Source organism: Paucibacter sp. JuS9 (genome assembly GCF_044043925.2).
Lineage (GTDB): Bacteria > Pseudomonadota > Gammaproteobacteria > Burkholderiales > Burkholderiaceae_C > JAUASW01.
Window position 1 is genome coordinate 2,544,310 of record NZ_CP194172.1, and the last position, 56,060, is coordinate 2,600,369.

Here is a 56,060-nt window from a genome sequence, read left to right on the forward strand (position 1 = left end):
TGCTCCACCGCGTGGATGATGCGCGCCAAGGTGCTGTTTGAAGCCAGCGCGGTGACCCGGAACTCGAGCGCGGCGGTCTGGTTGATCGTGCCGGCATAGAGTTCGTCGCCCGCAGCCTTGTCGACCGGGATGCTCTCGCCGGTGACCGGCGCCTGGTCAACGCTGCCAGTGCCGGATATCAGCACGCCGTCGAGGGGCACGCGTTCACCGGGCCGCAGGCGTACCAAGGCGCCAACGGGCACCACAGCGACAAGTTGCCGCGCCCACGAGCCATCGGCCTGCTGCACCTCAGCGTGTTCGGGCGCCATCGCCAGCAAGCTCTGGATGGCGTTGCGAGCCCGATCGACGGCGCGCGCTTCAATCAACTCGGCAATGGCGTATAGCGCCATCACCATGCCGGCCTCCGGCCATTGTCCGATCAAGAAGGCGCCGGTGACCGCCACTGCCATCAGCGCGTTGATGTTCAGGCGTCCCGAACGCAGGGCGGCCAGACCCTTCTTGTAGGTGCTGAAGCCCGACAACGCGATGGCCGTTCCCGCGAAGAGCATTTCAGCCAGCTTGAGCATCAGCCCGTCGGCCGCCAGGAAGAACAGGCCCTCGGCCACGAGAGCCATCAGCAACGCAAGCAGCAACTTCGGTAGCTCCGACTTCAACGGTGCAGTCTCGACATGGCCCGATCCGCCCGTAGCTCCCGGCACCGCCACATCCAGCAATTGCGGGGTGAAGCCAATCTTTCGGATCGCCGCCAGTGCGGTATCCAGGGCAGCAGGATCGGCGACGATCGACATCACGCGCTCACCGAGGTCGAAACGCAAAGACTTGATTTCGCCGATCGGCTCGAGTGCCCTGCGGATCTCCGATTCCTCGGTGGCGCAGTCCATCGTGGCAATTCGATAGCGCCGTGTCGCCGAATCCGCGGGGCCGGCTGGCATCGATGCGATTTCTGGCACTTGAGCGCATGACGAACCGCAACAGGCCGTTTCGCAGGTGGAGTCGGTCGCCGCAGGACTGGTGGTTTGAGCATCCATGGGGCCATTTGAAACCCTGTAGCGGGTGTAGAGTCAAGTGCCCCTGGCCAATGATTGAAAGGTGTCGATGAAGATCGGGGATTTGGCTGCCGCGACGGCCACTCAGGTGGAGACGATTCGCTTCTACGAACGCGAGGGGCTGCTGCCTGCACCGGCGCGGACGGCGTCCAACTACCGCAGCTATGACGGCACGCATGTCGAGCGCTTGTCGTTCATCCGCAAATGTCGATCACTGGACATGGCGCTGGACGAAGTGCGAGCGCTGCTGCGGCTGAAGGACGCGCCCCGAGATGGTTGCGGTGAAGTCAACCTATTGCTCGACGAGCACATTGCACATGTTGCGCAACGCATCGCCGAGCTGACGGCCTTGAAGCATGAATTGGTCGGTCTTCGCACACGCTGCGACGGCCCCAATGCCGGCGCTGACTGCCAGATCCTGAAGGAGCTGAGTGAAGGACCGGCCAGCGCCAAGCGTCCGGAAGATGCCAAGCTGCACTTGGGCGGAACCCATGGCGTCAGTGCATCGCGAAGCACCGGCCGTGGTTGAAGGTGGCCAAGGCAGCCCCATCACCCGCGCCGCAGCCGCAGCGCGTTGGTGATGACCGAGGCCGAGCTCAGGCTCATCGCCAGCGCCGCGATCATCGGCGACAGCAGCCAGCCGGTAAACGGATACAGCAGGCCGGCGGCAATCGGGATACCCAGGGCGTTGTAGACGAAGGCGAACATCAGGTTCTGCTTCATGTTAGCGACCGTCGCCTCCGACAGCGCCCGCGCCGTCGAGATGCCGCGCAGGTCTCCCTTCACCAAGGTCACCTGGGCGCTGTTCATCGCCACGTCGGTCCCCGTGCCCATGGCAATGCCGACATCAGCCTTGGCCAGCGCCGGTGCGTCGTTGATGCCATCGCCGGCCATGGCGACGATGCGGCCCTCGGTCTGCAGGCGCGACACCAGCGCCAGCTTGTCGGCTGGTTTCACCTCGCCGTGCACTTCGGCTATGCCCAGCCGAGCCCCGACGGCACGGGCCGTGGTCAGACCATCACCGGTGGCCATGACGATGCGCAGCCCGGCAGCGCGCAGTGCGGCCAGTGCCTCTGGCGTGCTGGCCTTGACCGGGTCGGAGACAGCCAGCAGGCCCAGCAAGTGCCCGTCGGCCGCGAGGTACATCACACTGGCCCCTTCGGCCCGCAGCGTCTCGGCCTGCGGCAGCAGCAAGCCGACGTCGACACCCACCTGCTGCATCAGTGCCGTATTGCCCAGCGCCAGCTGACGCCCCTCCACGATGCCGCGCACGCCGATGCCGGTGCCGGACTCGAAGCCCTCGGGTTTGGCCAACGAGAGCCCGCGCTCGCGCGCCGCCTTGACGATGGCCTCGGCCAGCGGATGCTCGCTGCCCTGGTCCAGGCTGGCGGCCAGGCGAAGCAACTCGGCCTCATCGATACCGGGCGTCGGGATCAGCCGGTCGAATACCGGCCGGCCCTCGGTCAGCGTGCCGGTCTTGTCGATGATGAGCGCATCGACCTTGCGCAGGTTCTCGATCGCGGCGGCATCGCGGAACAGCACGCCGCTGGTGGCGCCGCGTCCGGTCGCGACCATGATCGACATCGGGGTGGCTAGGCCCAGCGCGCAGGGGCAGGCAATGATGAGCACGGCCACCGCATTGACCAGGCCGTAGACCCAGCTCGGCTCGGGGCCGAAGAAGCCCCAGGCCAGCAGCGTCAGCACGGCGATGCCGACCACGGCGACGACGAAGTAGCCGGCCACCTGATCGGCCATGCGTTGCATCGGCGCCCGCGATCGCTGGGCCTGCGCCACCATCTGCACGATCTGCGCCAGCATGGTTGCGGACCCCACCCGCTCCGAACGCATGACCAGCGCACCATTGGTGTTCAACGTGGCGCCGATCAGCTTGTCGCCCGGCGACTTGACGACCGGCACCGGCTCACCGGTCAGCATCGCTTCGTCCACCGCGCTGCGGCCTTCGACCACCATACCGTCCACCGGCACCTTCTCGCCGGGACGAACGCGCAGCAGGTCGCCGACATGCACGTGGGATAGCAGGATGTCGCTCTCGACGCCCTGCTCGTCAATGTGCCTTGCCGTCTTGGGCGCCAGACCCAGCAGCGACTTGATGGCCGCCGAGGTCTGCGAGCGCGCCTTCAGTTCCAGGATCTGCCCGAGCAGCGTCAGCGAGATGATGACAGCCGCGGCCTCGAAGTAGACGGCCACCCGGCCCATCGCCCGGAAGGACGCCGGAAAGACCTCGGGCACCACCGTTGCGACCACGCTGTACACGAACGCAGCACCGGTTCCCAGCCCGATGAGCGTCCACATATTGGGGCTGCGGTTCAGCAGCGACTGCAGGCCTCGCCGGAAGAAGGGCCAGCCCGCCCAGAGCGCGACAGGCAGCGTCAGCACCAGTTCGATCCAGCTCTGGGTGGTCATCTCGAACCACTGCAACCGGTGCCCGAGCATGGCCAGCACGGTGACGACCACGGTCAGCGGCAGCGTCCACCAGAAACGCTGCTGGAAGTCGACGAGCTCCGGGTTGTCTTCCTCTTCCAGCTCGGGCAGCAGCGGCTCCAGCGTCATGCCGCATTTCGGGCAGTTCCCCGGATGGTCCTGACGGATCTCAGGATGCATGGGGCAGGTGTAGATCGTCGCCCCGGCTCCAGACGCGGGTACGCGGATCGCAGTTTCCGAGGAGGACGTTGGTGCATGACCCACATGTGTCTCCGCCTGGTGCGGCGCAGACGCGGGGTGGTGGTGATGCTGGTGACCTGTATGTCCATGCTGCGCAGCCGCTTCAGCCGATACCAGATTCATGCCGCAGATGGGGCATTGCCCGGGTCGATCCTGCCGGATCTCCGGATGCATCGGGCAGGTGTAGACCGCTGGCGTGACCGGCTCATGGTGCTCGTGCTCGTTCTTCATGGTGCTCCCTGCAATGGCGCGTCCGCCGACGGGTGGATCGACTGCCGCAGTCTCGACCTTGACACGATGGTAAGGTCAAGGATTTTTCCCCGGGGGGACCGAACCGTCGTTCAGTATCCGGGCCTGCGGGTCCATCGCCCAGTTGCGCGCCGCACTTGCCTTGATGCGCATCAACGCAGTTCATCGGATGCCTACCTAAGCTGATCCTCGAGTCAGCACCGGCTGAAGTGTCCACAACCTCCAGGAGTAGCGACATGCGCAAATTGGTACCTCTTGCATCATTGGCCCTCCTCATGATGGCCTCCACCGCAACGATGGCGCAGGACCGCCCGGCCCCGGCCGCCTCGGCCGCATCCTCGCCGACTGAGTGCGCTGGCGCCAAGGCGAAGCGCCACGACCATGGTGCCGAGCGGGGCATGCCCAGCGCAGCGAACATGCCTTGCGCGCCTGCGGCTGCTTCGGCGGCTTCAGCGCCCGCCAAGGCCAAGGCAAAGCCCCTGCATGACCACGCGAAGGTGCACAAGAATCAATGAGCCCCGTCATCGGATGACGGCATGGCAGGCCGAGACCCCACGCCTCGCACGAGCAGGGCGTGGAGGGTCTCCAGGTGTGGCCACTCGGTTCGCATCGCACGCGCCGGAAACCTCGAAGCCAGCCAGGCATAGGCCAGGTACTTCACGAGCTTGCCCAGCCAGAGCGCCAGCATGACCTCGACGACTGGCAATCGAGTGATGCCGGCGAGCATCAGCGCTGGAGTCAGCGGCAGCGGTGTCGCGCCAATGACAAACAGGGCCAGCACGCCGTAGGCCCCCAGCCATCGCGTCGCGTCACTCCAGGCTACAGAGCGCAGCACATCGGGATAGCGGGTGAACAACAACTCCCACCCCAGATGATGAAAGGCCAGGTAGAGCAGGCCCCCACCCAGAGCGGCGCCCACACTTGAGCTGATTGCGATCGCCCGCCAACGCTTCGGCGCCATCAACACCGCGGCGATCAGCAGGCTCGCGAATGGCACTGACATCGACAAGGTCGAGACCGTCGCCGTGCCAGCCACCACGATTGGAAATGCGCGGCTGTCGGCCCGCCGAAGCAAGGAGCGCAGCAGGCTGGACTCGACGACGCCGCGCAGCATGAGCCTGTCCCGAGCTCCGACCTGCCCTTGCCCCGGTATCGCGCTCAGGTCGCTGCCTGCGCCCCGCCGAGCGCCGGGATGAAGCGTGGCGTGCGGGCGGCATAGCGGCGGTAGGCGTCGCCAAACTGCTGTTCCATCTCGTGCTCCTCGGTGATGGCCAGGCGGCCGTACATGACGAGCAGGATCGGGAACATCGCGAGCGTGAGCAGCGTCGGCCATTGCGCCAGGAAGCCCAGCAGGATCAGCACGAAGGCCACGTACTGAGGGTGGCGGATCCGGGCATAGGGCCCCACCGTCGCCAGGCTGTGGCGGCGCTGCGCGTGGTACAGCACATGCCAGGCGCTGGACAGCAACCAGAAGCCACCGCCCAGGAGGATGTAGCTGGCAATGTGCAGCGCGCCGAAGTGCGGATCGCCTTTCTCGCCGAGCAAGGTCGACCACAGGTGGCCCGAGTTGTGTGACAGCAGGTCAAGGCCTGGATAGCGTGTCTGCAGCCAACCGGACAACAGGTAGATCGTCAGCGGGAAGCCATACATCTCGACGAACAGCGCAACGATGAAGGCGGCGAAGGCGCTGAAGCTGCGCCAGTCGCGTGCCGTCTGCGGCTTGAAGAAGCTGAACGCGAACATCACGAAGACGGCCGAGTTCAGGATGACCAGCGACCAAAGCCCATAAGCGGGAGCATCGTGCGTCATGGCTGCCTCCTTTTGTCTTCGCGATCGTCTCCATGCTGGTGATGTCCGCCACCGTGGTGGTGGCCGCGGTGCATGAACACATGCATCAGCGGGCAGGCGAGCAGGAATGCATAGGGAAGGAAGCCCAGCAGATGCGCACGGTGCTCCTCCCAGAGGAACCATGCTGCGACAGCCGCGAGAACGATCCATCCCAGCCCAAAACGGGAGCGCCAGAATGGCGCGCGTTGATGATCGTGTTCCATGGCGATCTCCTTGGAGTTACTTGCCCGGAGCGGCGGGGCTCGGAGGCATCCGGTCCATCATCATTTCCATCATCATCTGCATCATGTCCATGCGCTGCTCCATGGCTGCGCCGCGCGCCTTCGGATCGGCTGACATCTGCTTCATCATGGCCATGCCACCCTGCATGGCCTTCATGTGCTCGGCCATCAGCGCCTGGCGCTCCTCGGGCGTTTTCGCCGCCATCACCTTCTGGTGCATGTCCTGCATGACCTTCATCTTGTCGGCCATGTCAGGACTCTTCGTGGCAGAAGGGACAGCGGCCTTCGGCGGCGCGTTCCGGGCGGCGGAGGCCGCGCCATCCGGATGGTGAGCTTGATGGTCCTGCTCTTTGGTTTGGGCCGTGGCGAGGCCGGCGACGAACAGCAGCGCCGTGGCGCCGAAGGCAATCTTGTTCATGGTGCTCTCCGAAAGAGTTACGGCGAGGAAACCCCACTGGGGTACAGATCGAAGGCACGCGTGCTGCCCCGCCTCCAGCACGCGCCAGTATGGGCGTGCGGTATCTGCGCCTGACTGGGCTTGCCCAGAGGCGCGATGGCGGATGGCTAAATGGTCAGCCTCAGAAGGCGGATAGGAATGGGTGGCCCCGTCTTGCGCGGTGGCACCCGGGTGATGGGTTCTTCTGCCATCCAGACATCAGCCGACGTCCAGGCCAGCGAACTGCACTGAACGAGCAGCGGTAGCATGCTGCCCGGACTCCCCAGATCCTTGGCCAAGAGGCTCAAGGCGGAGCGCTCGTCGTCGCAGAACTTCTGGCAAGCACCCTCGTGGTCCTGCGGAGCAGGCGCAGCTGGGTGGCCGGCATGGACCTGATGCCCGTGCTCTTCGGCGGCGGCGTCATGTTGATGGGCCGGACTTGGCGGCGGCGCCAAGCCTGCAACTCCTTCGCCTGCGCCGCCCAACGCGCAGGCATTGACCATCCCGGCACTCAATGCGAACACCCAGACGAACAGCATGGCAGCTGCAAGCCGCCTTCTGGCCGTTCGTCCAAGCGTTGTTGTCATGGAATTGCGCGTCCCGCTCAAGCATTCAGTGCACAAACCATGTTGCGCCCACTGGGGGCGCCTCACGTTGATCCTCATCAACCCGGCGACATCTGGTCGCCCGAGTCGATGGCTCGGATCACTTGGCGGCTTGTTGAATCTCCGTCACGACGAAGCCGCTGGCGCCCTTCTCCACCTTGAAGCGGATCTTGTCGCCCACCTTGACCTGGTCGACCATGGCCGGGTCCTTGACCTGGAACACCATGGTCATGCCGGGCATGTCCAGGTTCTTGATGTCGCCATGCTTGATGGTGAGCTTCTTGTTGTCCTTGTCGATCTTCTTGATCTCGCCATCGGTCAGATCCGCGGCGGACGAAGAGGCGGCCGTGCCATGCATCTTGCTGTGGTCCATGGCCTGGGCTGCGGCCGTGCCGGCCAGGGCGGCGCTCGCTGCGATCAGCGAGGCCAGGGTCAGGTTCTTGAGTGCGTTCATGGGTAGCTCCTTCAACGGTAGGTTTGATAAGTGCGTGCGCTGCCGTCCTTGTTCAGCAGAAGCACGTCGTAGGGATCCTTGCGCTGGCCATACTCCGGGCCATCCATGCCCGGCGATCCGATGGGCATCGCTGGCACGGCCAGGCCGAGCGCCTGCGGCCGCTCACGCAGCAGGCGCCGGATCTCGCGCACCGGCACATGACCCTCGATGGCGTAGCCGCCGGCCAGGCCGGTGTGGCATGAGCCGTACTTGATGTCGACGCCCAGTTGTTTGCGTGCATTGGTATTGCCAGCGTCACTGACGGACACCTGGAAGCCATTGGTCTCCAGGTGCCTGATCCAGTCCTTGCAGCAACCGCAGCTCGGGCCTTTCCAGACCTGAATTCGAGGCGCCAGCTCGGAAGGCGTCGCCCTGCGAGCCCTTGCTGGCCCAGCAATCACCAGAACGGCGCAGCCGGCCAGCAGTTGGCGTCGCGTCATCAGCGACCCTGGCAGGGCGTCAGTGCTTGTGGTCTGCATGGCTGTCAGCCTTGGGCGCACCGACCTTGCCGGCGACGTTGACGGCGCCCTTCATGCCCGCGTCGTAGTGGCCGGGCTGCAGGCAGGCAAAGTCGATCTTGCCGGCTTTGGTGAACTGCCACACGATCTCGCCGGCCTTGCCAGGTGCGACGGTGACCATGTTGGGGTCGGCGTGTTCCATCTCCGGGAACTTCTTCATGACCTCATAGTGTTCCTTGAGCTCCTTCTCGGTACCCAGCACCATCTCGTGCTTGACCTGACCGGAGTTCTTCACGACGAAACGCACGGTTTCGCCCTGCTTGACGTCCACGCTCGACGGCGTGAAGCGCATCGCGTCGCTCATGTTGATCTGGACGGTGCGCAAAGCCTTGGCAGCGATGCCAGGCTTGCCAATGGCATCGCTGTCATGGCCGTGCCCGCCCGGGTGATTGCCGCTGGCCAGTGCCGCGCCGGAAACAAGCGTGAGCGCGAGCGCTGAGATCGAAATTTGAGGGATGAGTTGCATAGTGAGTCCTTGAGATCGCCGTTGATCTGCAGCGAGATTGAAACAATGAGGCAGGCTGAATGGCTCAGTGCTCAGAGTGGCCTGTCGGCTTGCGGACGCTGACCTCGGTGGGCGGTGCCGGCATCTTGCGTGGCATCGACTGTCCGCCTTCAGCAGCAAAGCGTGCGGGTTCTGGCAACTGGCCTGTCCACTCGAAGGCCACCTCGCCCTTGGGATGCTGGTACCAGCCGGGGTCGCTGTAGTCGCCGCGCTTCTGGTCCTTGCGGACCTTCAGGATCGAGAACATGCCGCCCATCTCGACACCGCCGAACGGGCCCTCGCCGGTCATCATCGGCAGCGTGTTGTCAGGCAGCGGCATCGTCATCTCGCCCATGTCGGCCATGCCCCGCTCGCCCATCACCATGTAGTCGGGCACGAGTTTGGTGATCTGCCTGGCCACCTGGCGGTGGTCGACGCCGATCATCGTGGGCACGTTGTGCCCCATGGCGTTCATCGTGTGGTGGCTCTTGTGGCAGTGGAGGGCCCAATCACCCTCTTCATCCGCAACGAACTCGATCTGGCGCATCTGGCCGACAGCCACATCGGTCGTCACCTCAGGCCAGCGGCCGGCCTTGGGCGTCGGCCCGCCATCGGTGCCGGTGACCGCGAACTCATGCCCATGCAGATGGATCGGATGGTTGGTCATCGTCAGGTTGCCGACGCGAATGCGCACCTTGTCGTTCTTGCGCACGTTCAGCGTGTCGATACCCGGGAACACGCGGCTGTTCCAGCACCAGAGATTGAAATCCGTCATCGTCATGATCTTGGGCGTGGCCGCGCCGGGATCGATGTCGAAGGCGTTCAGCAGGAAGCAGAAGTCGCGGTCCACCTCGTCGATCAGCGGGTGCTTCACCTTCGGGTGTGTGACCCAGAAGCCCATCATGCCCATGGCCATCTGCGTCATCTCGTCCGCATGCGGGTGGTACATGAATGTGCCTGGGCGGCGTGCAACGAACTCGTAAACGTAGGTCTTACCAGGCTGGATAGACTTTTGCGTCAGCCCCGACACGCCGTCCATGCCGTTGGGCAGGCGCTGGCCATGCCAGTGGATGCTGGTGTGCTCGGGCAGCTTGTTGGTGACGAAGACGCGCACCCGATCGCCCTCGACCACCTCGATCGTCGGGCCCGGCGACTGCCCGTTGTAGCCCCACAGATGGGCCTTCATGCCGGGCGCCAGTTCGCGCACCACAGGCTCGGCCACCAAGTGGAACTCCTTGACGCCCTGGTTCATACGCCAGGGCAAGGTCCAGCCGTTGAGTGTGACTACGGGGTTGTAAGGGCGTCCGCTGTTGGGCACCAACGGCGGCATCGTGTCGGGCTTGGTCTGCAGCACTGGCTCGGGCAGCGCGGCCAGGGCGACGCGGCTGACGGCGCTGGCAGAGACGGCTGCGGTCAAAGCGCCGGCGCCGCGGAAAAAGTTGCGTCTGGAAAACATCGTGAACTCCTGATTCAATGAGCGGCCGCGCCGCCGCCCGTGCCGGCCACCGAGGCCGAGGGTGCGCTGCCGCCAAGGCTGGGCTTGCCGACAAGGGCCATGTCGAGATCCGACTGAGCCACCCAGAAATCACGCAGTGCCTCGATCGAGGCGTTGACGCTGGCGATCTGGGAGCGCGCGTCGGCCAGCAGCTCGAACACGCTGATGAACATGCCGTTGTAGAGCAGCACGTTCTCGTCGGAGATGCGTTTGGCCGTGGGCACCACGTCATCGCGGTAGTGCCTGGCAATGTCATAGGCCGAACGGTAGCCCTGGTAGGCCTCGCGCACCTCGGATCGCGCTTCGATAGCGATTTGCGCCGTGCGGTGAACGCTCTGCATGTAGACCGCCTCGGCCTTTGCAATGCGTGCGTCGCCCCAGTCGAACAGCGGGATCTCGATGCCGATTTCGTAGCCGGTCTGGCGCGGTGCCTCGTTGGAACTGTTGCGCATATAGCCCAGCTCCAGCACGTTGATGAAGCGCGTCACCTTGCTGAGGCCCAGGTTCTTGGCCGTGGCGTCCAGCGTGGCCTTGGCCGCCTGCACGTCGAGGCGCGTGGCCATGGCCACCTGTTCGATGTCTGGGCGGTCTTTGGGTTCGGCGGGCAGGTCAGGCAATCGCGCAGGCAGCGCGAAGGCGCCATGTGCTCCCCACAGACCCAGCAATCGCGTCAGGCGCTCGCGCGTTGACACACGGGCCGCTTCGGCACGAGCCGCGTTCAGCACCGCTTCTGAGAAGAAGCCATGCTCGCGAGCCTGCTGCAGCTTGGTCCAGTTGCCAGCTTGCGCGAGGCGCTTGGCCAACTCGGCGCCTGCGTCGGCCGTGGCTCGCACATCCCGCATATAGCTGGCCGTCTGCTCGGCGGCCACAGCAGCGTAGAAGGCCTTGCGAGTTTCGGCGGCGAGCGACAGCATCTCCATCGCCACGCTGCGCTGCAGGGCAGCGAACCGCCGGCTCTCGAGCTGGCGGGTCAATGGCAGCGCCACCAGATGACCGAGGTCGAACGAGAAGCCACGTTCGATCTCTCGCTCATCGCCTCGCTTGAGCTTGGCAAGGCTGAAGCCGGGATTCGGCAACCGGCTGGCCTGCACCATCTCGGCTTCGGCAATGCCCAGTTCCTGGAAGCTGGCCTGCAAGCCCCTATTGTTGAGCAGAGCGATCTGCACAGCCGCGTCAGCAGTCATCGGCTTGCCGAGCAACTCGGCCACGCGACGATCAATGGTGTCGATGTCTTGGTCGGTCTTGGCCACCTGGACGGTGGCGCCGAGATGAGTTTTCGCGGCATCCTGTACGAACGTCATGCCGCCATTGCCGCTGAGGCTCGCACAGCCGGCCAGCAGCAGCGGGGCCACAGCGAGCAGTGCCAGGCGCACCGGGGCGCTTCGGTAGTTTTTCATGGGTGCCCCTCAGTGATGCGCATGGCCCGAGGGCTTCGCCGCCGGCTTGCTCGGTGCCGATGAGGCCGACGCCGCTGGCAGTGACTGCGCAGGCTGGTCGGGCTGCCTGGCCTCATGGGCATAGGCGCGCCAGCCGCCCGCCTGATGCACGGTGGTGTTGGCGTCCTTCCAGGAGCCCACCTCGGCCTCGGTATTTGGACGGTAGTCCTTGAAGGCCGATCGATAGACCACGGTCGGCACTTGAGCCTTGGGATTCAGTGGGTCGGGCCGCCGAGCTTCACTCGGGGCCGTCTGGGCCGACGCGCTGGACGCCAGCCACAAGGTCGTGGCGGACAGAAATAGCGCCACGCCGTTTGCAGTGGATTGCATGGTTCTCTCGCAAGTGAACTGTTGTGCTGCCGCCGGACCGGCGCGTCGATAGGACGCGCCAGATCAGGCTCAATACAGGGCGCCAAAGGCTTTGCGCAAAGCGCGCCGCCCGGCCCGTTCAGGTGCGGGAGAGTCGAGGCGGTCGGTCGAGCCCGCCGACCATCACGCGGTCGTGGGCGACTTTGACGGTCGGGACCTCGGGCAGGTCCGGAGGTGCCACCGTGAAGCTCACCATGGAAGTGGTGATGGCTGCGGCGTTGCAGCAGGAAGAGCACACGCTGCATTTACCAGCATGCCCCGCCTTGGCGGAGGGTGTCTTGTCGGCATCAGCAGCCGTTGAACTCATCTCAGCGTGGTCATGCGCCGGGGCATCGTCATGCGCCATGCTGGCATGGTCATGGCCTTGCCCCGCGTGGTCGTCCATCACGCTGCTGTGATGGTTGGCCGGGCCGCAGAGCAGCATGGTCTGGGCGGCGTACCCTTGAATGGGTAGCGCCACGGCCAACAGCCATGCGAACGCGATCCGCCAGAACTTGCTCATGGTCAAATTGTAAGGGACGAAGGGGCCCGTCGCGTGGTGCCGGGGCATGGCACATGTGTCAATGTGCCGAGGACTCACGTCGACATGCCCCCCGTTTAGTGGCAACAACCGTGGCCGGCCTTAGCGCCTGGCGTGCAGGCAACAGCGGCGTCGGACACCATCACGGGCGTGTAGCCTGCCTCCTTGATCGCATCGCTCAGTTCCACCTCGTCCGCCTCGGTCGGCGCGATCTGTACGCGATGCGACGCCAGATCGATCTGCACCCGTGCACCTGCATCGACAGCCTTCAGCGCCTTGGTGATGGTGCTGACGCAATGGCCGCAAGTCATGTCGTTCACTTCAAAAGCAATCATCTTGAATCTCCGGTTGTTTCCTTGATCGGAGACCCGACTGTCATCCTTGACACGGTTGGAGAGTCAAGCCAAGCGACGCGAGAGACCACACCAGGCATGTGGGCTGTCTGCGCTAACCGTTGACCTTGACATCGCTGGAAGCTTGAGCATTCCGGCACCTTGAACAACCTGACTGGAGAGACACCATGTCCACCACCCTCGCCATGCAGGGGCGGCCCGCCGCCTTCGATCTGCAGGTCCTCGGCATGACCTGTGCTTCTTGCGTGATGCGCGTCGAGAAGGCCTTGATGGAGGTGCCGGGCGTCTCGGCGGTGTCCGTAAATCTCGCCACGGAGCGTGCGACCGTGCAAGCGGTGGCGACCATCAGCGAGGCAGACTTGAGTCTCGCCGTGGAGAAGGCGGGCTACAGCGCTCGCCCAGTGGCGGAGGCGCACGCCCAGGCGGCGCCGAAGCAACCCGACTGGCTGCCAGTCGCCGCCGGTGCGGTACTGACTTTGCCCCTGGTCGCGCCCATGCTACTGCAAGTGCTGGGCATAGGCTGGATGCTGGACGGATGGCTGCAGTTGGCCCTCGCGACGCCCGTGCAGTTCTGGCTGGGCGCCCGCTTCTACCGCGCCGGCTGGAAGGCTGTGCGCGCCGGCAGCGGCAATATGGACCTGCTGGTGGCGCTGGGCACCTCGGCCGCCTACGGCCTGTCGATCTACCTTCTGCTGAAGCATGCCGAGCATGGCATGCCCCACCTCTACTTCGAAGCCTCTGCCGCCGTGATTACCTTGGTACTGCTGGGCAAATGGCTGGAAGCTCGCGCCAAGCGCAGCACCACGGCGGCATTGCAGTCGCTGAACGCGCTGCGGCCTGCCGTCGCCCGGGTGCTGCGAGGCGGTGTCGAGTCCGAGCTGCCGGTCGGTCTGGTGCGGATCGGCGATCTGGTCCTGGTCCGGCCGGGTGACCGGATTCCCGTCGATGGCGAAGTCGTCGAAGGCAGCAGCCATGTCAACGAGTCCCTGATTACCGGCGAAAGCATGCCTGTTGCCAAAGTGGCCGGCGCCCGGGTCACCGGCGGAGCCATCAACGAGGAAGGCGTGCTGACATTGAAGACCCTGGCCGTCGGCGCCGAGACAACGCTGGCGCGAATCATCCGCCTGGTCGAGAGTGCGCAGGCAGACAAGGCTCCGATCCAGCGCATCGTCGATCGGGTCAGCGCGGTCTTCGTTCCGGTGGTGCTGGGCATCGCCTTGCTGACCCTGCTGGGCTGGGTGGCCACGTCGGGTGACTGGGAGCAGGCGCTGGTGAACGCGGTTACCGTGCTGGTGATCGCCTGCCCATGTGCGCTGGGCCTGGCAACGCCAACGGCGATCATGGCCGGCACCGGCATTGCCGCCCAGCACGGTGTGCTCATCAAGGACGCCCAGGCACTGGAGCTGGCCCATGCAGTCGACACGGTGGTGTTCGACAAGACCGGTACCCTGACCGAAGGTCGGCCGACCCTGCTTGCTGTCCACGCGGCGCCGGGCTCTCGCCAGGCCGAAGTGCTGGCCCTGTCCGCCGCGCTGCAGAAGAACAGCGAGCATCCGCTGGCGCGCGCCGTCATGGACAAGGTGCGCGACGAACGCCTGCCCGTGCCGGAGGCTCGCGCGGCGCGGGCATTGCCGGGCCGGGGGCTGGAAGCCATCGTCCGCGGTCAGCGGCTGACGCTGGGAAGCAGCCGCCTGTTGCGTGAGCAAGGAGTCGACTCGGGCCTGTTGGCCGTCGATGCCCAGCGCCTTGAGGCACAGGGTTGCAGCATCTCCTGGCTGACGCAGGAAACCGATCACGGACTGACGCTGCTGGGCCTGTTGGCCTTCGGTGACTCGATCAAGGCATCGGCAAGGCAAGCCGTTGAGCGCCTGCACGAACTGGGCATTGCGACCGTGCTGCTGACGGGCGACACGCGTGGCAGCGCACTGGCCGTTGGCAAGGCGCTCGGCATCGACCAGGTCAAGGCCGAGGTCCTGCCGGCCGACAAGGCGGCCGCCGTGCAGCAGTTGCGTGCGGCCGGCAGGACGGTGGCCATGGTGGGCGACGGCATCAACGACGCCCCCGCGCTCGCCGCGGCCGACGTCGGCATCGCCATGGCCACCGGCACCGACGTGGCCATGGAGACGGCAGGCATCACGCTGATGCGGGGTGATCCGCAGCTGGTTGCGGCCTCGCTGGACATCTCGCGCCGCACCTACGCGACGATCAAACGCGGGCTGTTCTGGGCTTTCATCTATAACCTTGTGGGCATCCCGCTGGCCGCCTTCGGCCTGCTGAATCCAATGATGGCCGGTGCAGCCATGGCCTTCAGCAGCGTCAGCGTCGTTGGCAACGCGCTGTTGCTGCGCCGCTGGAAAGCTCGCTGAACCGTGTACGACATGATGGACTGGAGTATTCGATGGATGGCATGAACATTGGGCAGGCGGCCGAGGCGTCGGGCGTCTCGGCCAAGATGATCCGGCACTACGAGCAGGTGGGCCTGCTGCCGGCAGCGCGTCGGACCGAGTCGGGCTATCGGCAGTACGGCCACAACGAGGTCCACACCCTGCGTTTCATCCGCCAGGCACGCGACCTGGGCTTCTCGATCGCCGAGATCGGCGAGTTGGTGGGGCTCTGGCAGAACCGGCGCCGGCCGAGCCGCGTCGTCAAGGCAATGGCGCAGGCCCACATAGAGGCGCTGCAAGCCAAGGCGCAAGAGCTGCTGGCGATGAAGGCGACGCTGGAGCACCTGGTGCATTGCTGCCATGGCGACGAACGGCCCGAGTGCCCGATCCTGGATAACTTGGCGGGGCAAGCGGCTGGCGGCGCTCGCGAGCCTCACCCCGAGCAGTCAAAGCCCGCCGCAACTCAGCTGCGCAAGAAGACGCAATTCCAGTAGGACCCTGGCGCGTGCGACGGGTGAGCGTGGAACTCCATCGCAGCGCGAGAACTCTTTTTGGACTACCGAGGCGACTGCTGGCGCAAGCGCATCAGGTCCGCGCGCTCATTGCTATCCAATAGCTCGACGTAGGGCTGCTCCCAGGGCCGGTCAGCATGCTTGGCCATCAGTCGATTCAGCGCAGTGACCAATTGGCGTCCCGTCGCCGTACGGCCGCACATCACATAGGTCACCACCGCCGCGGCAGGACCGGCGACCTCGAAGCTGCGGGTGGGTGTGCGAGGCAGATCGGGATCGTTCTTGACGAGACCAACCAGCGCCGCAGGCTCGGAAATGATCCAGTCGATGTGGCGAGCCATCAGCATGCGGCTGGGCGTGTCGTAGTGGGTGACGCGCTGCGGGCCGCTGGCGGCGGACAGCACCGGATCGATCAATGGACCATAGTTGCGCAGGCTGGTCACCGCTCCTTGCAGCTTGGGGTCGTCGATGAGCGAGCGCAGCTGAACTTGTCGCCTGCCGTTCAGGTGCGGGCTGAGCAGGCTTTGACGGTCTGCCCTGATGATGACGCGGCTGGGCAACCGGTGCAGAACCGGCTCGCTGAAAAGTGCGTTGGCTTCGCGCTGCGGCGTACGCAGCGCATTGGCATAGCAGTAGGTTTCACGACCATCGGCAATCAATTGCTCAATGCGTGCGACGCTGGCGTTGTCGTGCTGGTGGCTGAACTTCGGTAGGCGTTCGACCAGCCATCGTCGCGCCTGCTCCCCGGGTGGAAGCGCTTGTATTCTTGATACGACGATGCCGGAGGCCGCGCTCTTCGGCGAGCCCTCCAGCGATAGCCAGACCACCCGCGGCTGGGCTTCGGCGAGGCGCGACAGACAGATGCAGGCAAGAGCAATCAGGAATCGACGGAAAGGTGGCGGCATGGGCTCGACGAGATGGGCACGCAGCCAGACTATGGCACGGCCCTGAAGCCGTATGCCGGGTGGGTGCGCGCCCTACTTCAGATCTTGAAGTCGTCGAAGGCCACTCTGTCGTCTTGCACGCCTAACCTCTTCAGCATGGTACGGGTCGCGGTCAGCATCGGTGGCGGCCCACACAGGTAGAAGTCGCAGGTCTGAAGATCCGGATGCGACTGCAGCAGGCCCTCGCGCACAGCCTCGTGCACCATACCCGATGGCCTTGCCCCGCCCCTCTCTTCGGACAACACCAGCTGCCAGCTGAAGTTGTCGAAGCGTGCCGCCAGCTCTTCCATCTCGTCCACGTAGGGAGCGTCAGCAGCCGTTCGTGCGCCGTACCAGAAATGGACCGGCTCGCTCGCACCCGACTCCAGCAGATCCCGCACCATCGCGCGCAGCGGCGCCATGCCGGCGCCGCCGCCGATGAAGACCTTCTCGTGTTCACCGTGCTGGATGGCGAAGTCACCGAAGGGCCCGCTGTATTGCAGCTTGTCGCCCGCCTTGAGACCGAAGACATAGGCCGAGCCCTTGCCGGGCGGATGGTTCTTGCCCCCTTGCTTGCCGTGGCAGAAGCGCACCAGCAGGGTCAGCCGACCATCGGTCTGCTGCACCGGTGCCGACAGCGAGTAGGAGCGCCGCAGCAGCGCACCGCTGGTCCACTGCGGAGGCAGGTGCAGCCCGGACCATGCCGAGTGATGCTCCGGCGGCGCATCGATCTGGTGCTTGGCCATCCTGTAGCTTGGCACATGGACCTGGATGAAGGACCCCGGCCGGTACTCCGGCCCCGGCTTGTCCTTGGGCAACAGCACAACCTCACGCATGAATGGCGACAGCGCGCGGACGCTTTCAACTTGAGCCTCATGGACCTCGCCCAGCGCCATGCCCCCACGAACCTCAATGTCGAGGTTACGGTCCAGCTTCAGGTTGCAGGCAAGACGGCATCCAGCCTCGATCCTGGATGGTGCCAGCACCGCACGATCAGCGCTGGTTGCTTCCGGCGCAGCCCCACGCACGCGAACCTCGCAAAGGCCGCAGCTCTGCCCGCCTCCGCAGTTCGAAGGTAGTTGCAGGCCTTGCTGGGCCAGCGCGACAAAGACCGTGTCGCCGGCATGAGCACGCATGCTGCGCAGCCGGCTGCCATCGGGCGCGTGGACCATCAGCGACCGGGTTCCGCGCCAGCGCTTGGGAATGAACTCGGCCAGACTGAAGCTGGTGAACAGCAGCCAGATGCCGCTGAGGGCCAGCCAGAATCCACCAATGGCCGCACTGACGACCAGCGGGTTGTTGAAGTCCTGGCGCCCGCTGTAGTCCATGATGTGCAGCATCCAGAAGAAGTTGAACAAGCGCCAGGTCTTGTTTCGATGCTCCAGCACATCGCCCTGCAGAGACAGATAGACCGTCGTATCTTCGGCATCGGAGAACGCCACGCGCCAGACCTTGCCTTCGTGAGCGCGGGTTTCCAGTGAGCGATCCACCAGTTCTGACTGAATTGCCTTGCCTGGGCCCCGGTATGAGGCCTCAGCCACTCGCTGCGCCAGAGCAGCATCGAGGTCAACGCGTTGGCCGCTATGGGCATCAATCAGGTGGGTCGACTTCTCACCGGCCAGCCGGTAGACCGGGCGGTCAACCAGCCAGCCCGTCGAGACGGTCTGAGCTGACTCGCGCGCCGCTGCCAGCATTCCGCTCACGGGCACGGCGTCGGTCGGCCAGGGTTGTTTGGCCGCTGCTGGCGCACGGAACTCGCGGCCACGCATCTGCTCGGCGTCCAGCAGGCTCATGACAAGGCCGCTGCACATCCAAAGCACCAACTGCAAGCCGATCAGCAGACCGATCCATTTGTGTATCTTGCGCATCCAGGGGCTCATGCCTGTGCCCTCCGCCGAAAGCTGTAGAACACCAGCCATGCACCGCTCAGGGCAAACACAAGGCCGACGCCAGCTGCGATCCGCAACAGGCTGTTGTTGACATCGTCACGGGTGTCGTAGTCCATGATGTGGAACATCCACAGGAAATCGAACCAGCGCCACAGGTCGTGGCGACGGGCGAGCAGATCGCCGCTGTCCGGTGAAAAGTAAAGCGTCGAGTTGGCGCGGTCGTCGAAACGCACCGCCCACATCGGCACCGGGCGCTTGGCCACCTCCTGTGGTGCCTGAGTGATCCAGGTCACTTCGCGGATCTCGGCTTCGCCCTGGTAGATGTCTTTGGCACGGGCCACGATCTGCTCGCGCGGCAGCGGGCTCAACAGGTCGCCCGACCGGGCATCCACCAAGCTGGTCTTGCCGCCGGCGCGGAGTTCATAGACCTCCTTGCCCAGGAAGTTCTTCAGCTTGAGTGACTCGAAGCCCGGGCGCAGCTTGGCCAGCTGATTGATATCGAGTCGCTCTGCACTGCGCTCGAGTGGCTCATCGAAGACATGGGCGAGATGGTCGCCGTGGATTACGTCCAGCGAGATCACCGTCATGTAGACGCCACTGAGCATCCAGAGCAAGGCTTGGACGCCAATGACGAGGCCGATCCATTTGTGGGCTCGGCGCACCCAGAAGGGTAGGTTCATATGCTTTGTCTCACAGCAGTTGATGCACTCTGACGGCGCCGCGGACTGTTGCCCGCGGCGCCACGGAGGCTTACCAGCGATAGCCGGCACGCAGATGCCAACGACGCCCTTGCAGGTCGTAGGTCATCGTGTCGGTGTTCGCATCTGTGTAGGACTTGATGAACGGCGCCTTCTTGTCAAACAGATTGACGATACCGAAGGCCACATCGAGCTGCTTGCTGAAGGCGTACTTCAGTTGCGCCGAGTGGTAGGTCACGGTGGGGGCCTTGGCGCCAATGTCGGTCGGTGCGGCGTTGATGTCATCGGCAGAGCCGATGTACTGCATCGTGTAGGAACCCGACCACGGACCCTTGGCCATCGTCAACGAGCTGAGCGAACGCCACTGGGTATAGCTGCCGCGACCGCCGGTGATCTTGCCGGTGTAGTCGATGGCAGCGGCTCCCGGGAACGGACGCACCTCATAGTTCTTCAGATGCGACAACTCGGCGCTGAGCGTGGTCGTGAAGCCGGCCAGATTGAACTCGTACAGCGCACCGACGTCGATACCGGAGATCTTCTCGTCCGCCGCATTGACCGGTTGCGACGACAGGAAATCAATTTCACCGGTGGTCTTGTTGCGGGTGAAGCTGGACGGGCTGCAGAAGATGTGAGCCAGCCCGGTCGTGTTGTAGCAAGTCGCGAGCTTGGTCGAACCGGCCACGCTCTGGATCGCGTTGCTGATCTTGATGTTGTAGTAATCAACGGTCAGCGTCAGCGTCTTGCTCGGCGACCAGACCGCGCCCGCTGTGATGGTCTTCGCATCCTCCGGCTCCAGCTTGGGGTTGCCGCCGACCGTCGTCAGGATGGTGTTGCCCAACTGCTTGAATCCGGCCGGAACGCCGGCGGCCTTGCAGTTCTGCGACACGATGGACGTGGTGGGCAACGCGCTCCAGTTGCTGCACGGGTCGGTGGTCGTCAGATTGCCTTCGGACACGCCGCCGTAGAGCTCAGGGATATTCGGGACACGGAAGGCCGACGACACGTTGCTGCGCAGCTTGAGGCTGGGCACGATCTGCCAGTCCAGGCCGGCCTTGTAGGTGCTCTTGGAACCGAACAGGCTGTAGTCGGAGTAGCGCGCTGCGGTGTTGAATTGCAGCGACTCGACGAAGGGCAGGCGCTTGAGCAGCGGCACGGCCAACTCGGCATAGACCTCGCGCGCGGTGTACGAACCGGCGATCGGATCCGCCTTGTTGGTGTTCGCGATGCCGAGCACCGTCAGGTTGTCCGGGTTGCGCCAACCGCTTTCCTTGCGCGCCTCGGCGCCAGCGGCGAAACCCACCGGGCCTGCAGGCAGCATGAACAGCTCGCCACTGATGTTGGCGCTGATGCCCTTCTGGTCATTGCCGCCGTTGTCGCGGGTCGTCGCCATGATGTAGCGAAGTACCTCCGGCGTCACATTGCCGTAGCCCAGGTAGTTGCCGCATGGGATCGCGGCCCCTGGAGCCGTGCTGCACTTCGTGCGATCAAGCGTCAGGTCCACGCGATCCAGGTTGGCCACATTGGTCGTGCCATCCGTGCCGGTGTTGCGACCCCAGTTCAGCGCAGCGGACCAATCCCAGTTGTTGCTGATGCTGCCCTTGACGCCGGCGACAACGCGGAAGATGTTGGACTCCTGCGAGAAGGTGCGTGTACCACCTTCCTCGAGCCGCCGCCGCTCTAGAACCAGGCTCTGCCCGGTCGGGTTCGTCGGGTGGTTGGCCGCGATGTTGATCGGGCGATAGACACCGAGCGAGCCCGGTGTGGCCAACTGGTTCGATTCGCGATGCGAGAACAGCATCTCGGTGAAGAGCTGGGTATCCTCAGCCAGGTTCAGCGTGCCAAAAGCACTCAGGCCCAGGCGCTTGATCGGGTTGACCGCGTTCAGCGCCGGGTTGCTGTTGTAGTTGTGCTTGGTCGCCGAGTAGGTCTCGTAAGAGCTCGGACTCCCACCAGGCGTCTGGTTGAAGTTGATCCGCTGCCCGTCGGCCAGACGCGCGCGGCCGCCGATGGTGGACGAACTGCCCACGCATTCCAGCTTGCCGTTCACTTCGCCAAGGCCGCAAGGCGCACGGGTAGCCATGTTGATGGCACCGCTCTCCGAATAGTTGATGCCCGTAACCAGCGAGCCGCCCGTGGTCTGCAAGCCCCAGGACAAGTCGACGGCCTTTTCATCGCCGTCGCCGCGCGACGTCTTGCCGTAGCGGATCGAGGCCTCGCCACCCTTGAGGCCGTTCTTGGTAATGATGTTGACCACGCCGGCAACCGCGTCGGCGCCGTAGATCGCAGATGCGCCATCCTTCAGCACCTCGACGCGCTCGATCAGCGCGACCGGGATCATGTTCAGGTCGACCGCGCTGTTGGCACCCGTCCCACCATTGACGACGCGACGGCCGTTCAGCAGAACAAGGGTGCGGTTGATGCCCAGGCCGCGCAGGTTGACTTGGGTCGTGCCGTAGCCGTTGCCGGTCCAGTAGGCATTGGTCTGGTTGCCCGCGCCACCGGCCGATGCAGGCAGGCGCTGAAGCAAGACTTCGGCCGAGATTGCGCCGGTCCGTTGAATGGCCTCGGCATCGATCACCGTGACAGGGCCGACCCCGGAAATCTGCGCCTGCTTCAGATTGATGCGGCTGCCCGTGATCTGGACTTTTTCAAGGGATGCGTTCTGTGCGGTGCCAGCGTCGGCGGCACCTGCCTGCTGCGCGATTGCATTGTTGACGAGAAGCAGGACGGCTGCGGAGATCGCCGTTTGTGCGAGTTTCATTGACATCATGTACATCCAGTTGGGTGCCGCGCGCCGCCGCCTCAATGGGGCTGGTCGCGAGCTCAAAGCACCTTCGAACCAATCGTTCGTTGGCGAGCACATGACGATGGACGGGAAGTAGGACTTCGCGGAAAACCGGGCAAGGGAAGATAGGGGCCGGTCCGTCTACCGAAGCATGCGACTCAGCCAATCCCTGGCCGGGCCGTGCAAGCACGCGCAGTCGCGCATGCCGCCGGCCGGCAGTACTGCTGAGTCAGCTGGTTCGTGGCGGCCGCTCCTGCCCAGACAGCAGGAATTCAGCTCGCGGCCCGCCAAGCTCAGGAAGGGCCGACGTGGCGACTGGACGGGCATGCGCGCCGAGGTCCGCTGTGGCGGCCATCGAGGCGCAGGAACCGCAGCCAGCGCAGTGGCTGCAAGGCGTCGCGTCGCAGCAGTGCTCAGCCTGCTGATCGGCTGCAACGGCGTTCTTGGAATCAGTCTTGGCCCTGGCAACTCGGGCATGAGACCCCGAGGCTGCCGCGTGCTTGGCAACGCTCTTAGGCTGAACGACCTGCCCGCGAACCTGGGCCTTGGCCACGGTTGCAGGCGGGCAAATCATCGACGTGGCAATGGAAGCTGTCGCCGGCACGAGGACGGCGAGCAGAACCAACAACCAAAAGCCAATGAGTTTCATGAAGCTTGACAGACTTGATGTTGCATTGCATCAAACGATGGCAAACATGTCTAGCTAGGGTGTTCCCGTGCTTGGGGGAAGGCGATGTGAATGTGCAGGTGGCCTCCAGTGCCAATTGGCTTGCCCCTCGGGCACTGTCAACACTCTGCCGGAAGGTCACAATCACGGGCTCCATCGACACTGCTGATTTTTGCAGGATGCCCGCGCTCGGATGAACACGGTGGCGGCGCGCAATACCTAAGGCATTGGTTCTAGCTGAGCTGCCCTGATATGCAGAGGCACAGCACGACGCACAGCAACGGCTCGATCTTGGCAAGCCAGATGGCATCCGGGCTCAGCTCCCCTACGACGGGCGCCCCTTCGTTTTCGCCTTCTGCTGGAGAGGTACTCCCCAGTGCCCGAAAAGCCGCGACTGGTCGACGCCCAGCCGGGCCGACTCAAAATCGATATGGCCGTGGACGTCGCACTGATCGAGTGCTCCGCCGCCGCCGCACCAGACAGCAACTGCGATCAATCCAAACAACCCGTCTTGGTCGAGGACGTTGCACTACCGGCGCAATCTTCCAATGCGCTATTACGAGGTCTTGTCTGGATCCATTCGTCCAGCATGTCAGCCCAATTCTGAAGCATGCGTCGACGCTGTTCGGCGTACTCTGCCCTGTTGTAGACCGCACGCACGCCCTTCTGCTCATGCGCTAGGCACTTCTCAATCCAGTCGCTGTTGAATCCTGCCTCATGCAACAACGTGCTCGCGGACCGGCGGAGATCGTGGACCGTGAATGGCTCAAAGTCTTCGCCTCGGCTGCGAATGAGCGTCACGGTCGCGTCAATGACACGATTCAGGGTCGCCGCGCTGATTGGCAATGTCGTCTCGTATCGCCCAGGGTGCAAATGGGTACTGGCCCCAAAGCAAGTCTTGAAGGCGACAAGGATGTCCAAAGCTTGCTGGCTCAGATAGACGTTATGAGGCCGACCTGCCTTCATCTTCTCTTTGGGAATCGACCAAACAGCGTTCTGAAAGTCCACCTCGTCCCATGTCGCGTGAATGAACTCGGACTTGCGCACCAGCGTCAACAACATGAACTTGAGTGCCAAGCGCAAGGTTGGAAGAGTCGCTGTCTGCTCCAAGGCATTGAAGAAGACATGAATCTCTGAAGGCGAGAGCGCCCTGTCGCGCGCCCTGAACGTGGCGATCGCGCTGGGGCGAATCGATTCCGCCGGGTTGTCGATCTTCAAGCCGCGGGCTTGGACGAACCGATAGACCTGCAAGACGATCTCACGTGCATGCACTGCAGGTGCCGATGCCCCCCGCTCCTTGATCCGCTCACATCGTGCAAGGAGACGCGCCGGCGTGAGCTCCTCCAGCTTCAAGCGGCCAAATTCGTTGGCAAGGTTCCGGTCGTAGATGGACCGTCGCATCGCCTTGGTCGAATCAGCCAACTTGGCCTCGGCAAAGTATTTCAGGGACCAAGCTCCGAAGGTCAGTGCCTCCGCAGCTTCGAGCCGCTTGTCAGCCTTGGCACGCGAAGGGCTCTCCCCTTGCTCAACGGACCGATGGGCTTGCGCCAGCAGCAGCCTTGCTTCCGCCAATGTGACGGAATGTCCGTAAGCAAGCTCGCTGACCTCACGCGGCTTCCTCGCGCCGAGCGAGGAGTCGTACTTGCCGATGACCAGCGTTTCGCGTCGACCTTGGATCCGGTAGTCGAAGCGGAAGCTGATCACACCCGTCGGTGTCACGGCCGCGTAGAGCCCTTGTTGATCGGCAACTTTGTAGAGTTTCCCAGTGGGCTTGAACGCCCGCAACTGCATGTCCGTAAGCATCGTGCTCTCCCCAATTGGTACCGCAATAGGTACCGTCAGCGCGTCTGACGGTAGCAAAACGGGTCATCGGGAACCAGCACTTCAGTACCGCATTCAGTACCGGCTGCAAACCTGAGCTTGACTGGGACGATCTGAGACCAACTGGGATCTCTAAGCCCTTGTCAGCACTATGCTTATTCCAAAACGCCGGACCCTGTTGGACGACCCGGCACGACTTTGAATTATTCCCACTCGATGGTTGCCGGCGGCTTGCTCGACACGTCGTAGGTCACGCGGTTGATGCCGCGCACTTCATTGATGATGCGGCCCGAGCAGCGTTTCAGGAGGCTGTAGGGCAGCTCGGCCCAATCGGCCGTCATGAAGTCGCTGGTCTGCACGGCGCGCAGGGCCACCACGTAGTCATAGGTGCGGCCATCGCCCATCACGCCCACGCTCTTGACGGGCAGGAAGACGGTGAATGCCTGAGATGTCAGCTCGTACCAGGTCTTGCCCGTGGCTTCGTCCTTGGTGTTGCGCAGCTCCTCGATGAAGATCGCGTCGGCGCGGCGCAGCAGGTCGGCGTATTCCTTCTTCACTTCGCCAAGAATGCGCACGCCCAGGCCCGGGCCCGGGAACGGATGGCGGTAGACCATCTCGGGCGGCAGGCCCAGGGCCACGCCCAGCTCGCGCACCTCGTCCTTGAACAGCTCGCGCAGCGGCTCCAGCAGCTTCAGGCCGAGCTGCTCCGGCAGGCCGCCCACATTGTGGTGGCTCTTGATCGTGGTGGCCTTCTTGGTCTTGGTGCCGCCGCTCTCCACCACGTCGGGGTAGATCGTGCCTTGGGCGAGGAACGTCGCGCCTTTGACGGCGCGACTCCCATGCTCGCCCTTGTGGCCGGCGCCGGCCGCCTTGAGCTTGGCCGCCTCTTCCTTGAACACGTCCACGAACAGGCCGCCGATGATCTTGCGCTTCTTCTCGGGGTCGGTCACGCCGGCCAGCTGGCCGAGGAACAGTTCTTCGGCCTGCACGCGAATCACCTTGGCATGCAGCTTGCCCTCGAACATCTCCATCACCATGTCGCCTTCGTTCAGGCGCAGCAGCCCATGGTCGACGAAGACGCAGGTCAGCTGGTCGCCGATAGCCCGGTGGATCAGCGCGGCAGCGACCGAAGAGTCAACCCCGCCCGACAGGCCTAGGATGACCTCTTCATCGCCCACCTGCTCACGGATCCTGGCCACGGCTTCGGCGATGTAGTCGCCCATGATCCAGTCGCCCTTGCAGCCGGCGATGCCGAGCACGAAGCGCTCCAGAATGGCCTGGCCCTTCAAGGTGTGCGTCACCTCGGGGTGGAACTGCACGGCGTAATAGCCCTTCTCCTCGTTCGCCATGCCGGCGATCGGGCAGCTCGGCGTGGAAGCCAGCAGCTTGAAGCCCGGCGGCAGCACGGTGACCTTGTCGCCATGGCTCATCCAGACCTTGAGCATGCCGTGGCCTTCCAGCGTGGCATGGTCCTGGATGCCGTCCAGCAGCCTGGTGTGGCCATGCGCGCGCACCTCGGCATAGCCGAACTCGCGGTGGTCGCTCCACTCCACCTTGCCACCCAGCTGCACGGCCATGGTCTGCATGCCGTAGCAGATGCCCAGCACCGGCACGCCGATATCCCACACGGCCTGCGGTGCGCGCAGCTCGTGGTCCTCATAGGTGGAGGCATGGCTGCCCGACAGGATGATGGCCTTGGGCGCATAGCTGCGGATGAACTCGTCCGACACGTCGTTCGGATGGATCTCGCAATAGACATGGGCCTCGCGGACCCGGCGCGCAATCAGCTGCGTCACCTGGGAGCCGAAGTCGAGGATCAGGACTTTGTCGTGGTTCATGGTGGGTACTCGAGCTTGAAAAGGTGCTTGATTCGTTCAGGCTGCTGCGGTGCGTGCCGCTCGAACGCGAGCGAAATGCCGCCAGGCAAAGAACAGCGCGACTGCTTGCAGCAGGGCGCAGAAATAGAAGGGAGCGCCGATGCGCCAGTCGCCGCGCGGCAACTCGGACACCGCGTGCAGGAGCGTGGCGCCAAGCACCGGCGCCAGCACCGCCATCAGGCTGTTCAGCGACGACACCGCGCCCATGGTCTCGCCCTGGTTCTTGGCATCCGCCGCATTGGAAATGAGGCTCTGGATGGCAGCGCTTGAAGCAAAGCCCAGCACGTTCAGGAAGATGATGGCAATCATCATCCAGCCCTCGGTGGCGGCACCCCAGATGAAATTGGTGACCGTGGCCGAAGCCAGGCCGAGGATGACCAGGCGCTGCGGGCTGAACAGCTTGAGCAGGCGCGGCAGCAGGAAGCCCTGCACGATCACTGACATCACGCCCACGGCAAACAGCGACCAACCGTTCTCCTTGGGACCCCAGCCAAACTTGAAGTGGGTGTAGAGCACCCAGCTGGTGTGCAGGACGAACTGGGCCAGGCCGGCCAGCGCGATCACCCACACGAGCGGGCCGACCCCGCGCAAGGCAGAGAGCTTCCTGAAAGCACTGACCGGATTGGCGTGGCGCCAGTCAAAGGCTCGGCGACGCTCCAGCGGCAGCGACTCGGGCAGCACGAAGAAGCCATAACACCAGTTCACCAGCGCCAGGCCGCCAGCCACGAAGAAAGGCAGATGCAGGTCGATGGCACCAAGCATGCCACCCATCACCGGGCCGAGGATGAAGCCCATGCCGAAGGCCGCGCCCAGCATGCCGAAGCGCTTGGCGCGCTCCTCGGGCGGGGTGATGTCGGCGACATAGGCATTGGCCACGGCGATATTGGCCTGCATGGCGCCACTGACCAGGCGGATGGCGATCAGCATCCACAGCGCGGTAGCCATGGCCGTGACGAAGAAACTGAGCATCAGGCCGGAGAAGCCCAGCAGCAGCACCGGGCGGCGGCCATGGTGATCCGACAGCGCGCCAAGGATGGGCGAGGTCAGGAAGTTGGCAAAGCCGAAGGCGAAAGCCACCGCGCCGTACCAGAACGCATGATCGGCCTGGTTGGCCGTGAAGGTGCCCACCAGCGGCGGCAGCACCGGGATGATCAGGCCGATCGAGATCATGTCGATCAGCACCGCCACCATGATGAAGCCCATGCCGGCGGATTTGACGGAACGGCTGGGAACTGCGCTATCGCTCACTGGCTTGAATTCCTTAAGTGAGGAACGGGGCACTAGGCCCCGTTCGTCATGCCCAACCCGTCTTATTCGGAACGGTAGTTGGGTGCTTCTTTCGTGATCTGCACATCGTGGACATGGCTTTCGCGAATGCCCGCTGAGGTGATCTCGACGAACTCGGCCTTGTCGTGCATGTCGGCGATGCTGGCGCAGCCGCAATAGCCCATCGAGGCTCGCAGGCCGCCAGCCATCTGGAACACGATGGCCACCAGCGAGCCCTTGTAGGGCACGCGACCCTCGATGCCCTCGGGCACCAGCTTGTCGGCGTTGGGGTTGCTGGTCTCGTCGTTTTCCTGGAAATAGCGGTCCGCCGAACCGGCCTTCATCGCGCCGATCGAGCCCATGCCACGGTAGCTCTTGTAAGAGCGACCCTGGAACAGCACGACCTCGCCCGGGGCCTCTTCGGTACCGGCAAACATGCCGCCCATCATCACGGCGCTGGCGCCGGCGGCGATGGCCTTGGAGATGTCTCCCGAGTAGCGGATGCCGCCGTCAGCGATCAGCGGCACGCCAGTGCCCTTGAGCGCCGTGGCGACGTAGTCGATGGCGGTGATCTGGGGCACGCCGACACCGGCAACGATGCGCGTGGTGCAGATCGAGCCCGGGCCGATGCCGACCTTGACGCCGTCGGCGCCGGCTTCCACCAGCGCCAGCGCGGCCGCGCCGGTGGCGATATTGCCGCCGATCACGTCGACCTGCGGATAGTTCTGCTTGACCCAGCGCACGCGCTCGATCACACCGGCGCTGTGGCCGTGAGCCGTGTCCACCACGATGGCATCGACGCCGGCTCGCACCAGCAGCTCGACACGCTCTTCGGTGCCCTCGCCCACGCCGACCGCGGCGCCGACGCGCAGCTTGCCTTGCGCATCACGCGCCGCATTGGGGAAGTTGGTCTGCTTGGTGATGTCCTTGACGGTCATCAGGCCGCGCAGTTCAAACGCATCGTTGACCACCAGCACGCGCTCGAGCTTGTGCTTGTGCATCAACGCCTTGCCCTCGGCCAGCGAAGCGCCTTCCTTCACATAGATCAGGCGCTCGGCCGGGGTCATGATCTCGCGCACCGGGGCGTCATTGCGCGTCTCAAAGCGCAGGTCACGGCCGGTGACGATGCCCACGACCTTTGCACCCTCCAACACCGGGAAGCCGGAGATGCCATGCTGCTCGGAGAGCTGCTTGACATGGCGTACCGTGGTTTCGGGTGTGATGGTGATCGGGTCGCGCAAGAGGCCGGACTCGTAACGCTTCACGCGGGCCACCTCGGCGGCCTGCTGTTGCGCGGTCAGGTTCTTGTGCACGATACCCATGCCGCCCTCCTGCGCCATGGCGATGGCCAGGCGGGCTTCCGTCACCGTGTCCATGGCGGCAGACACCAGGGGCAGGTTCAGGCGGATATTGCGGGACAACTGGGTGGCGAGGCTGGTGTCGCGAGGCAACACCTGGGAGAAGGCTGGCACCAACAACACATCGTCGAAGGTGAGCGCTTTGCCGAGAAGGCGCATGTGGGAAGCTCCAGACGCAAAGCGGCATTATACGGAAGCAGTTCACACTCTCGCCTTGGTGGGGTGAAGACCTGCCAGTACACTCGCTCGCAACCCTGCTGTAACGCCTTTCGGGCCCCGCCTCATGCGACTGTCCTCCACGCTTTGCCTGCTGCTGCTGCTGACCCTTGCCAGCGGGGCCCAGGCGCAATGGAAATGGAAGGACAGCAGCGGCAACGTCCAGTACAGCGACCGGCCGCCGCCGTCGGGAACGCCCGAGAAGGACATCCTCCAGAAGCCGCCGCAGCGCTACCAGCCGGTGGTCGTGCGCCAGTTCGGAGCCAGCGCGCCCGAAGCTGCCTCGGCAGCGGCCAGCGCCGCCTCCCGCCCTGAGCCCCAAGCGCAAGCCCGCCAGCGTCAGCTCGAACAGGAGCAGGCAGCCAAGCTCAAGGAAACTGAGCGCAAGCAGGCCGCCCAGCGGGCCGAGAACTGCCGCAGCGCCAAGGGCCAGTTGCAGATGCTGGAAAGCGGCGTGCGCATCAAGCGCAACAACGAGCAGGGCGAGCCCATCGTCATCGACGACAAGCAGCGCGCCGAAGAAGTGCAGCGCGCCCGCGCCGTCATCGCCAGCGAGTGCCGCTGAAACAGCGAGCCCACCTGCCCGAGTCCTGGGCGCTGGTCTTGCCGCAGGCCTAGCGACTGGTCTTTCCGCCCAAGGGCCTGTGCCGGGAAACAATCCGCTGGCCACGCGCGTGATAGCGCTGGCGCCGCGCCTCCTTCGGGTCAACGGTCAACGGTCGGTACACCTCGATGCGGTCCTGATCGCGCAAGCCATGGCTCAAGGGCTGCACCCGCCCCCAGACACCCACGGCCAGTTCCGCCAGTCGGGGCAGTTGGTCAGCAAATTCCGCGCAGGCATTGAGCCCCTGCTCCACCGTGCAGCCCTCGGGCAGGTCGAGCCAGGCATGCCTCACATCGCCAGCCGCCGGGCTCCACACCAGCTCGACGCGGATGCGCCCCGGCCGCGGCTCAGCGAGGCCCATAGACGCTTTCGGCACGCTGCACAAAGCTGTCTACAAAGGTATTGGCCACACGGTCGAACACAGGGCTGACCACAGCCTCCAGCGCCTTGCTGGAGAAGGCATAGCAGAGGTCGAACTCGATCTTGCAGGCCTTGGATTCTTCGCCGACACCCTCGGCCCCGGGCTTGCCCAGCGGCACGAAGAACCAGTTGCCCTCGAGCTTGGAGAAGGGCCCATCGACCAGCTCGATGCTGACGCGGCGGCCGCTCTCATGGGTGTTGCGCGTGGTGAAGGCATGGCGCACGCCGCCATAGGCGAGGCCCAGCCTGGCGGTCACGCCATCCTCGCGCTGCTCGATGGTCTCGGCCTTCTCGCACCAGGGCAGGAACTCCGGATAGCGGGCGATATCGGTGACCAGCTCATACATCTCGCGCGGCGAGTACCAGAGCAGAACGGACTTTTTGACGTGCTTCATACAATGGGCGCAATTGTATTGGCGGCCCTGCCGCACGAACTCGCGAAACCTGCCTCCCAATGTCCATCGCCGAAAACCGCCGTGCCCGCTATGAGTACCACATCGAAGAGCAGTTCGAGGCCGGCATGGTGCTGGAAGGCTGGGAGGTCAAGGCGGTCCGTGCCGGCCAGGTCCAGCTGACAGACGGCCACGTGATGATCAGGAACGGCGAGCTGTTCCTGATCGGCTGCCGCATCAACCCGCTGCGCACCGCATCCACCCACGTCAACCCGCTGGCGGACCGGACCAAGAAGCTCCTGATGAAGAAGGACGAGATCCGTCGCCTGATCGGCAAGGTCGAGCAGAAGGGTTTCACCATGGTGCCCCTGAACCTGCACTTCAAGGGCAGCCACATCAAGTGCGACATCGCCCTGGCCAAGGGCAAGGACAAGGCCGACAAGCGCGAGACCGAGAAGAAGCGCGATTGGGAGCGCGAGAAAGGCCGGCTGATGCGGCACGCAGTGCCGGCAAACTCGTCGAAGGACTGATCAGCCCAGCGCCGACTCCAGTGCCTGCTCGAGGTCCGCGCGCAGATCGGCTTGCGCCTCCAGGCCGATGGCAAAGCGCACCAGCGGCCCCGCCGCGATAGGCATCGTCAGCGAGCGGCTCTGGCTCATGTTGTAGGGCACGGCCAGGCTCATGGGGCCGGCCCATGAGTAGCCGATGCCGAACAGCTCCAGCGCGTCGATGAAGGCATCGACCTGCTTCTGCGTGTACTGCGGCTTGAACACCACCGAGAACAGGCAGGCCGCACCGGCAGAACTCGTCTCCAGCCAATGCTGGTGTCCTGGCGAGCCAGGCAGCGCGGGATGCAGCACCTGGGCAATCTCCGGGCGAGACTGCATCCACGCCGCCAGCGCGCGCGTCGTCAGGTCTTGCGCGCGATAGCGCAGCTCCATCGTCGGCAGCGAACGCAGCACCAGCTCCACATCGTTCTGACCCAGGCCGTAGCCCAGGTGCTCATGGCAGTTGTCCAGCTGATTGCGCAGCGCCAGATCGCGCGTGTAGACCGCGCCCATCAGGACATCCGCGCCGCCCGACTGATACTTGGTCAGCGCCTGCACCGAGATGTCGACACCCATACCAGGCGCGATCTCGAAGGCATTGAAGGCAATGCCGGCGCCCCAGGTGTTGTCCAGCGCCGTGAGCACGCCAGCGGCCTTGCAGCGGCCCAGCAGGCCCAGCAGGTCCGGGAACTCGAGCGTGATCGAGCCGGCCGCCTCCAGCCAGACCAGCTTGGTCTTCTCCGACAGCGGCAAGGCCTCGGCATTCAAGGGGTCGTAGAAGCGATGCGTGATGCCCAGGCGCGGCAGGTAGTCGACCGCCATCCAGCGGTTCTGGCCATAGACGTTGTCCGGCAGCAGCACCTCGTCGCCCGGCTGCAAGAGTGCCAGGTTTACGAGCGTGACAGCCGACAGGCCCGATGGCGTCAGCAGGCAATGCTCGGCGCCCTCCAGCGTGGCCAGGCGCGCACCCAGCGTGTAACTCGTTGGCGTGCCGTGCAGGCCGTAGCGGTAGCTCAGGCCGTCGCGCGGGCGCGGCTGGCGCAGGTCGGCCGTATCCTTGAACAGGACGGTCGAGGCCTTGAAAACACCCACCGGATGGGCGCTCCAGCCCTCGGGCGGCTGGTAGGGATGGTGGATCTGCTCGGTCGAGATGGCGCGCTTCTTGTGACTCAAGACGCGCTCCTTCAGATCGGCATGCCGACCAGGTCGTGGCCTTCCGCGGCGACGATGCGTACGCGCGTGAACTCACCGACCTTCAGGATCTTGCTGGCCTTCTCGGGCGGCAGGATGCGCACGGTGCCGTCGATCTCGGGGGCGTCTGCATAGGTGCGGCCCACCCCGCCCTTGCGACCCAGCGCCGGGGCCGAATCAACCAGCACCTGCATGTTGGCGCCGATGCGCGAACGCAGCTTCTCGGCCGACACTTGCTCCGCAACCGCCATGAAGCGCGCACGGCGCTCTTCACGCACTTCCTGCGGCAGCGCGCCGTCCAGCTCGTTGGCGGTGGCGCCCTCCACGGGCGAATAGGCAAAGCAGCCGGCGCGGTCGATGCGGGCTTCGGCCATGAAGTCCAGCAGGTACTGGAACTGCTCTTCGGTCTCGCCGGGGAAGCCGGCAATGAAGGTCGAGCGGATCACGATCTCCGGGCAGGTCTCGCGCCAGCGCAGGATGCGCTCCATGTTCTTCTCGCCACTGGCCGGGCGCTTCATGCGCTTGAGCACTTCCGGGTGGGCATGCTGCAGCGGCACATCCAGGTAAGGCAGGACCAGGCCTTCGGCCATCAGCGGCAGCACCTCGTCGACATGCGGATAGGGGTAGACGTAGTGCAGTCGCACCCAGGCGCCATGCTGCCTGGCCAGCTCGCCGAGCTGGGCGACCAGGTCGTACATGCGGGTCTTGACCGGCTTGCCGTCCCAGAAGCCCATGCGGTACTTCACGTCCACGCCATAGGCGCTGGTGTCCTGGCTGACGACCAGCAATTCCTTGACGCCGGATTCGAACAGCGCGCGCGCCTCGCTCAGCACATCGCCGATCGGCCGCGACACCAGGTCGCCGCGCATGCTCGGGATGATGCAGAAGGTGCAACGGTGGTTGCAGCCTTCGCTGATCTTCAGGTAGGCGTAGTGCTTGGGCGTGAGCTTGATGCCGGCAATGCCGCGGGACTCGGGCACCAGGTCGATGAAGGGATCGTGCGGCTTGGGCACGTGGGTGTGGACCGCGTCCATCACTTCTTGCGTGGCATGCGGGCCGGTCACGGCCAGCACGCTCGGGTGCATCTCGCGCACCAGGCCACCGGCGTCCGGGCTGCTCGCGCCAGCCTTGGCGCCCAGGCATCCGGTCACGATGACCTTGCCGTTTTCGGCCAGTGCCTCGCCGATGGTGTCCAGGCTTTCCTTGACCGCATCGTCGATGAAGCCGCAGGTATTGACGATCACCAGGTCCGCACCGGCAAAGGTCTTGGAGGTTTCATAGCCCTCGGCGCGCAGCTGCGTGAGGATCAGCTCCGAATCGGTCAGCGCCTTGGGGCAGCCGAGCGAAACAAAGCCAATCTTGGGAGCGGGGTTGCCGATCTTCGCGGCGGCGGTGTCGTAAGTCGTTGTTTCCATTTGATTTCCGCCGGTCGACCTGGCTGAGAAGCTGGGCCGGCATTGTATCTGGGCAATCTCCCCGATGACCCGCGCGCCCGCGAGGATTAGCATCGCGGCGTCGGCCCCTCCTCTCTCCTGCAGTACGGTCCCCGTCCCCATGTCACTGCCCCGCCCCGCTGTCCTCGGCCGCCTCTGCCTGCTGCTCGCAAGCGTCCTGCTCCTCGGCCGAGCCATGGCCGCCCCAGCGTGCGAGCGCCCCCTGCGCATGGCTGTCGAGCAGCGCCCGCCCTATCTCTACATGAATGCCGAAGGCCAGATGCAGGGCAGCGACATCGAGCTGGTGCGCGCCATCCTGCAACAGGCTGGCTGCACCCTGGAATTGCTGCCCGAGCTGCCGCGGCGCCGTCGCTACACGATGTTCCTGGCCGGTGAGATCGACATCCTGCCCGCCGCCTCGATGACCGCCGAGCGGCGCGAAGTCGCCTGGTTCACGGCGCCCTATTTCGTCGAGGCCGTGGCGCTGTTCGCCCTGCCCGAGAAGGCGCCCAAGCTGCGCGACATCAAGAATTTCGAGGACATCCGCTCGCGCGGCATCGGCGTGATCAGCCAGAGCTTTGGCTGGTTCGGCGAGGGTTTCGAGGCGCACAAGCCAGCTTTGCGGAACGACGGCCTGCTCTCGCACTACGACCAGTTGGGCCATGCGCTGCAAATGCTCAAGGCAGGCCGCGGCGACCTGGTGCTGGCCGACCGCGCGGCGATGCGCCAGTTGCTCTTGCGGCAAAAACTCAACCTGGTCGAGCTGGACTACCTGCCGATGCAAGGCTCGGCACGGCTGATGCTCAGCAAGCGCTCTGTGACCGAGGCCCAGTTCAAGGCCATCGACGCGGCGCTGCAAAAGCTCGACGAGAGCGGAACGCTGAAGCAGATCCGCAGCCGGCACGGGCTGCAGTAGCCAGCACCGCCTTACTTCTTGGGCGGGAAGCCCGGCATCCCCGGGAAAGCCTTCTGCATCTGTTCGGTCATCTGCTCAAGCAGGTTCTTGCCCTGCTCGACATAGCCGCCCATTCCCCCCATGCCGCCCATCAAGCCCTGCATCATGGGCGACTGCGTGCCCATGAACTTGGCCCAGGTCTCGGGGCTGAAGGCCAGGCCGGGGCTCTGGTCGACAAACTTCTTCTGCATCTCGGAGAAGGTCTGCATGTTCTTCTCGAGGTACTCGCCCATCACACCCTGCATCGCGTGCCCATAGAAGCGGATGATCTGCTCCAGTGACTGCGTGGTGAACATGGGCACGCCACCGGTTTCTTCCTCCAGGATGATCTGCAGAAGGATGGCGCGGGTCAGGTCCTCGGCGGTCTTGGCATCGCGCACTTCGAAGGCCTGGCCGTCCAGCACCATCTTCTTCACGTCGGCCAGCGTGATGTAGCTGCTGGTCTTGGTGTCGTAGAGGCGACGGTTGGGGTATTTCTTGAGGATGCGCAGCTCGGGCTCAGCCGGTGCTGCGCCTTCTTCCGCCTTCGTCTTGCCTCTGCGGGCAGTCGCCATCGCTTGCTCCTATATTGCGTTGCAGCAAGATTCTAGGAGGCGGGCACCGCAGGACCGGACGGGTTTACCCCCGAGCCCCGCGGCGCCTGCATTGCAAGCACTTGTCCGGCTATTTGGTCACAATGGCAAAGGTGCCCGGCGCCTTGTCGATCAGGCCGAAAAAGCGCACCAGGTCGATCTTGCTGCCGTCGATCTTCAGCTCGTCGCTCAGCAGCGTGTCCTTGACGCCAGCCGTGCCGGCCATCATCTTGATGAAGATCGGCTTGGTCAGGGTCAGCGTCGAATTGGCGTCCTTGGCAGGCTCGCCCTTCTTGTGGTGCAGCACCGAGTTTTCGATCCAGAGCACGAAGGACTCCTTGGTGTCGGACAGCACCAGATTGACCTTCAAGTCCTTGCCCTCGGCCGCGGGGCCATCGAGGCCGGCCGCCATGGCTTCCAGAAAGCGTTCGACCGGTGTCTGCGACAGCATGTCGATGAAGCCCGCGCGGCTCACGCCCTTCTTGGGCGGGCCGTTGCGCAGCTCGGCAGCGGCCGTGAGGTAGCTGTTGCGCCAAGTCGAGGCCTCGGACATATAGCCCATCTGGTCGTAGGTGCGCGCCAGCAACTCCTTGGCACCCTTGTGATCGGGTTGGCCGAACACGGCCTGGTTCAGGAGCTCGGCCGCCCAGCGGTACTCGCCCTTGTCGAACGCCTCTTGCGCTGCAGCCACGGCCTTGTCGGCACCACCGATCAGCGCCAGCATGCGCTTGGCCGACTCCTGCGGCGGCAGCGGGTCGAGGTTGGCCGGATTGCCGTCGTAGGCCCCCAGGTAGAACTGGTAGATCGCCTTGACGTTGTGGCGTGTATCGCCGTAGTAGCCACGGGCGCCGAAATAGGACTGCAAGGACTTGGGCAGCTTCACCAGTTCGGCGATCTCGCGCGGCGTATGGCCGGCATTGATCAGGCGCACCGTCTGGTCGTGCAGGTACTTGTAAGTGTCGCGGTGCTTGGTGATGAACTCCGCAATGCGTGCCTGGCCCCAGATCGGCCAGTTGTGCTGACCGAAATAGACCTCGGCATCGGCCGTCTGCTCCAGTGCTTCCTGCATGTAGCCGGACCAGCGAAGCGCATCGCGAACCTTGGCGCCGCGCACCGGCAGGAGGTTGTGCATGGTCTGCGCCAGGTTCTCGGCGCCGCCATATGCTCGTCTGTCTGGAATGGAGAAAGTCAGCTCGGCCGGCGCCTCGGCCCCAGGCACGTTGTGGAACACGAAGCGCACGCCGTCGAGCACCAGCTCCTGCGTCGGCTGCGTGATCAATTGTGTGGGCGGCAGGATGCCGAAGGTGCCGTAGGCCACGCCCTTGCCAAGGCCCGTGTCGACCATTCCCTTGGCCGAACGATCCAGGTCGCGGCCAAACTGGTAGATCGAGCGGCGGCCCATCGCCGTGCCCACCATCACGTTTTCGCTGGTGGCTTCTTCCATGAAGCCGGCCGAGGCAATCACCGGCACCTTGCCAGCAGCAACGTCGGCCGCCGAGACCACGCCCAACGCGCCGCCAAAGTGGTCGATATGGCTGTGCGTGAAGACCAGGGCCGTGACCGGCTTGTCGCCCAGATGCTTGCGGGCAAAGGCCAGGGCCGCGGCGGCGGTTTCCCGCGCGGTGAGCGCATCGATGACGATCCAGCCGGTCTTGCCCTCGACCAGGGTCATGTTGCCGATGTCAAAGCCGCGCAGTTGATAGATGCCGTCCGTGACCTTGAACAGACCGATCTGCGCATTCAGGATCGCGTGGCGCCAGAGGCTCGGATTGACCGTGGCAGGCGACTGGCCCTGAACGAACTTGAAAGCGTCGAAGTCGATCAGCACGCTGCCATCAGCGGCAACGATCTTGCCTTCGGGCCGCGCGATGAAGCCACGCTTGGCATCTTCAAAGTCCTGCGGGTCGTCGAGCTTCAACCCCTGCACCAGTTGCTCGTTGGCCTGCACGGTGGCCGGCATTGCGTCGCCTGCGGCACCGCCGACACCGCTGTTGCGGCCACAGCCGGCAAGCAGGGCAAGCACAGCCAGCAGGGCCGCGGACTTCTTCATCTGAATGAACTTCATCGCTCTTGTCTCCTGGTCATTTGTTCTCAAGCGGCCTTCTGCAGTCGATCTTCGCGCACCATCTTCGCCGCCTTCTCGCCAATCATGATCGTCGGTGCATTGGTATTGCCGCCCACCACGGTCGGCATGATCGAAGCATCGGCCACACGCAGGCCGGCAATGCCCCGCACCCGCAGGCGCTCATCCACCACCGCCATCGCATCGTCGGCTGGGCCCATCTTGCAGGTTCCCACCGGGTGGTACTGCGTGTCTGCGCGGGCGCGGATGTCGGCTTCCAGGCTCTTCAAGTCATTTGCGTCGGTTGGGTAGAGCTGCTTGCCGCGCACCTCATCAAAGGGCGAGGACTCGATCAGCCGCTGCTGCATCTGTGCACCACGCACCAGCAAGCGCAGATCGCGCTCATCGGAGAGGAAGCGCGGATCGATCAAGGGTGCGTCGCGCGGATCCAGGCTTTGCAGGCTCACCGTGCCACGGCTGTAGGGGCGCAGGACATCGACATGGCAGGACATGCCGTGCCCCAGATGCAGCTTGCGAGCATGGTCGTCGACGATGGCGATGACAAAGACCAGTTGCAGGTCCGGCGCCGGCAGCTCGGGCGTCGAGCGCAGGAAGGCACCGGCACCGGCGAAGGTGCTGGTGATCATGCCGGTGCGCTTGTTGCGCCACTCGAGCATGGCCCCCGTGGTCTTCAAGCCGCCGCGCAGCGAGAGGCCGAAGGATTCGGTCGTGCTCGGCAACTTCCAGGTCTGCACATAGTCGATGTGGTCCTGCAGGTTCTTGCCGACGCCGGGCAGGTCCATCGCGCATTGAATGCCCAGCTGCTGCAGTTCGGCGGCAGCGCCGATGCCGGAGAGCTGCAAGAGCTGCGGCGAACCGAAGGCGCCCGCGGCGAGCACCACCTCGCAGCGTGCCCGCAGCTGCTTGCGCTCGTTGCCCCGGATGATCTCGACACCGACGGCACGCCGCCCTTCCAGCAGCACGCGCGAGGTCTGCGTGCGCGTCAGCACGGTCAGGTTGCGGCGCGCGAGCTTGGGCGTGAGGTAGGCCTTGGCTGCACTGCAGCGCTCGCCATTCCTGTGAGTCACCTGGTAGAGAAACGCGCCTTCCTGCTCGGCTCCGTTGTAGTCCGGATTCAGGGCAATGCCCTGGGCTTGTGCCGCCTTCAGAAAGACCTCGTTGAGAGGGCTGCGGTGATCCTGGTAGGTCACGTTGAGCGGACCACCCTGGCCGTGATACGGCGCGCCGAATTGCTCGTTGTGCTCGCCGAGCCTGAACAGCGGCAGCACGTCTTCATAGGACCAGCCGCCGTTGCCGAGCGAGGCCCAATGGTCGTAGTCCCAGCGGTTGCCGCGCACATAGAGCATGGCGTTGATCGAGCTGGAGCCACCCAGCGTCCGGCCACGCGGCTGGTAGCCGCGCCGGCCGTTCAGCTGCGGCTGCGGCACGGTCTGGTAGGCGTAGTTGTTGATCCTGGTGGGCAGCATCGCCACCACGGCGGCAGGCGCATGGATCAGCACGCTGCTGTCCGGGCCGCCTGTCTCTACGAGGCAGACGGTGGTTTCCGGGTCTTCGCTCAGGCGTGCGGCCATGGCGCAACCGGCCGATCCGGCGCCAACGATGATGTAGTCGAATTCAGTCATGGTGGTCCTGCGCGTTCAGGCGATCAGCTTCAAGAGCTTCAACATGCGTTCAAAGGTCGCGCCGTAAGGTGGATGCAGCAGCGCAATGCCGTTGAACCGTGACTGCATGAACACCGGCTTCTCCTTGCTGAAAGTACGGAAGCCGGCTTCGCCGTGATAGGCGCCCATGCCGCTGGCTCCGACGCCGCCGAAGGGCTGGTTCTCCTGGCCGAAATGCCAGAGGCAGTCGTTGACGGTGACGCCGCCGGAGATGGTTTCGCGCAGCACCTGCTCACGCCGCGCTGCGTCACGACCGAACCAGTACAGCGCCAGGGGCCGATCACCGGCCTTCACATGCGCGATCGCGGCATCGGCGCCGTCGACCTCGACGATGGGCAGCACCGGCCCGAAGATCTCTTCCCGCATCAGCTGCATGCCGGGCTTGGGGTTCAGGACCACGGTCGGCACGAACTTGCGACTGCCCGCAGGCAATTGCTCCGCGCTGAGCGGCACCAGCGTGGCGCCTTGTGTCTGCGCTTCGTCCAGCATCTGCTGCAGGCGCGCGCGGTGGCGCGGGCTGATGATGGCCGTGTAGTCCGGGTTGGCTTCCAGCGTCGGGTACATGCGCAGCACTTCGCGCTGCAAGGTCTCCGCCAGCACCCTGCCCTGGCCGCGCGGCACCAGCAGGTAGTCCGGCGCGATGCAGGTCTGGCCGGCATTGAGCAGCTTGCCGAAGGCTATGCGCGCAGCGGCGACAGCCAGGTCGGCCGAGGCGTCGATGATGACCGGCGACTTGCCGCCCAGCTCCAGCGTCAAGGGCGTCAGGTTGGGCGCCGCTGCAGCAGCCACCTTGCGGCCCACGGCCGTCGAGCCGGTGAAGACCAGATGGTCGAAAGGCAGGGCCACAAAGGCGGCCGCCAGTTCGGCGTCACCGCAGATCACGGCCATCTCCTCCGGCTTGAAATACTGGCTGACCAGGCGCTGCAGCAAGGCCGAGAAAGCCGGTGTCAGTTCCGAGGGTTTGATCAGTACCCGATTGCCGGCGGCCAGCGCGCCCACGGCCGGGCCGAGGCTCAGCTGCAGCGGATAGTTCCATGGCGCCACGATGCCCACCACGCCGAGTGGCTGCCGCAAGAGCCGGTTGTGCGCCGGCCAGTAGGCCAGCGCTGTGGCGGGCCGGCGGGGCCGCATCCAGCGCTTCAGATGCCGGCGGGTGCCGGTGATGGCACTGCTGACCATGCCAACCTCGGCCAGCAGCGTCTCGTGCGACGAGCGCTGGCCGAAGTCCTGGGCGATGGCCTGCACGAACTCCAGCGCATGGAACTCGATAAGGGTCTGCAGCCGGGTCAGTCGGTCGACGCGCGTTGCACGGTCGGGCGTCGGCTCGGCCGCATGGGCGGCGGCCTGCGCGGCCAGCAAGCTGGCGGCACTGGCCTGGGCGGTCAAAGGCGTCACTGCTTTGTCTCCTGCGGATGCGTGCTGCGGGCAACTGCGCTTGGCAGCCGGTGGCTTTGCCCGTAGTCTTTGCGGGTCGCCGCCTTGGTGCCGCATGGTGCTCAGGTGCGGCATCACCGGCTATGACCGGCGCTGACAGAGCCCATGACAACGACTGCCACACCAGGGCTCGCCCCATCCGGGCAAACCCGCAAACCCAGCATTCACGACCCGGTCTTCCCGGTACATCCGTTCGCCGGTGTGCTGGCCGTGGCCGAAGAGCAGGACTGGGCCGACGCCAAGCTTTTCCCCAGCTTTCAGCGCCAGCACATGGCCGCCGAGCGAGCGCCCTACTGCAGCTATGTCGAGGCAAGAGAGAGCCTGCAACAGGCGCTGCGCCGTCACCGGGGCCTGGAGCTGGCCCTGCTTTCGGGTGCGCGCAAGGCGCTGCCGCACATGGGCGCGATGAGCCTGGGCCTGATGTCGCAGGCCACACTTGGCGAGGCGCTGCGCTTCGGCACGCGTTACCAGCTGATCGCCGGCTCGATGCTGCAGGTGCAGCTGGAGCAGAACGATCGCGAGGCCTGGATCGTGGCCGACGCCCTGTTCGACGATCCGGAGATGCAGCCCTTCCTGACCATCGACCACCTGGCCACGGCGCTCAACGCGATTCGCCAGATCCTCGGCCTGCCTCCGGGTCGGCGGCTGATCAAGCGGCTGGAACTGGCCTTCGAAGCGCCGAGCCTGGCCAGCGGACTGGCTGATCTGTTCGATGCGCCGGTGCGTTTCGGTCAAGCGCAGAGCCGCATGGTGTTTGATTCGGCCGCGCTGGATTTGCGCCTGTCGTTCCACAACCGCAGCAGCGCCGAAATTTCGCGCCAGGCCTGCGAACGCGAGCTGGCCGCACTGGGCTTGATCGATGGGCGCGGCGACCTGCGCGAGCAACTCTTTGACAGCCAGGGCCGTTTGCGCAGCCTGTCCGCCGTTGCCGATTCAATGGGACTGAGCCTGCGCACCCTGCACCGCGCACTGGCGCGCGAGGGCATCCGCTACTCCGAGCTCGCTGAGCAGCAGCAACGCGTTCGCGCCGAGCATTTGCTCAGGCGCGGCCTGCCTACCAGCGCCGTGGCCGAGGAGCTGCAGTTCAGCGACCCGCGCAGCTTCGTCCGCGCCTTCGAGCGCTGGACCGGCCAGAGCCCCGCGGCCTGGCGCCGCCAGCAGCAAGGATGAGGTGAGCAATGCAAAAAGCCCGGCAACTCACTGAGTTACCGGGCTTCTTAACCTACCGAATTTGGTAGGCGCGATTGGATTCGAACCAACGACCCCCACCATGTCAAGGTGGTGCTCTAACCAACTGAGCTACGCGCCTGAAGAGCTTCGCACTATAGCATGGATTTTCAGGACTTCCAGGAACCTTGAAGCAAACGCCTTCAGAAGCTCACTTGCGCCGTGCCGCGCGCACGCCCGGAATCTGCGCGACGCTGCGCAGGATCTGGCTCAGCCTGGCGGAGTCGGCCACCTCGACGGTGAAGCTCATCCAGGCGGTGTCCTGACCTGCTTTCACCGACTGCGTGTTCACTGCCGTGACGTTGAGCTTCTCCTTGGCGAAGACCTCCAGCACATCACGCAGCAGGCCCTGCCTGTCGCTGCCCTCGACGAGCACGTCAGTCGCATAGAGCCCGCCCTTGCCTTCGCCCCAGGTCACGGCGATCACGCGCTCGGGCGCGCGCTGGCTGATCTCGCGGAAGTTGCTGCAGTCGCAACGATGGATGGCCACGCCCTTGCCGCGCGTGACGTAGCCGCCGATGGCGTCCGGCGGCGCGGGCCGGCAGCAGCGCGCGAGGCTGGTAAGCAATGAATCGATACCGACCACCAGCACGCCGCCCTTGGGTGTGCCGCTTTGCGTGGGTCGCGTGCGGCGCTGCGCCAGCCATTCGTCCTGATCGGGCTCGGGTTCGGGCGGGCGCAGCAGCAGCTCGATATTGCGAAGCGAGTACTCGTCCTTGCCGACCACCTCGAACAGTGCATCCGCATTCTTGAAGCCGAGCTTGGCGGCCAGGTCTTCGAGGCGGACCGCGGTCTTGCCTTCGCGCTGCAGGATCTTCTCGACCAGCTCGCGGCCCTTGGCCACCGTCTCTGCCTGCTGCAGCGCATTGAACCAGGCGCGCACCTTGGCGCGAGAGCGCTGGCTCTGCAGATAGCCGAGCTCGGCGTTGAGCCAGTCGAGCGAGGGCCCGCCTTCCTTCAGTGCGGTGATCTCCACCGTCTGGCCGCTCTTGAGCTTGGTATTGAGCGGCACCATCACGCCATCGATCTTGGCGCCCCGGCAGCGATGGCCGAGGCTGGTGTGCACCGCATAGGCGAAGTCGATGGGCGTTGCACCCGCGCTCAGCTCGACGATGGAGGCCTGCGGCGTGAACACATAGATGCGGTCGTCGAACACGGCCGCCTCGGAGGCCGTGGTATCGCGCTCCCATGCCAGCAGCTGGTGCAGGACCGCACGGCGCGCCTGTGCCACCTGCTCTTCAAAGTCGCCCGCTGCCGAGACGCCCGCATAGCCGCGCGCGCCCGCTTCCTTGTAGGCCCAATGCGCGGCCACGCCATGCTCGGCATGCTCATGCATTGCGCGGGTGCGGATCTGCACTTCCATGGCCTTGCCGTCCCGGCCGAGCACCACGGTGTGCAGCGATTGATAGCCATTGGGCTTGGGGCGCGCGATGTAGTCGTCGAACTCGCCTGCCACGGGCCGGTAGAGCTCATGCAGCCGGCTCAGCACCGCATAGCACTCGGGCACGCCCGCCACGATCACGCGCAGCGCGCGCAGGTCGAAGACACGCTCGATGTCCAGGCCCTTGCCCTGCATCTTTTTCCAGATGCTGTAGAGATGCTTGGGCCGCCCCTGCACCTCCGCGGCAATGCCCTGCTCGCGCAGGTCGCTCTCGAGCGTCTGCCGGACCGATTCGATGCGCTGCTCGCGCTCGACGCGCTTCTCTTGCAGCGCACCGGCAATGCTTCGGTAGTCCTCCGGCTGCAGGAAGCGGAACGACAGGTCTTCCAGCTCCCACTTGATCTGCCAGATGCCCAGCCGGTTGGCCAGGGGCGCGAACACCTGCTGAGACTCGGCGGCCAGGTCGCGCGGGCAGGCCGTCTTGCTGGCAGCGAAGTAGCGCAATGTCTGCAAGCGCGAGGCCAGGCGCAAGAGCACCACGCGCAGGTCATGCGAGAAGGCCAGCAGCATCTTGCGAACGCGTTCGGTCTGCGTGGCGCGCTGGTCTTCACCCACCTTGGCGGCACGCGCGGCGCGCTGGATCTGCACCAGCTTGCGCGTGTGCATCACCAGGCTGGCATAGGACTCTCCAAAGGCCTTGGCGACGATCTCTTCGGGCTTGTTCAGGAAGTCACCGGCATACACGAGGTAGGACGCGGCCTGAAGCGCCGGAGCCGCGCCGATGCCGGCGAGGATGGCGGCCACGCCGTCGGCATGGGCCAGCGCTTCTTCGCCGGTGTCGAGCGGCTGGCCGCTCAGGAGGGGCTCGGCAAAGGCGCGCGCGCGCTGCACTTCGGCCGCATCGGCCGGTTGCGCCGAGGCCAGGGCAACAATGGGCGCCGAGGGGCCGCCCTGGGGAGCTGTCTTCATCCGCGGAACAGGAACTTCGAAATGGCGGCGACCTGTTCGGGCGCCTGCAAGGTGGGGGCATGACCAACGCCGGCAAACTCGACCAGCTCGGCATGCGGGCCGCGCTGCGTCATGGCGTCTGCCGTAGAAGCTGACAGCAGGTCGGATTCTGCGCCGCGCAAGAGCAGCGTCGGCGCACGCAGGGCATCCCAGGCGGCCCAGAGGCCCGCCTCGCCCGCGGCCACCTGCTCGCGCGTGACGTCGGCCAGCGTGACGGCAATCGACGGGTCGTAATGCAGGCGCAGCCGCTCGCCCGCCTGGCGGAACATCGGCGTGGACAAGGCCAGCCAGGCCTCCCGCGTGTGCGGGCCGAAGCCCACCGAGACGCGGCGCAGGTAGTCGGCGCCCTCCTCCAGCGTGGCAAAGGTCGGCCCCTTGCCGAGGTACTGGGCAATGCGCTGCAAGGACGAGAACTCGATGGTCGGCCCCACGTCATTGAGCACGAGGCGGCGCACCGGGCTGTTGCGCTGGGCCGCGAGGCCCAGGCCGATCAGGCCCCCCATCGAGGTACCGATCCAGTCGACCTGCTCGACATTGAGCCGCGCGATCAAGGTGACCATGTCCGACACATAGGTCGGGATCTGGTAGAGCTTTGGGTTGCTCAGCCAGTCTGAATTGCCGCGCCCGACCACGTCGGGGCAGATCACGCGGTACTGCGTCTGCAACACGCGGGCCAGCAGGTCGAAGTCCCGGCCCTGGCGCGAGAGGCCATGAACGCAGATCAGCACCGGCGCATCCGGCTTCGGCCCCTCCCACTCCCAATAGGCCATGTGATGCAGCCCGGCCGGGCTCAGGCATTGCACGCGATTCAGGGTGGGGGCTGACATTGTTTGTATCCTTGCGACTTCACGCTTTCGTCTCGACCATCCTAGCAAGCCAAGAAGGACTTCCCATGTTGTTGAAAGGCAAGACCGCCCTCGTCACCGGCTCCACCAGCGGTATCGGCCTCGGAATCGCGCTGACACTGGCCCGGCAAGGCGCCAATATCGTGCTGAACGGCTTCGGCGACCATGAAGCGCCCAAGGCAGAAGTGGCCAGGCTGGGCGTCAAGGTCGGCTACCACGGCGCCGACATGAGCAAGGCCGCCGAGATCGAAGGCATGATGGCCTACATCGACGGCGAGTTCGGCGGCTGCGACATCCTGGTCAACAACGCCGGCATCCAGCATGTGGCGCCGGTGGAAGACTTCCCGGTGGAACGCTGGGACGCGATCATCGCCATCAACCTCAGCTCGGCCTTCCACACCACGCGCCTGGCCCTGCCCGGCATGAAGAAGCGCGGCTGGGGTCGGGTGCTCAATATCGCCTCGGTGCACGGCTTGGTGGCCTCGGCACAAAAGTCGGCCTATGTGGCGGCCAAGCACGGCATCGTCGGCTTCACCAAGGCCGTGGCCCTGGAAACAGCCACGACCGGCGTGACCGTCAACGCCATCTGCCCTGGCTGGGTGCTCACCCCGCTGGTGCAGAAGCAGGTGGACGCACGCGCCGCGGCAGACGGCGTCGATGACGCCGAAGCGAAGCGCCGCCTGCTGGCCGAGAAGCAGCCTTCGCTGCAATTCACGACGCCCGAGCAGCTCGGTGAACTCGCGGTCTTCCTGTGCTCAGACGCCGCATCGAACGTCCGCGGCCAGGCCTGGAGCCTGGACGGCGGCTGGACCGCGCAATAGCAATTAGTTCAGCTCCGATTGCTTTTCGATGACGCGCGAAACGATGCCGTAGCTGATGGCTTCGTCCGCGCTCATCCAGTAGTCGCGTTCCATGTCGGCGATCACCGTGTCCAGCGGTTTGCCAGTCTGCTTGGCGATCACGCCGGCGATGCGCTCGCGGGTCTTGATGATCTCGCGGGCCATGATGGCGATGTCGCTGGCCTGGCCGCCGGCGCCGCCGGCCGGCTGGTGGATCATGAAGCGGGTGTTGGGCAGGCACAGGCGGCGCTCCTTCGGCGGCGCAAGGAAGATGTGTGCGCCGGCACTGGCCACCCAGCCGGTGCCCAGCGTGGTGACCGGCGCCTTGATGAAGCGGATCATGTCGTGGATCGCGTCGCCCGATTCCACATGGCCGCCCGGCGAGGAAATCAGCAGCGTGATCGGCGCGTCGGAGTCAGCGGCCAGGGCCAGCAGGCGGCGGCAGGTGGCGTGCGCCATCTTGTCGTCGATCTCGCCGAACACCATCACGAAGCGCGACTTGAAGCTCAGCTGCTCCTCGAGCTTGTCGGTGGCTTCGGGCTTGGCAGCCTTGTCTTCGGCGGCATTGCGGTGCATCTCGTTCATTTGGTCAGTCCTCAACATAGTGAGCGCATTGTTGCGCAGCTTCGCCGGCTTTCACTTGTTGACCATCTTCATCAACACCGAGCCACTGACCGACACGCTGACCGTGGTGCGGCCACTCTCGATGGGAAGCGCCACGTCCATGGCCGGCGCAGCCATGGCCTTGGCCCGCAACATCGGCACTGCCTGCATCGCTTCGCTGGTGTTGACACTGACCTCGCCGATCGAATAGCCGGCATAGCCGAACTGGCGCGCGTAGTCGGCCGCCTGGCTGCGGAATCGGTGGATCGCGTCACCCACCACCTGCGCCTCGGCCTTGCCGCGCGCCTCGCGCGAGAGCTGGAAGCCTGTGCGAGAGATGTTCATCGTGGTGATGCGGCCGCTCAGCGCGGCCACCGCCACCGTGTCCTTGCCCTCCACCAGGAGCTCGGCCGAGCCCTGCCAGCCGTTGATGCCGCCCTTGGGTGAGTAACGCGGGTAGAGCGCGAAATTGCCGGTCTGCACATCGAGCTGGCCTGGCTTGGCCACCTTGCGAGCCTCGGTCAGGGCCGCCTCCAGTGCGGCCTTGAGCTGGGACTGCACGGCATTGGCATCGCTGCCCTCGCGGCTGGTCGAAAAAGCCAGGCTGAGCACATCCAGGGGCACTTCGGTGCTGGCGCTGACGCTGAAGGACAGCAGGTCGCGGCGCGGCGCCTCGATCGTCTGGGCCTGGCTGCCGGCGGCGGCCAGTGCGAACAAGGTCAGGGCAGCTGTGCGCTTGAGAATGGTCTTCATGGGGTCCTCCATCTGGAAGCCCAGACGATAGCGCGCCCCGGGGCATCGGAATTGTTACAGGGCTGTAACGCCGGCCCTGTCCTGCTTGCCGCTGCCCAAATCCTGGTAACAATGCGGCTGTTACAAATTCAGGAGCGGTCGCCATGAACGCCACAACGAGCAAGCCCAACAAGATCCTGGTCGTCGATGATGACGCGCGCATCCGCGACCTGCTGCGCCGCTACCTGACCCAGGAAGGCTTCGATGTGCTGCTGGCCGAAGACAGCCGCGCGCTGAACAAGCAGCTGACCCGCGAAACCTTCGACCTGATCGTGCTCGACCTGATGCTGCCGGGCGAGGACGGCCTCTCGATCTGCCGCCGCCTGCGCGCCAACAACGACATGACGCCCATCATCATGCTGACTGCCAAGGTCGAGGATGTGGACCGAATCGTCGGCCTGGAAGTGGGCGCCGACGACTACCTGGCCAAGCCCTTCAACCCGCGCGAACTGCTGGCCCGCATCAATGCGGTGCTGCGCCGCCGCCCGGCCATGGAGGCGCCCGGCGCGCCGACCAAGGAGGCGATGACGGTGAACTTCGGCCCCTTCGAGTTCGATCTCGGCCTGCGCAAGCTGAGCAAGAACGGCGAGCAGTTGCCGCTGACCACCGGCGAGTTCTCGATGCTGAAGGCGCTGGTGCGCCATCCGCGCCAGCCGCTGTCGCGCGACAAGCTCGCGCAGCTGGCCCGGGGCCGAGAGTTCGAGCCTTTTGACCGCAGCCTCGACGTGCAGGTCTCGCGCCTGCGCAAGCTGCTGGAAGACGACCCATCGCAACCGCGCTACATCCAGACCGTCTGGGGCGTGGGCTATGTGTTCGTGCCCGATGGTGCTGCCTGACGCGGCTCCCTAGGGAATGACCCAGCCCAGACTCGCGCTCAATCTTTTCTGGCGCACCTTTGCTCTGCTTGCATTGCTGCTGATCGGCAGCGTGCTGGCCTGGCAGCAGACCTTCAAGGCTCTGGAGGCGGAGCCGCGCGCACTGGAAGCCGCGCAGCAACTGGCCGGCCTGGTCAACCTGAGCCGCGCGGCGCTGGCCGATGCCGACAGCATCAACCGCGTGGCCGTGGTCAAGTCGCTGAGCCGCAGCGAGGCGGTGCAGGTCGAGGTGGCCGAGCCGGGCGACCGCTGGCTGCCCTACGACGTCAACGCCTTCTCGACCCGGCTGGCGGCCGAGCTGCGCGGCCGGCTGGGGCCGGACACCGTGGTGGCACGCGAGGTCAACAAGGTCGACGGCCTGTGGGTGCGCTTCAGCATCGAGGGCGATGCCTACTGGCTGCGCACCAGCCCGACGCCGCTGTCGGTCTCGCTGAGCGGCAACAGCTGGTGGGCCCTGATCGCGCTGGTGGCCACGGCCCTCGGTTCAGCAGGCATCGCGCGGCTGATCAACCAGCCCTTGCGCGAGCTCTCGGTGGCCGCTGGCCGTATCCGCGAAGGCGAGTACGACTCGCGCCTGGACGAAACCACGCTGACCAGCGAGATCCGCGAAGTCAATATGGGCTTCAACCGCATGGCCCGCGAACTGGCGCGCATGGAGGAAGACCGCACCGTGATGCTGGCCGGCATATCGCACGACCTGCGCACGCCGCTGGCGCGGCTGCGGCTGGAGGCCGAGATGAGCGTCAACGATGAGCAGGCGCGCCAGTTCATGGCGCAGGACATCGACCAGCTCGACGCCATCATCAGCAAGTTCATGGACTACGCGCGGCCCAACGAGACCAAGCTGCATGCAATCAACCTGGCCGAGCTGGTCGAGCGCGAGGCCATCGCCTTTCGGGATCCGACGCAGATCCGCATCAGCGCCGATGTGCCGCAGCACATCAAGGTCTGGGCCGATGAAACCGAGCTGGGCCGCGTGCTCCTGAACCTGTTCGAGAACGCGCGCCGCTACGGCAACCAGGCCGGCGAGCCAACCCAGGTGGAGGTGGACTGCCTCCCCGCCGAAGCCGGCCACGTGCTGCTGCGCCTGCGCGACCACGGCCCTGGCGTGCCACCCGACAAGCTGGCCAGCCTGACGACGCCCTTCTACCGCGGCGACGCGGCGCGCACGGCGGCCACAGGCGCTGGCCTGGGCCTGGCCATCGTCGACAAGTCGCTGCAGCGCATTGGTGCCAAGCTCGAGCTGGCCAATGCCGAAGGCGGCGGCCTGCTGACGCTGATCAAGCTGCGCCAGGCCTCCTAGCCGGCGCTTCAGGCCGGCAGCGGCAGCAGCAGGCAGACGGCCCGTGCCTCAATGGCGCGCCCCTCGCCGACCGGCCCCATCTTCTCGGCCGTCTTGGCCTTCACATTGACCTGGCCCAGCTCGATGCCCAGCACCTCGGCCAGGCGCGTGCGCATGGCCATGATGTGAGGCGCCATCTTGGGCGCCTGCGCAATGATGGTCGAGTCGAGATTGCCGATCTGCCAGCCGGCCGCGCGCACCCGCTTGTAGGCCTCGGCCAGCAGGACCATGGAATCGGCACCCTTGAACTCGGCGGCGGTGTCGGGAAAGAGCTTGCCGATATCGCCCAGCGCCGCAGCACCCAGCAGCGCGTCGGTGATGGCATGCGCCAGCGCGTCGGCATCGGAATGACCCAGGAGGCCATGGGTGTGCGGGATGGTGACGCCGCCCAGGATCAGCGGGCGGCCGGTGACCAAGGCATGCGTGTCCCAGCCTTCGCCGATACGAATGTTCATTTCAGCCTCCGACGAGCCGCCTCTAGGAGGCTGAGCGCCCCCTCGGGGGGCAGCTCACGAAGTGAGCGTGGGGGTTTCATTCCTAGCGGCTCCTCAGCAAGCGCTCGGCCAGCGCGAAATCCGCCGGCCAGGTGACTTTGAAATTCTCCAGGCTGGCCTCGACCAGCAAGGGCTCGTGGCCCAGCGCCTCGATGGCGCTGGCTTCGTCGGTAACCGCAGCGCCCGCCAGCGCCAGCGCCTCACGCAGCATGCCGATGCGAAACATCTGCGGCGTTTGCGCGGCCCATTTGCCGCGCCGGTCCAATGTGCTGCGCGACCGGCCCTGGTGCGCCTCCTTCAATGTGTCTGCCAGGGGCAGCGCCAACAGGCCACCCACCGCCTCGTCGGCGCAGGCCGCGATCAACTGCTGCACCCACTCAGGCCGCAGAAGGCAGCGCGCCGCGTCATGCACCAGCACCCAGTCCTGCGCACTGGCGCCGCGAGCCATCAGCTCGTCAAGGCCCGCCGCCACGGTCGCTGCGCGTGTGGCGCCACCGCAGCGGGCCAGCCAGGCGCGGTCTCCGTGAAACTCAGGCAGGGCCTTTTCGAAGTGGCTGTCTTCGGGCGAGAGCACGACCAGGGTGGCGCTGAGTGCAGGCACGGCCAGCAAGGCCGCCAGCGTGTGGGCCATCAGGGGCCGCCCGGCCACCTCCACATACTGCTTGGGACGGTCGGCGCCGGAGCGCTCGCCGATTCCGGCCGCAGGCACCAGCGCAAAGGCTAGTCCCGGTGTTGCCGGGCTGAGATTTGTCATGCGCGGATTCTAAGCAGGCACCTCGGCGGAGTATGCTGACCCCGCATCCAGTCCGCACACCGATACCCGCCATGACCCAAGCCCACCGAGCTCTTTGCGGCCTGCTGCTGGCTATGGTAGCCAGCCCCGCGCAGTGCCTGGAGCGCTCCGGCGAAGCCGAGGCGCTCCGGCTGATGGCCAAGGCCCAGGACTACCTGAAGATGCATGGCCTGGACAAGGCCGCTGCCGAGTTCAACCGGCTCGACAGCCCCTTCAACAGCAAGAGTGCCATCAACCCGCATGGTGACCTCTATCTGTACAGCCTGGCCCCCGATGGTTTCCAGATCATCCATGGCAAGAACCCGAAGATCCGCGGCAAGGTGATGATCGAGATGCGCGACATGGACGGCGTCTACCTGATCCGCGACATGGTGCGCGTCTGCTATTCCACGCCGGCCGGCAAGGGCTGGGTGAACTACAAATGGCCGCATCCCGTCACCAAGGTGGTGGAGCCCAAGCGGGGTTATGTCGAACGCGTCCCAGGCATACCGAACCTGTGCCTGGGCACGGGCATCTACCGCTAGGACAAGCTTCGCGCCCATGCGAAAACTCGCCGAGCACCTGAAACGCCTTGCTGAAACCTCGCGCGGTGCCAGCCAGGTGCTGCTCTTCTTCGTCGCACTGACGCTGCTCGCCATCCTGGCCCAGACCTGGCTCGCCATCCGCCAGGACAAGGCGCTGACCCTCAGCGCCGAGCGCGAGCACGGCCTGACCGCGGTGCGCCTGCTGGAAGAGCATGCCAAGCAGATCCTCAGCGACGCGGCCGGCAATATCGACGCGCTGGCCCGCGCGGTGGATGTGGCGCGTGGAGCGAAGCCGGCCGACGACGTGCTGGTGCGCCAGGTGCTGACCGACGCCCAGCCGCTCAACCGCATCCTGACCTCTTTCCAGTTCGTCAACCTCCAGGGCGTGGCCGCGGTCAGCTCGATCGACTATCCGGCCTACCAGACCGATGCTGACGACCGCACCTATATTCCGCTGCTCCTGAGCCAGCCGGCGCAGCGCGAGCCGGTGCTGGGCCGACCCTTTGCGCGCTTCTATGACGGCGAAATGATCCTGCCGCTGGCGCGCAATTTCGCCAGCAGCGACGGCCGCCACCTGGGCCTCCTGAGCACCGACGTCAGCGTCTCCTACTTCAGCAAGTTCTATGTGCCGATCGCCAAGGACAGCAATGCCCTGGTGGCCCTGGTCTCCGACACTGGCCATCTGATCGTGCGGGCGCCTGAGCTGGCGGGTGAGGTCGGCACCGACATCTCCGCCTCGGCAGCGCAGCAGCGGCTGCGCCAACTGCCGGCCGAGGGCTCGTTCGAGGACGACAGCTTTCTCAGCGGCCAGCAGCAGGTGCCGCGCCTGTATTTCTTCAAGAAGGTGGCCGGCTTTCCGGTCACGGCCGTTTATGCGCGTGAGCTCGACGACGTGCTGGCGCCCTGGCAGATCCGCAGCCGCGACCGGGCTGTGTTCTCGCTGGCCATCATGGCCTTTGTCGCGCTCTTGAGCTTCTTCCTGCTCTGGCATATCCGGAGCCTGAACAGCTCGCGCACCTCGCTCAAGCGCAGCGAAGCCAAGTTCGGCAATGTCTTCCTGCATTCGCCGGTGCCGATGTCGCTGGTGCGCCTGCGCGACGACCGCATCATTGCCGCCAACGAAGGCATGCTGGCGCTGTTCCGCTACACGGCCGAGGAGTTCATCGGCCGCACGCCGGCCGAGCTGGGTGTCTGGGCCGACTATGCGGACCGCCAACCCTATCTCGAGCGCATCACCACCGACGGCCATCTGAGCCACTACCCGGCCCGGCTGGTGAACAAGCACGGCCAGCGGATGGACTGCCGGGTCTCGGTCCAGGTGTTCGAGAGCGAGGAAGGCCGGATTGCCATCTTCTCGGCGGTGGATGAAACCGAGCAGCGCCAGGCGCAGGCGCGGCTGAGCCAGCTGGAGCAGCAACTGCGCGAGGCCCAGAAGATGGAGGCGATCGGCACCCTGGCCGGCGGCATTGCGCACGATTTCAACAACATCCTGGCCGCCATCCTCGGCAACGTCGGCATGGCCCGCCAGGACGTGGCGGCCGAGCATCCCGCGCGCACCTTCCTCGACGAGATCAACAAGGCCGCCTTGCGGGCCCGCAGCCTGGTGCAGCAGATCCTGGCCTTCAGCCGCCGCCAGCCGCACCAGATGCTGGTGCAGCCGCTGCGGCCCATCGTCGAGGAATCCTTGAGCCTGCTGCGCGCCACCCTGCCCGCCCGCGTGGCGCTGGACCTGCGGCTCAGCGAGGAAGCCCTGAGCCTGGAGGCCGACGCCACGCAGCTGCAGCAGGTGCTGATGAACCTCTGCACCAATGGCTGGCATGCGCTGAGCGGCAGCACTGGGCGGCTCAGCGTGGGCTACGCACGCATGCAGCTGGATGAACAGGCCGAGCCGCGGCTGGCGCGGCTGCCCCATGGCGACTACGTGCACCTGTGGGTGGGCGACAGCGGTGTCGGCATGTCTGACGAGCTGCTCGCCCGCATCTTCGAGCCCTTCTTCACCACCAAGCCGGTGGGCCAGGGCACGGGCCTCGGGCTGGCTGTCGTGCACGGCATCGTCGCTGCGCACCATGGTGCCATCACGGTGGACAGCCGGGTGGGCGTGGGCACCACCTTCCACCTCTATCTGCCACTGGCCGACGCTCCGCAAGACAGCCTCAGCCCCGGCTCGCTGCAAAGCCTGCAGGACGAGGCGGGCCAGGGCCATGTGCTCTACCTTGACGACGACGAGGTGATGCTCTTGATGGTGGAGCGCCTGCTCAAGCGCTGTGGCTATGAAGTCACGTGCTACCAGGAAGCGAGCGAAGCGCTGGCCGCGCTGGACCGGCCCGGTTGCGACGTGCAGCTCTTCATCACCGACTTCAACATGCCGGACATGTCGGGCCTTGAAGTGGCAGCAGCCGCGGCCCGCCTGCGGCCTGGCATGCCCTTGCTGATCACCTCGGGCTACATCAACGACGAGCTGCTGGCCGGTGCGCAGGCCATCGGCGTCTGTGGCGTGCTGCAGAAACAGAACACGCTGGAAGAGCTGCCTGGCCTGGTGCGGCGCTGCCTGCGGCCGCAGTGAGCCAGTCCAGGCCGCTACACTGCCCGCCCGGCCGCGCCCACCTGACTCCATGCTGATTTCCGACCTTCGCCAGCGCCTGCGCGCCCTCGGTGCGCTGCCAAAGCATGAGCAGCGCGTGCTGCGCGACTGGGTACAGGCCAAGCCGCATGACAGCAGCCGGCGCCGGCCCGAGCATTTCCTGCCGCTGGCGCTGCGCGAGGCCTTGCCTGCCATCGACGCGGAACTTGCTGCGCTCGTCCGCGTGGTGTCCGAGCATCCCGGCGAAGACGGCTCGGCCCGTTTGCTGGTCGGCCTGAGCGACGGCCAGATGGTTGAGAGCGTGCTGCTGCCGCGCGACGGCCTCTGCGTCTCGAGCCAGGTCGGCTGCGCCGTGGGCTGCACCTTCTGCATGACCGGGCGCGAAGGCCTGATCCGCCAGGTGACCTCGGCCGAGATCGTTGCGCAAGTGGTGCTGGCGCGGCGCCTGCGGCCGGTCAAGAAAGTCGTCTTCATGGGCATGGGCGAGCCGGCCCACAACCTTGAGAACGTGATGGAGGCCATCGCGCTGCTGGGCATCGAAGGCGGCATCGGGCACAAGAACCTGGTGCTCTCCACCGTCGGCGACCCGCGGGTGTTCGAGCGCCTGCACGGGCCGGACGTCGGGCCGGTCAAGCCCGCGCTGGCGCTCTCTCTGCACACCAGCAAGGCCGAGCTGCGCAAGGAGCTGCTGCCGCGTGCGCCCCGCCTGAGCCCGGAAGACATCGTCGAGGCCGGCGAGCGCTATGCGCGCTTCAGCGGCTACCCCATCCAGTACCAGTGGACGCTGATCGAGGGTGTCAACGACGGGCCGGAAGAGCTGGATGGCATCGTCCGGCTGCTCAAGGGCAAGCTGGGCCTGCTCAACATGATTCCCTACAACCAGATTCCCGACCTGGACTATCGCCGTCCGAGCTGGGAGCGTGCCCGCAGCATTGCCGCCGAGCTGCACAGTCGCGGCGTGCTGACCAAGCTGCGCGACTCGGCCGGCCAGGACGTGGACGGTGGCTGCGGTCAGCTGCGCGCGCGAAGCAGCGCCACGCCGCAGCCGATCCGACTGAAGCTCAATCGCCCTTGATCTGCACGCGCACCATCTGGAAGTTCACGGCATTGCCGACTTGCTGCAGCGAGACCAGGCGGAAGTTCATGTTGTCGACGCCGACCTTGTAGACCCGCTTGCCAGCCTGGCGCTCCTCGTCGGAGCAACTCAAGGTCTTGTCCTCGGACTTGCCTTCGCGCTTGGCGCGCGGCGGTGCCTTCGAGCAGTCCAGCACCTTGCCGTGCTGTGACAGCGCCTTGACGTAGAAGTCGCTGATCGCGCCGATGTCGTCCGAGCTCATGAACTTGCGCACTTGGAGCTTGAAGCCGAAGGCACCGCCCCACAGGCCCAGCGTCAGGGCCGCCTTGTCCTGCTCGCGATCCTGCTGCGCCACGGCGCCCGGATACGCCGGCAGGCCGATCTCGACCAGGGAGGCATCTTCACGGAATTCGGCGCCGGCCTTGAAGCCCTTGTTGTCGGCATGTGCAGGCGCGCAGAACAGGCAGGCGGCGCTGATCAGCAGGGTCGGTGCGGTGGTGAAGAGCTTGTTCATGGCGGATCTCCCAAACAATGCGTTGTCGATGGATTGCACTGTAGGGAGACGCGCCCGCCCCGCCCAGCGGGCTGCGACAGGCTGCATCAAGCGCAGCCTGGAATGCACTCGGCTCAGGGCTTCTGTGCCTTGACCCAGTCACGCACCAGCTCGCCGAGCACGCTCATCGGCACCTGGCCGGAAGTCAGGATCAGGCGGTGGAAGGCCTTGATGTCGAAGCGCGCGCCGAGGGCGCCTTCTGCTTCGCGGCGCAGCTTGCTGATCTCGAACTGGCCGATCTTGTAGCCCAGGGCCTGGGCCGGCATCACGATGTAGCGCTCAACCTCGGCCACCACATCGCTCTCGGCCATCGAGGAGTTGGCCAGCATGTAGTCGATGGCCTTCTGGCGGCTCCAGCCCTTGTGATGCAGGCCGGTGTCCACGACCAGGCGCATCGCGCGCAGCTGTTCGTCCGACAGGCGGCCATACCACTGGTACGGGTCGGTGAAGAGGCCCAGCTCCTTGCCCAGGCTCTCGGCATAGAGCGCCCAGCCTTCGACATAGGCCGTGTACGCCGTGCCGAAGCGGCGGAACTTGGGCAGCTCCTTGTCTTCCTGCGCAATGGCGACCTGGAAGTGATGGCCCGGCGATGCCTCGTGCAGCGACAGCGTCTCCATGCCAAAGATGGGCTGGGCCTTCAGGTTGAAGGTGTTGACATAGAACACGCCGGGCCGTGAGCCATCG

At 65.3% G+C, this 56,060-nt stretch carries 52 protein-coding genes and 1 tRNA gene (2 of these 53 only partly in view); 13 read left to right on the forward strand and 40 right to left on the reverse strand.

Annotation, left to right across the window (positions count from 1 at the left end):
• Positions 1–1,028 carry the 5' portion of a heavy metal translocating P-type ATPase gene (locus ABT392_RS11385; protein WP_395385749.1) on the reverse strand. The gene continues 1,237 nt to the left of window position 1, outside the view, so 1,028 of the gene's 2,265 nt are visible here — the first part of the coding sequence; its start codon is at positions 1,026–1,028; the stop codon falls past the left edge of the window.
• A 67-nt stretch (positions 1,029–1,095) separates the two neighbouring features.
• On the opposite strand from ABT392_RS11385, the gene cadR reads away from it, so the two are divergent.
• Entirely contained in the window at positions 1,096–1,575 is a 480-nt protein-coding gene (gene cadR, locus ABT392_RS11390; protein WP_334275957.1) for a Cd(II)/Pb(II)-responsive transcriptional regulator, read from the forward strand.
• Between the two features lie 20 nt (positions 1,576–1,595).
• Here the strand turns inward: cadR and ABT392_RS11395 are convergent, their stop codons facing one another.
• The 14 genes from ABT392_RS11395 to ABT392_RS11460 all read right to left on the reverse strand — a co-directional run bounded on the left by ABT392_RS11395 (position 1,596) and on the right by ABT392_RS11460 (position 12,737).
• Complete coding sequence (locus ABT392_RS11395) at positions 1,596–3,959, reverse strand: copper-transporting P-type ATPase (protein ID WP_334275958.1); 2,364 nt, start codon at positions 3,957–3,959, stop codon at positions 1,596–1,598.
• Positions 3,960–4,485: 526 nt separating this feature from the next.
• Positions 4,486–5,091: a YqaA family protein gene (locus ABT392_RS11400; RefSeq protein WP_334275960.1), complete on the reverse strand. Its 606-nt coding sequence runs from the start codon at positions 5,089–5,091 to the stop codon at positions 4,486–4,488.
• 44 nt (positions 5,092–5,135) lie between these two features.
• Entirely contained in the window at positions 5,136–5,786 is a 651-nt protein-coding gene (locus ABT392_RS11405; RefSeq protein ID WP_334275962.1) for a methyltransferase family protein, read from the reverse strand.
• Complete coding sequence (locus tag ABT392_RS11410; RefSeq protein WP_334275963.1) at positions 5,783–6,028, reverse strand: DUF2933 domain-containing protein; 246 nt, start codon at positions 6,026–6,028, stop codon at positions 5,783–5,785. The genes ABT392_RS11405 and ABT392_RS11410 overlap by 4 nt, the downstream gene beginning before the upstream one ends.
• A gap of 16 nt (positions 6,029–6,044) precedes the next feature.
• Entirely contained in the window at positions 6,045–6,464 is a 420-nt protein-coding gene (locus ABT392_RS11415) for a hypothetical protein (protein ID WP_334275964.1), read from the reverse strand.
• A gap of 146 nt (positions 6,465–6,610) precedes the next feature.
• Complete coding sequence (locus ABT392_RS11420) at positions 6,611–7,021, reverse strand: hypothetical protein (protein ID WP_334275965.1); 411 nt, start codon at positions 7,019–7,021, stop codon at positions 6,611–6,613.
• A 166-nt stretch (positions 7,022–7,187) separates the two neighbouring features.
• Entirely contained in the window at positions 7,188–7,541 is a 354-nt protein-coding gene (locus ABT392_RS11425; RefSeq protein WP_334275966.1) for a copper-binding protein, read from the reverse strand.
• A gap of 11 nt (positions 7,542–7,552) precedes the next feature.
• Positions 7,553–8,059, reverse strand: a complete 507-nt coding sequence (locus tag ABT392_RS11430) for a DUF411 domain-containing protein (protein ID WP_334275967.1) — start codon at positions 8,057–8,059, stop codon at positions 7,553–7,555.
• The gene (locus ABT392_RS11435) at positions 8,040–8,564 is read right to left on the reverse strand and encodes a cupredoxin domain-containing protein (protein ID WP_334275968.1); all 525 of its coding nucleotides are present in this window, start codon (positions 8,562–8,564) and stop codon (positions 8,040–8,042) included. Before ABT392_RS11435 ends, ABT392_RS11430 begins: the two co-directional genes overlap by 20 nt.
• Before the next feature lie 64 nt (positions 8,565–8,628).
• Positions 8,629–10,038 (reverse strand): copper oxidase, encoded by a 1,410-nt coding sequence (locus ABT392_RS11440; RefSeq protein WP_334275969.1) that lies wholly within the window; start codon positions 10,036–10,038, stop codon positions 8,629–8,631.
• A 14-nt stretch (positions 10,039–10,052) separates the two neighbouring features.
• Complete coding sequence (locus ABT392_RS11445) at positions 10,053–11,474, reverse strand: TolC family protein (protein ID WP_395385748.1); 1,422 nt, start codon at positions 11,472–11,474, stop codon at positions 10,053–10,055.
• 9 nt (positions 11,475–11,483) lie between these two features.
• Positions 11,484–11,843 carry a hypothetical protein gene (locus tag ABT392_RS11450; protein ID WP_395385747.1) on the reverse strand — a complete coding sequence of 120 codons (360 nt, stop codon included), beginning with the start codon at positions 11,841–11,843 and terminating at the stop codon, positions 11,484–11,486.
• Positions 11,844–11,961: 118 nt separating this feature from the next.
• Positions 11,962–12,384: a hypothetical protein gene (locus ABT392_RS11455; protein ID WP_395385746.1), complete on the reverse strand. Its 423-nt coding sequence runs from the start codon at positions 12,382–12,384 to the stop codon at positions 11,962–11,964.
• A 95-nt stretch (positions 12,385–12,479) separates the two neighbouring features.
• Complete coding sequence (locus tag ABT392_RS11460) at positions 12,480–12,737, reverse strand: heavy-metal-associated domain-containing protein (protein ID WP_334275973.1); 258 nt, start codon at positions 12,735–12,737, stop codon at positions 12,480–12,482.
• Between the two features lie 185 nt (positions 12,738–12,922).
• Between ABT392_RS11460 and ABT392_RS11465 the strand changes: the two genes are divergently transcribed.
• Both ABT392_RS11465 and cueR read left to right on the forward strand, forming a co-directional pair.
• Positions 12,923–15,121 carry a heavy metal translocating P-type ATPase gene (locus ABT392_RS11465; protein WP_395385745.1) on the forward strand — a complete coding sequence of 733 codons (2,199 nt, stop codon included), beginning with the start codon at positions 12,923–12,925 and terminating at the stop codon, positions 15,119–15,121.
• 41 nt (positions 15,122–15,162) lie between these two features.
• Entirely contained in the window at positions 15,163–15,633 is a 471-nt protein-coding gene (gene cueR / locus ABT392_RS11470) for a Cu(I)-responsive transcriptional regulator (RefSeq protein ID WP_395386832.1), read from the forward strand.
• 62 nt (positions 15,634–15,695) lie between these two features.
• On the opposite strand, the gene ABT392_RS11475 is transcribed toward cueR, so the two are convergent.
• From ABT392_RS11475 to guaB, 8 genes are all read right to left on the reverse strand, one after another.
• Entirely contained in the window at positions 15,696–16,556 is an 861-nt protein-coding gene (locus tag ABT392_RS11475; RefSeq protein ID WP_395385744.1) for a hypothetical protein, read from the reverse strand.
• A 77-nt stretch (positions 16,557–16,633) separates the two neighbouring features.
• A complete protein-coding gene (locus tag ABT392_RS11480; RefSeq protein WP_464970779.1) occupies positions 16,634–18,442 on the reverse strand; it encodes a 2Fe-2S iron-sulfur cluster-binding protein in 1,809 nt (602 codons plus the stop codon).
• 8 nt (positions 18,443–18,450) lie between these two features.
• Positions 18,451–19,143 carry a PepSY domain-containing protein gene (locus ABT392_RS11485; RefSeq protein WP_331175277.1) on the reverse strand — a complete coding sequence of 231 codons (693 nt, stop codon included), beginning with the start codon at positions 19,141–19,143 and terminating at the stop codon, positions 18,451–18,453.
• 70 nt (positions 19,144–19,213) lie between these two features.
• Positions 19,214–21,922, reverse strand: coding sequence for a TonB-dependent receptor (locus ABT392_RS11490; RefSeq protein ID WP_395385742.1), 2,709 nt, complete (start codon positions 21,920–21,922; stop codon positions 19,214–19,216).
• 1,183 nt (positions 21,923–23,105) lie between these two features.
• The gene (locus ABT392_RS11495; RefSeq protein WP_395385740.1) at positions 23,106–24,416 is read right to left on the reverse strand and encodes a tyrosine-type recombinase/integrase; all 1,311 of its coding nucleotides are present in this window, start codon (positions 24,414–24,416) and stop codon (positions 23,106–23,108) included.
• Positions 24,417–24,637: 221 nt separating this feature from the next.
• The gene (gene guaA / locus ABT392_RS11500) at positions 24,638–26,272 is read right to left on the reverse strand and encodes a glutamine-hydrolyzing GMP synthase (protein WP_334275987.1); all 1,635 of its coding nucleotides are present in this window, start codon (positions 26,270–26,272) and stop codon (positions 24,638–24,640) included.
• 36 nt (positions 26,273–26,308) lie between these two features.
• Positions 26,309–27,559 (reverse strand): TCR/Tet family MFS transporter, encoded by a 1,251-nt coding sequence (locus ABT392_RS11505; RefSeq protein ID WP_395385739.1) that lies wholly within the window; start codon positions 27,557–27,559, stop codon positions 26,309–26,311.
• Positions 27,560–27,621: 62 nt separating this feature from the next.
• Positions 27,622–29,094 (reverse strand): IMP dehydrogenase, encoded by a 1,473-nt coding sequence (gene guaB / locus ABT392_RS11510; protein ID WP_395385738.1) that lies wholly within the window; start codon positions 29,092–29,094, stop codon positions 27,622–27,624.
• Between the two features lie 124 nt (positions 29,095–29,218).
• On the opposite strand from guaB, the gene ABT392_RS11515 reads away from it, so the two are divergent.
• Entirely contained in the window at positions 29,219–29,716 is a 498-nt protein-coding gene (locus tag ABT392_RS11515; protein WP_334275990.1) for a DUF4124 domain-containing protein, read from the forward strand.
• Positions 29,717–29,765: 49 nt separating this feature from the next.
• Here ABT392_RS11515 and ABT392_RS11520 read toward each other — a convergent pair whose 3' ends face one another.
• The gene (locus ABT392_RS11520; protein WP_395385737.1) at positions 29,766–30,116 is read right to left on the reverse strand and encodes an RnfH family protein; all 351 of its coding nucleotides are present in this window, start codon (positions 30,114–30,116) and stop codon (positions 29,766–29,768) included.
• The gene (locus ABT392_RS11525) at positions 30,103–30,570 is read right to left on the reverse strand and encodes a type II toxin-antitoxin system RatA family toxin (RefSeq protein WP_395385736.1); all 468 of its coding nucleotides are present in this window, start codon (positions 30,568–30,570) and stop codon (positions 30,103–30,105) included. Before ABT392_RS11525 ends, ABT392_RS11520 begins: the two co-directional genes overlap by 14 nt.
• 59 nt (positions 30,571–30,629) lie before the next feature.
• On the opposite strand from ABT392_RS11525, the gene smpB reads away from it, so the two are divergent.
• Positions 30,630–31,097: an SsrA-binding protein SmpB gene (gene smpB / locus ABT392_RS11530; protein ID WP_334275993.1), complete on the forward strand. Its 468-nt coding sequence runs from the start codon at positions 30,630–30,632 to the stop codon at positions 31,095–31,097.
• On the opposite strand, the gene ABT392_RS11535 is transcribed toward smpB, so the two are convergent.
• The gene (locus ABT392_RS11535) at positions 31,098–32,288 is read right to left on the reverse strand and encodes a PLP-dependent transferase (protein ID WP_334275994.1); all 1,191 of its coding nucleotides are present in this window, start codon (positions 32,286–32,288) and stop codon (positions 31,098–31,100) included.
• An 11-nt stretch (positions 32,289–32,299) separates the two neighbouring features.
• A complete protein-coding gene (gene rimO / locus ABT392_RS11540; RefSeq protein ID WP_395385735.1) occupies positions 32,300–33,721 on the reverse strand; it encodes a 30S ribosomal protein S12 methylthiotransferase RimO in 1,422 nt (473 codons plus the stop codon).
• A gap of 214 nt (positions 33,722–33,935) precedes the next feature.
• Between rimO and ABT392_RS11545 the strand changes: the two genes are divergently transcribed.
• Positions 33,936–34,655, forward strand: coding sequence for a substrate-binding periplasmic protein (locus ABT392_RS11545; protein ID WP_395385734.1), 720 nt, complete (start codon positions 33,936–33,938; stop codon positions 34,653–34,655).
• Between the two features lie 11 nt (positions 34,656–34,666).
• Here the strand turns inward: ABT392_RS11545 and phaR are convergent, their stop codons facing one another.
• The 4 genes from phaR to ABT392_RS11565 all read right to left on the reverse strand — a co-directional run bounded on the left by phaR (position 34,667) and on the right by ABT392_RS11565 (position 40,405).
• Positions 34,667–35,248, reverse strand: coding sequence for a polyhydroxyalkanoate synthesis repressor PhaR (phaR, locus tag ABT392_RS11550; RefSeq protein ID WP_395385733.1), 582 nt, complete (start codon positions 35,246–35,248; stop codon positions 34,667–34,669).
• Positions 35,249–35,357: 109 nt separating this feature from the next.
• Positions 35,358–37,331, reverse strand: a complete 1,974-nt coding sequence (locus ABT392_RS11555; protein ID WP_334275998.1) for an alkyl/aryl-sulfatase — start codon at positions 37,329–37,331, stop codon at positions 35,358–35,360.
• 26 nt (positions 37,332–37,357) lie between these two features.
• On the reverse strand, positions 37,358–38,971 hold the full coding sequence (locus tag ABT392_RS11560; RefSeq protein WP_395385732.1) for a GMC family oxidoreductase: 1,614 nt from the start codon (positions 38,969–38,971) through the stop codon (positions 37,358–37,360).
• A gap of 15 nt (positions 38,972–38,986) precedes the next feature.
• Positions 38,987–40,405 carry a coniferyl aldehyde dehydrogenase gene (locus tag ABT392_RS11565; protein ID WP_395385731.1) on the reverse strand — a complete coding sequence of 473 codons (1,419 nt, stop codon included), beginning with the start codon at positions 40,403–40,405 and terminating at the stop codon, positions 38,987–38,989.
• Between the two features lie 144 nt (positions 40,406–40,549).
• Between ABT392_RS11565 and ABT392_RS11570 the strand changes: the two genes are divergently transcribed.
• A complete protein-coding gene (locus ABT392_RS11570) occupies positions 40,550–41,614 on the forward strand; it encodes an AraC family transcriptional regulator (RefSeq protein WP_395385730.1) in 1,065 nt (354 codons plus the stop codon).
• Between the two features lie 62 nt (positions 41,615–41,676).
• Here the strand turns inward: ABT392_RS11570 and ABT392_RS11575 are convergent.
• The 3 genes from ABT392_RS11575 to ABT392_RS11585 form a co-directional block, all read right to left on the reverse strand.
• A tRNA-Val gene (locus ABT392_RS11575) sits at positions 41,677–41,753 on the reverse strand.
• Between the two features lie 69 nt (positions 41,754–41,822).
• Entirely contained in the window at positions 41,823–44,021 is a 2,199-nt protein-coding gene (locus tag ABT392_RS11580; protein WP_334276001.1) for a RelA/SpoT family protein, read from the reverse strand.
• The gene (locus ABT392_RS11585; protein ID WP_334276002.1) at positions 44,018–44,887 is read right to left on the reverse strand and encodes an alpha/beta fold hydrolase; all 870 of its coding nucleotides are present in this window, start codon (positions 44,885–44,887) and stop codon (positions 44,018–44,020) included. The genes ABT392_RS11580 and ABT392_RS11585 overlap by 4 nt, the downstream gene beginning before the upstream one ends.
• A 68-nt stretch (positions 44,888–44,955) precedes the next feature.
• On the opposite strand from ABT392_RS11585, the gene ABT392_RS11590 reads away from it, so the two are divergent.
• On the forward strand, positions 44,956–45,726 hold the full coding sequence (locus ABT392_RS11590; RefSeq protein ID WP_395386831.1) for a 3-hydroxybutyrate dehydrogenase: 771 nt from the start codon (positions 44,956–44,958) through the stop codon (positions 45,724–45,726).
• A 3-nt stretch (positions 45,727–45,729) separates the two neighbouring features.
• Here the strand turns inward: ABT392_RS11590 and ABT392_RS11595 are convergent, their stop codons facing one another.
• A complete protein-coding gene (locus tag ABT392_RS11595) occupies positions 45,730–46,329 on the reverse strand; it encodes an ATP-dependent Clp protease proteolytic subunit (RefSeq protein WP_334276003.1) in 600 nt (199 codons plus the stop codon).
• Between the two features lie 51 nt (positions 46,330–46,380).
• Positions 46,381–47,100 (reverse strand): SIMPL domain-containing protein, encoded by a 720-nt coding sequence (locus ABT392_RS11600; RefSeq protein WP_334276004.1) that lies wholly within the window; start codon positions 47,098–47,100, stop codon positions 46,381–46,383.
• 143 nt (positions 47,101–47,243) lie between these two features.
• On the opposite strand from ABT392_RS11600, the gene ompR reads away from it, so the two are divergent.
• On the forward strand, positions 47,244–47,975 hold the full coding sequence (gene ompR, locus ABT392_RS11605; RefSeq protein WP_334276005.1) for an osmolarity response regulator transcription factor OmpR: 732 nt from the start codon (positions 47,244–47,246) through the stop codon (positions 47,973–47,975).
• A 16-nt stretch (positions 47,976–47,991) separates the two neighbouring features.
• The gene (locus ABT392_RS11610; RefSeq protein WP_395385729.1) at positions 47,992–49,317 is read left to right on the forward strand and encodes an ATP-binding protein; all 1,326 of its coding nucleotides are present in this window, start codon (positions 47,992–47,994) and stop codon (positions 49,315–49,317) included.
• A gap of 8 nt (positions 49,318–49,325) precedes the next feature.
• Here ABT392_RS11610 and ispF read toward each other — a convergent pair whose 3' ends face one another.
• Positions 49,326–49,811 (reverse strand): 2-C-methyl-D-erythritol 2,4-cyclodiphosphate synthase, encoded by a 486-nt coding sequence (gene ispF / locus ABT392_RS11615; RefSeq protein WP_334276007.1) that lies wholly within the window; start codon positions 49,809–49,811, stop codon positions 49,326–49,328.
• 82 nt (positions 49,812–49,893) lie between these two features.
• On the reverse strand, positions 49,894–50,604 hold the full coding sequence (ispD, locus tag ABT392_RS11620; RefSeq protein WP_395385728.1) for a 2-C-methyl-D-erythritol 4-phosphate cytidylyltransferase: 711 nt from the start codon (positions 50,602–50,604) through the stop codon (positions 49,894–49,896).
• Between the two features lie 71 nt (positions 50,605–50,675).
• Here ispD and ABT392_RS11625 point away from each other — a divergent pair, with 71 nt between their 5' ends.
• From ABT392_RS11625 to ABT392_RS11635, 3 genes are read left to right on the forward strand one after another with little or no spacing between them, the layout of a single operon-like run.
• Entirely contained in the window at positions 50,676–51,167 is a 492-nt protein-coding gene (locus tag ABT392_RS11625) for a cache domain-containing protein (RefSeq protein ID WP_334276009.1), read from the forward strand.
• Between the two features lie 16 nt (positions 51,168–51,183).
• Positions 51,184–53,730 (forward strand): ATP-binding protein, encoded by a 2,547-nt coding sequence (locus ABT392_RS11630; RefSeq protein ID WP_395385727.1) that lies wholly within the window; start codon positions 51,184–51,186, stop codon positions 53,728–53,730.
• A gap of 49 nt (positions 53,731–53,779) precedes the next feature.
• A complete protein-coding gene (locus ABT392_RS11635; RefSeq protein WP_395385726.1) occupies positions 53,780–54,823 on the forward strand; it encodes an RNA methyltransferase in 1,044 nt (347 codons plus the stop codon).
• Here the strand turns inward: ABT392_RS11635 and ABT392_RS11640 are convergent.
• Both ABT392_RS11640 and ABT392_RS11645 read right to left on the reverse strand, forming a co-directional pair.
• Positions 54,810–55,337, reverse strand: a complete 528-nt coding sequence (locus tag ABT392_RS11640) for a hypothetical protein (RefSeq protein WP_334276012.1) — start codon at positions 55,335–55,337, stop codon at positions 54,810–54,812. The two genes, ABT392_RS11635 and ABT392_RS11640, sit on opposite strands and share 14 nt — an antisense overlap.
• Before the next feature lie 113 nt (positions 55,338–55,450).
• Positions 55,451–56,060, reverse strand: partial view of a DUF885 domain-containing protein gene (locus ABT392_RS11645; RefSeq protein WP_395385725.1) — the 3' portion only. It continues 1,175 nt past the right edge of the window; 610 of the gene's 1,785 nt are visible here — the last part of the coding sequence; the start codon falls outside the window, past its right edge — the gene reads right to left on this strand; its stop codon occupies positions 55,451–55,453.

Coding starts and splice junctions, on each gene's coding strand:
- cadR (WP_334275957.1), top strand. CDS start 1,096: ATGAAGATCGGGGATTTGGCTGCCGCGACGGCCACTCAGGTGGAGACG.
- ABT392_RS11395 (WP_334275958.1), bottom strand. CDS start 3,959: ATGAAGAACGAGCACGAGCACCATGAGCCGGTCACGCCAGCGGTCTAC.
- ABT392_RS11400 (WP_334275960.1), bottom strand. CDS start 5,091: ATGCTGCGCGGCGTCGTCGAGTCCAGCCTGCTGCGCTCCTTGCTTCGG.
- ABT392_RS11405 (WP_334275962.1), bottom strand. CDS start 5,786: ATGACGCACGATGCTCCCGCTTATGGGCTTTGGTCGCTGGTCATCCTG.
- ABT392_RS11410 (WP_334275963.1), bottom strand. CDS start 6,028: ATGGAACACGATCATCAACGCGCGCCATTCTGGCGCTCCCGTTTTGGG.
- ABT392_RS11415 (WP_334275964.1), bottom strand. CDS start 6,464: ATGAACAAGATTGCCTTCGGCGCCACGGCGCTGCTGTTCGTCGCCGGC.
- ABT392_RS11420 (WP_334275965.1), bottom strand. CDS start 7,021: ATGCTGTTCGTCTGGGTGTTCGCATTGAGTGCCGGGATGGTCAATGCC.
- ABT392_RS11425 (WP_334275966.1), bottom strand. CDS start 7,541: ATGAACGCACTCAAGAACCTGACCCTGGCCTCGCTGATCGCAGCGAGC.
- ABT392_RS11430 (WP_334275967.1), bottom strand. CDS start 8,059: ATGCAGACCACAAGCACTGACGCCCTGCCAGGGTCGCTGATGACGCGA.
- ABT392_RS11435 (WP_334275968.1), bottom strand. CDS start 8,564: ATGCAACTCATCCCTCAAATTTCGATCTCAGCGCTCGCGCTCACGCTT.
- ABT392_RS11440 (WP_334275969.1), bottom strand. CDS start 10,038: ATGTTTTCCAGACGCAACTTTTTCCGCGGCGCCGGCGCTTTGACCGCA.
- ABT392_RS11445 (WP_395385748.1), bottom strand. CDS start 11,474: ATGAAAAACTACCGAAGCGCCCCGGTGCGCCTGGCACTGCTCGCTGTG.
- ABT392_RS11450 (WP_395385747.1), bottom strand. CDS start 11,843: ATGCAATCCACTGCAAACGGCGTGGCGCTATTTCTGTCCGCCACGACC.
- ABT392_RS11455 (WP_395385746.1), bottom strand. CDS start 12,384: ATGAGCAAGTTCTGGCGGATCGCGTTCGCATGGCTGTTGGCCGTGGCG.
- ABT392_RS11460 (WP_334275973.1), bottom strand. CDS start 12,737: ATGATTGCTTTTGAAGTGAACGACATGACTTGCGGCCATTGCGTCAGC.
- ABT392_RS11465 (WP_395385745.1), top strand. CDS start 12,923: ATGTCCACCACCCTCGCCATGCAGGGGCGGCCCGCCGCCTTCGATCTG.
- cueR (WP_395386832.1), top strand. CDS start 15,163: ATGAACATTGGGCAGGCGGCCGAGGCGTCGGGCGTCTCGGCCAAGATG.
- ABT392_RS11475 (WP_395385744.1), bottom strand. CDS start 16,556: ATGCCGCCACCTTTCCGTCGATTCCTGATTGCTCTTGCCTGCATCTGT.
- ABT392_RS11480 (WP_464970779.1), bottom strand. CDS start 18,442: ATGCGCAAGATACACAAATGGATCGGTCTGCTGATCGGCTTGCAGTTG.
- ABT392_RS11485 (WP_331175277.1), bottom strand. CDS start 19,143: ATGAACCTACCCTTCTGGGTGCGCCGAGCCCACAAATGGATCGGCCTC.
- ABT392_RS11490 (WP_395385742.1), bottom strand. CDS start 21,922: ATGAAACTCGCACAAACGGCGATCTCCGCAGCCGTCCTGCTTCTCGTC.
- ABT392_RS11495 (WP_395385740.1), bottom strand. CDS start 24,416: ATGCTTACGGACATGCAGTTGCGGGCGTTCAAGCCCACTGGGAAACTC.
- guaA (WP_334275987.1), bottom strand. CDS start 26,272: ATGAACCACGACAAAGTCCTGATCCTCGACTTCGGCTCCCAGGTGACG.
- guaB (WP_395385738.1), bottom strand. CDS start 29,094: ATGCGCCTTCTCGGCAAAGCGCTCACCTTCGACGATGTGTTGTTGGTG.
- ABT392_RS11515 (WP_334275990.1), top strand. CDS start 29,219: ATGCGACTGTCCTCCACGCTTTGCCTGCTGCTGCTGCTGACCCTTGCC.
- ABT392_RS11520 (WP_395385737.1), bottom strand. CDS start 30,116: ATGGGCCTCGCTGAGCCGCGGCCGGGGCGCATCCGCGTCGAGCTGGTG.
- ABT392_RS11525 (WP_395385736.1), bottom strand. CDS start 30,570: ATGAAGCACGTCAAAAAGTCCGTTCTGCTCTGGTACTCGCCGCGCGAG.
- smpB (WP_334275993.1), top strand. CDS start 30,630: ATGTCCATCGCCGAAAACCGCCGTGCCCGCTATGAGTACCACATCGAA.
- rimO (WP_395385735.1), bottom strand. CDS start 33,721: ATGGAAACAACGACTTACGACACCGCCGCCGCGAAGATCGGCAACCCC.
- ABT392_RS11545 (WP_395385734.1), top strand. CDS start 33,936: ATGGCCGCCCCAGCGTGCGAGCGCCCCCTGCGCATGGCTGTCGAGCAG.
- phaR (WP_395385733.1), bottom strand. CDS start 35,248: ATGGCGACTGCCCGCAGAGGCAAGACGAAGGCGGAAGAAGGCGCAGCA.
- ABT392_RS11555 (WP_334275998.1), bottom strand. CDS start 37,331: ATGAAGTTCATTCAGATGAAGAAGTCCGCGGCCCTGCTGGCTGTGCTT.
- ABT392_RS11560 (WP_395385732.1), bottom strand. CDS start 38,971: ATGACTGAATTCGACTACATCATCGTTGGCGCCGGATCGGCCGGTTGC.
- ABT392_RS11570 (WP_395385730.1), top strand. CDS start 40,550: ATGACAACGACTGCCACACCAGGGCTCGCCCCATCCGGGCAAACCCGC.
- ABT392_RS11580 (WP_334276001.1), bottom strand. CDS start 44,021: ATGAAGACAGCTCCCCAGGGCGGCCCCTCGGCGCCCATTGTTGCCCTG.
- ABT392_RS11585 (WP_334276002.1), bottom strand. CDS start 44,887: ATGTCAGCCCCCACCCTGAATCGCGTGCAATGCCTGAGCCCGGCCGGG.
- ABT392_RS11595 (WP_334276003.1), bottom strand. CDS start 46,329: ATGAACGAGATGCACCGCAATGCCGCCGAAGACAAGGCTGCCAAGCCC.
- ABT392_RS11600 (WP_334276004.1), bottom strand. CDS start 47,100: ATGAAGACCATTCTCAAGCGCACAGCTGCCCTGACCTTGTTCGCACTG.
- ompR (WP_334276005.1), top strand. CDS start 47,244: ATGAACGCCACAACGAGCAAGCCCAACAAGATCCTGGTCGTCGATGAT.
- ABT392_RS11610 (WP_395385729.1), top strand. CDS start 47,992: ATGACCCAGCCCAGACTCGCGCTCAATCTTTTCTGGCGCACCTTTGCT.
- ispF (WP_334276007.1), bottom strand. CDS start 49,811: ATGAACATTCGTATCGGCGAAGGCTGGGACACGCATGCCTTGGTCACC.
- ispD (WP_395385728.1), bottom strand. CDS start 50,604: ATGACAAATCTCAGCCCGGCAACACCGGGACTAGCCTTTGCGCTGGTG.
- ABT392_RS11625 (WP_334276009.1), top strand. CDS start 50,676: ATGACCCAAGCCCACCGAGCTCTTTGCGGCCTGCTGCTGGCTATGGTA.
- ABT392_RS11630 (WP_395385727.1), top strand. CDS start 51,184: ATGCGAAAACTCGCCGAGCACCTGAAACGCCTTGCTGAAACCTCGCGC.
- ABT392_RS11635 (WP_395385726.1), top strand. CDS start 53,780: ATGCTGATTTCCGACCTTCGCCAGCGCCTGCGCGCCCTCGGTGCGCTG.
- ABT392_RS11640 (WP_334276012.1), bottom strand. CDS start 55,337: ATGAACAAGCTCTTCACCACCGCACCGACCCTGCTGATCAGCGCCGCC.